Below are 55988 nucleotides of genomic sequence, written 5' to 3' on the forward strand. Positions count from 1 at the left end.
GCTTAGATCCTCGGCACAAGGCCGAGGATGACGCGGCGATGGATCGATGCCGTCGCTAACGCTTTGAGGATGCAAGCATTTCCTCCTCCGCGACGTCATCCTCGGGCTCGTCCCGAGGATCTAAGCACGCTGCCCGGAATGCAACGTCAATGGACCTTGCCGCCCACCGCCGCACGACAAAAAAGGCCGGCGCTTCCGCGCCGACCTCTTCGCAATCCTAGCACATACCCGCCCTTACGCCGCCGGGCGGATCAGGATGTGTTTCTTCTTGCCGAGCGACAGCTTGATCACGCCGTCGGCGGTCACTTCACCGCCGCCGATAAGCTTGCGCTCGTCGCTGACGGCCTGGTCGTTGATGCGGACGGCGCCGCCCTGGACGTGGCGGCGGGCTTCGCCGTTGGAGGTGGCAAGGCCGGCGCGGACGATGAGGGCCAGCAGGCCGATGCCGGCTTCGAGTTCGGCAGCGGGCACGTCGATCGAGGGGAGGTTGTCGGAAAGCGCGCCTTCCTCGAAGGTCTTGCGGGCGGTCTCGGCTGCCTGTTCGGCAGCAGTGCGGCCATGCAGGATCGTGGTGACCTCGGTCGCCAGGATCTTCTTGACCTCGTTGAGCTCAGAGCCGGCAAGCGCCGACAGGCGGGCGATCTCATCCATCGGCAGCGTGGTGAAGAGCTTCAGGAAGCGCGGCACGTCGGCGTCTTCGGTGTTGCGCCAGTATTGCCAGAAATCATAGACCGGCAGCAGGTCGGCGTTGAGCCATACCGCGCCCGAGGCGGACTTGCCCATCTTGGCGCCCGAGGACGTGGTCAAGAGCGGCGAGGTCAGCGCGTATAGCTGCTCGGTCCCCATGCGGTGACCGAGGTCGATGCCGTTGATGATGTTGCCCCACTGATCGGAGCCGCCCATCTGCAGCCGGCAATCGTAGCGCTTGGCGAGCTCGACGAAGTCGTAAGCCTGCAGGATCATGTAGTTGAATTCAAGGAAGGACAGCGAGTGCTCGCGGTCGAGGCGCGTCTTGACGCTGTCGAAGGAGAGCATGCGGTTGACCGAGAAATGGCGGCCGACATCGCGCAGGAATTCGAGGTAATTCAGCGAGCGCAGCCACTCGGCGTTGTTGATCATCAGCGCCGGATTGCCCGTCTTGTCGTAGTCGAGGTAGTTGGCAAAGCAGCTCTTGATCGAGGCGATGTTCTCCTCGATCGTATCGACCGTCATCAGCTTGCGGGCCTCATCCTTGAAGGAGGGGTCGCCGACCATGCCGGTGCCGCCGCCCATCAGCGAGATCGGACGGTGGCCCGTCTGCTGGAACCAGTGCAGCATCATGATCTGGGTGAGGTGGCCAACATGCAGGCTCGATGCGGTCGGGTCATAGCCGATATAGGCGGTCACGGTTTCCTTGGCGAGCAGGGCGTCGAGGCCGGATTCATCGGAGATCTGATGAATGAAGCCACGCTCTTTCAGCGTGCGGAGGAAATCGGATTTGAACTCGGTCATGACCTTTTGCTTTCGGATCAGGATTTTCGGATTGGCTATTGTTGAAGCAACGCGGCGCGTTTAGCACTGTTTTCTCGCACAGTCACCATTTGGTTGATTGGCTCGTTTATTTGTAGATTATCGAGGGACAATGGGGAAAATCCTGACAGCGATCGGCCTGATGAGCGGCACCTCGATGGACGGGATCGACGCGGCGCTGCTTAAGACCGACGGCGAAAACATCATCCGTCGCGGCCCGAGCCTCTACGTGCCCTATGACGACGATCTGCGCGGCCGCTGGAAGCAAGCGCTGCAGACGGCCAAGGCCGTGGTCGAGCGTGGCGATCGGCCGGGCGATCTTGCCGACGCCGAGCGGGTGCTGACGCTCTGCCATGCCGCCGTGGTCAAATCCTTCCTGGCGCGCCACAACCTCAAGCCTGAGGATATCGACCTCATCGGCTTTCACGGCCAGACCGTGCTGCATCGGCCGGATGCCGGCGTCACCGTGCAGATCGGCGACGGGCCGCTCTTGGCGTCCGAGACCGGCATCGACGCCGTATACGACATGCGGGCCAACGACATGGTGCATGGCGGGCAGGGCGCGCCGCTGATCCCTGTCTATCACGCGGCCCTTTCGGCCAACCTGCCGGATGGTTTCGCGGCGCCCGTTGTCTTCGTCAATATTGGCGGCATCTCGAACCTCACCTATGTCGGCGCCGACGGTGTGCTTTCGGCTTTCGACAGCGGGCCGGGGAACATGCTGATCGACCAGTGGGTCGAGGTGCATACCGGCCGGGCCTACGACCGCAATGGCGAGACGGCGAGCCGTGGGGCGGTGGTGCCCGATCTGGCGCGCCGCTATCTGGCGAGCCCGTTCTTCTCCGGCAATATCAGGCGCTCGCTCGATCGTGGCGATTTTCTGCCGCCCGAGAAAGGCGAGGTGTCGCTGGAGGATGGCGCAAGGACGCTGGCGCATGTCACCGCCGCCTCGATCGTCAAACTCGCCGATCACCTGCCGCAACCGCCCAAGACATACGTCGTCTGCGGAGGCGGGCGACTCAATCCTGTCATCATGGGCGAGTTCGCGGATCTCGCCGCGGCAAAGGGTGCCCGGGTCGTCTCGGCGGAGATGGCCGGTTTTGACGGCGGCGCCATGGAGGCGGAGGCCTGGGCTTACCTGGCGGTACGCTCCGTCAGCGGACTGCCGCTGACCTTTCCCGGCACGACAGGCGTTTCGGCGGCTGTGACCGGCGGTGTGATTGCGAGGAAGCCATGACTGATACTGTTATCCTGAAGACGCCACGACTCGCCTTGTCCATGTGGGGGCAATATGACGTCCATCTGCTGCAATTGCTGCATTCGACGATCGAGACGACCCGCTATCTCTCTGGCGGAGCGCCTTGGAGTTCAGCCAAGGCGCAGGAGCGCTTCATGAGCTTCTTTGCCGAGCAGGCACGCGATGGCGTGACCAAATACAAGGTCACCAGCCTCGACGACGGCTGCTTCATCGGCCGGGCGGGCTTTTCCCGCTATGGCGGAGATCGCGGCGAGTTCGAGCTCGGCTATTCGCTCCGCCACGAGGAGTGGGGCAAGGGTTACGCGACGGAACTGGGGAAGGGGCTGGCGGACTGGTTCTTCGACAAGAGATTCGCTGACCAGTTCATCGCATTCACGCATCCGGACAATCTGGCATCGCAGCGTGTTCTCACGAAAATCGGCATGCGGGGCCGCATGCCGCTGATCATCGACAACATGTCGTGCCCGACCTTCGAGCTGACCACCGAGATGCGCCAAGCCTAGCGGATCGTTATCTTAGGTCAGCCGTTGGCGTCGGGCTTGCGAAGCAGGTCCAGCGCCTTGTCGACTTCACCGCGTCCACGTTCCGACATCGTTTCGAATGTCTGGCGCGCCTCGAAGTCCCGCACCATCCGCGCAGTCATGTCGCTCAGCAGATCCTCGACGGTTCTGCCGCTTTCGGCCGCAATGTCCGCGACCTTCTTCTCGACGTCCTTGGAAACCTGAAAACTCAGCATCGTCATGAATTTCGCTCTTCGAGAACGACGCTGAGTCTATGGCCATTGCCGATACAAGCGCTGACAAGCACATTGGTATCGACAACGATCCGCATCGTCAGCGGATGCGCTTGGCGGCCGGTTCCGGAACCAGCTCGCCGTTGAGGCGGCGGTCGAGGTAGTCCTCGCATTCGCCCATCAGCGTTTCCACCTGGCCGTTGAAGAAGTGGTTGGCGCCCGGCACCGTGCGGTGGGTGATGAGGATGCCCTTCTGGGTCTTCAGCTTCTCGACCAGACCGTTGACGTCCTTCTCCGGTGCCACCTTGTCGGCGTCGCCGTTGATGATCAGGCCAGACGACGGGCAGGGGGCGAGGAAGGAGAAGTCGTAGGTGTTTGGCTGCGGCGCGATCGACATGAAACCTTCGATCTCCGGGCGACGCATGAGCAGCTGCATGCCGATCCACGAGCCGAAGGAATAACCGGCGACCCAACAGGTCTTCGAATCAGGATGCAGGCTCTGCACCCAGTCGAGTGCCGAGGCGGCATCCGAGAGTTCGCCGGCGCCATGGTCGAATTCGCCCTGGCTGCGGCCGATACCACGGAAGTTGAAGCGCAACGTCGTGAACCCGCGCTTCTGGAACATGTAGAAGAGCTGGTAGACGATCTGGTTGTTCATCGTGCCGCCGAACTGGGGGTGCGGGTGCAGGATGAGGGCAATCGGCGCGCTCTTTTCCTTGGAGGGCTGGTAGCGGCCTTCAAGGCGGCCTGCGGGGCCGTTGAAAATGACTTCGGGCATCGGTACTCCGGCTTTTATTTCTCGCGTTCGCCCTGCGCAGACTTGACGGACGTTGTCAGCTTTTCTAAAACGCAGTTTAGAACAATTCGAAACTTGCATGGCAATCCACGCAGTGTTGGATGTGTCATAAGGCAAGCCCGGCTGACTTTTCAAGGAAAATGCACCGGCTTGCCACGCAAGAACCAAGCGCAGGACGAAAAGATCATGGCGCCGGCCCGGCTCTATCTGGATTGGAACGCGACGGCACCGCTGCATCCCGCAGCGCGCGACGCGGTTCTGCGGGCGCTGGATATGTTCGGCAATCCGAGTTCGGTCCATGGCGAGGGACGCGCGGTGCGCGCCGCGATCGAAGGCGCCCGCCGTCAGGTGGCGGCCCTCGTCGGCGCCGATCCCGCCCATGTTGTCTTCACCAGCGGCGCCACCGAGGCCGCCAACATGGTGCTGACGCCGGATTTCCGGATGGGCCGCACGCCGATGGCGATCGGCCATCTCTATCACTCGGCGATCGAGCATCCGGCGATCCGCGAAGGCGGACGCTTCGGGAAGGATCGCACGAGCGAGATCGCGGTGACGGCCGATGGCGTCGTCGATCTCGATCAGCTGCAGAGCCTTCTGGCCGGTCACGACAAATCGACCGGCCTGCCGATGGTCGCGGTCATGCTCGTCAATAACGAGACGGGCGTGGTGCAGCCGGTGGCCGAGGTCGCCAAGATCGTGCAGGCGCATGGTGGTCTGCTTGTGGTCGATGCCGTGCAGGCGGCGGGCCGAATCGCGCTTGATATCAATGCGCTCGGCGCTGATTTCATCATCGTTTCCTCGCACAAGATCGGTGGCCCTAAGGGCGCCGGCGCGCTTGTGTCGCGCGGCGAAGTGCTGATGCCGAGGGCGCTGATCCATGGCGGCGGGCAGGAGAAGGGTCACCGCTCGGGGACCGAGAATTCGCTTGCCGTGATCGGCTTTGGCGCGGCTGCCGAGGTGGCTGTGCGGGAGTTTGGCGAGCGCAATGCCCGCATCTCCGCTTTGCGGCAGCAGCTGGAAGACGGAATGCGCAACGCCGCACCCGACGTCGTCATTTACGGCGCGGATCAACAGCGTGTCTCCAACACCACCTTCTTCACCCTGCCGGGGCTGAAGGCCGAGACCGGGCAGATCGCCTTCGATCTCGAAGGCGTGGCGCTGTCTGCGGGGGCTGCCTGCTCGTCCGGCAAGGTCGGCGAGAGCCACGTTCTGGTGGCGATGGGGCGTGATCCCAAGCTCGGCGCGCTCAGGATGTCGCTCGGTTTTTCGACGACGGACGAGGATATCGCCAGGGCCGTCGCGACATTCACGAAGATAGCCGCGCGGCGCAAGCCGGCGGGAGAGGCGGCGTGATTGCCTGACAAAGCGTCACGACCGCCTGATAAATTTGCGAAAACGCAAATTTCCACTTGCCATTCGGGCTGAAAAGTCCCCTTTGGCCACTTACATAAGGGGCAACAAAAATTGCCCGAACGACAAGCTGCCGGACCTTTTCTCCGGCGAGATTGGAGAACGATATGCCCGCCGTCCAGGAAACGGTCGATCGCGTCCGCGAGATTGACGTCGATCAGTACAAATACGGTTTCGAGACGATCATCGAGATGGACAAGGCACCCAAGGGCCTGTCCGAGGATATCATCCGTTTCATCTCCGCCAAGAAGCAGGAGCCGGAGTGGATGCTCGAATGGCGCATGGACGCCTACAAGCGTTGGCTGACGCTGGAAGAGCCGACCTGGGCTCGCGTCGATTATCCGAAGATCGATTTCAACGACATCTATTACTACGCCGCGCCGAAGTCGACGCCAGGCCCGAAGTCACTGGACGAAGTCGATCCGGAGATTCTCAAGGTCTATGAGAAGCTCGGCATTCCGCTGAAGGAACAGGAAATTCTGGCCGGTGTCGAACGGCCGAAGATTGCCGTCGATGCGGTTTTCGACAGCGTTTCCGTCGTCACCACCTTCAAGGAAGAGCTGAAGAAGGCCGGCGTGATCTTCATGTCGATCTCGGAAGCCATTCGCGAGCACCCGGAATTAGTGAAGAAGTATCTCGGCTCGGTCGTTCCGACCTCCGACAACTACTATGCGACGCTGAATTCGGCTGTCTTCACCGACGGTTCCTTCGTGTTCATTCCGAAGGGCGTTCGCTGCCCGATGGAACTGTCCACCTACTTCCGCATCAACGAGAAGAACACCGGCCAGTTCGAGCGCACGCTGATCATCGCCGAAGAGGGTGCCTACGTGTCCTATCTCGAAGGCTGCACCGCGCCGCAGCGCGATGAAAACCAGCTGCATGCGGCCGTGGTCGAACTCGTCGCTCTCGACGACGCCGAGATCAAGTATTCGACGGTCCAGAACTGGTATCCCGGCGATGCGCAGGGCAAGGGCGGCATCTACAACTTCGTGACCAAGCGCGGCGATTGCCGCGGCGCGCGTTCGAAGATCTCGTGGACGCAGGTCGAAACCGGCTCGGCGATCACCTGGAAGTATCCGTCGTGCATTCTGCGCGGCGATGATTCCAGGGGCGAGTTCTACTCGATCGCCGTGTCGAACGGCCACCAGCAGATCGATTCGGGCACCAAGATGATCCATCTCGGCAAGAACACGTCGAGCCGCATCGTCTCCAAGGGCATTGCCGCCGGCGTGTCGCAGAACACCTATCGCGGCCAGGTCTCGGCCCACCGCAAGGCATCGAACGCCCGCAATTTCACGCAGTGCGATTCGCTTCTGATCGGCGACAAGTGCGGCGCCCACACGGTGCCCTACATCGAGGCAAAGAACTCGACCGCGCAGTTCGAACACGAGGCCACCACCTCGAAGATCTCCGAGGACCAGAAGTTCTACTGCCTGCAGCGCGGCATTCCCGAGGAAGAGGCGATTGCGTTGATCGTCAACGGCTTCGTCAAGGAAGTCCTGCAGGAACTGCCGATGGAGTTCGCCGTCGAAGCGCAGAAGCTGATCAGCATCTCGCTTGAGGGCTCTGTGGGGTGATGTGGCTGCCGGCGCAGCGTGACGGCGGGCACGCCTCGCGCTCGGCGTCGTCCTCGGGCTTGTCCCTAGGATCTGCTGCGGCCGGCCAGGAATTCGACGGTGGCGGACTTGTCCATGACCGTTGCGGCAAGTGGAGACGTGCTTAGATCCTCGGGACAAGCCCGAGGATGACGGTGGTGAAGGTTGGTGACGGGTGACGATGGTTGGCGGTGGCGGATGTAGCCTTGCTGTAATGTCGTCTCCAGTGTGACGGCCAGGTCGCCTCACACTCGGCGTCATCCTCGGGCTTGTCCCGAGGATCTGCTGCCGCCAACCGGGAATTCGACGGGAGTGGATTTGTCCATGACCGTAGCGGAAAGTGGAGACGTGCTTAGATCCTCGGGACAAGCCCGAGGATGACGGTGTTGAAGGTTGGTGACGGGTGACGACGGTTGGCGATGGCGGATGTGGCCTTGCTGCGATGTCGTTACCGGTGTGATGGCGAGGTCGCCTCACACTCGGCGTCATCCTCGGGCTTGTCCCGATGATCTGCTGCCGCCAACCGGAAATTCGACGGTAGTGGATTTGTCCACGACCGTTGCGGAAAATGGAGACGTGCTTAAATCCCCGGGACAAGCCCTGGGATGACGACGAAAAGGAACGCGATCGACCGTAAGGGGCGTAAGGATGAGTGGCTTTGTCTACATGATGTCCGACAAGCCGCGCGGGGTGATCTACACAGGTGTCACCAGTGATCTGCATGATCGCAGCTGGGAGCACCGCAACGAAGTGCATGAAGGGTTTACGCGGAAGTATCGAGCAAGGAACCTCGTCTGGTTTGAGCGCCATCCAAACATCGTGTTGGCGATACAGCGGGAGAAGTCCTTGAAACGCTACATGCGTGAATGGAAAGTCAAGCTGGTAGAGAGCTTGAACCCGACCTGGGCCGACCTCTACGAGCGGATCGATGACATCGAGAATGCCTATCGGCCTCATCCGCAAACGGAACAGTGGTCGGATTACAATTGAGTGCCCGGCGGTCCTTGAAACCGCTGCATGAACAGGAAGAACACAATGCTTGAAATCAAGAACCTGCACGCCCGTATCGCCGAAGACGGCACCGAGATCATCAAGGGGCTGAACCTCACCGTGAGGGCCGGAGAAGTGGCTGCGATCATGGGGCCGAACGGCTCCGGCAAGTCGACGCTGTCCTATATCCTGTCCGGTCGCGACGATTACGAAGTCACCGAGGGCGAGATTCTCTACAACGGCGAGAGCATTCTCGAACTCGATCCGGCAGAGCGCGCCTCCAAGGGCATCTTCCTGGCGTTCCAGTATCCGGTCGAAATCCCCGGCGTCGCCACCATGCAGTTCCTGAAGGTCGCGATGAACGAGCAGCGCAAGGCGCGCGGCGAGGAAGAGCTGAAGACGCCCGATTTCATGCGCCTCGTGAAGGATGCGGCCGCCAAGCTGCAGATCAACACCGACATGCTGAAGCGTCCGCTGAACGTCGGCTTTTCCGGCGGCGAGAAGAAGCGCGCCGAGATCCTGCAGATGGCGCTGCTCGAGCCGCAGCTTTGCATCCTCGACGAAACCGACAGCGGCCTCGACATCGACGCGCTGAAGATCGTGGCCGATGGCGTCAACGCGCTGCGCTCGCCCGATCGCGCCACCATCGTCATCACCCACTACCAGCGCCTGCTCGACTACATCGTGCCGGACACCGTTCACGTTCTCTACAAGGGCCAGATCATCAAGAGCGGCGACAAGACGCTGGCGCACGATCTGGAAGCCAACGGTTATGCCGACATCATCGGAGCGGCGGCCTGATCTAGGCGGAAAGGAACTGGTCGCATGAACATGCAGACGACGACCCGCCTGACCGCCGCGGAAGCGGCGCTGATCGAGGCGTTCAACAACCAGATCGGCGAACTGCCGGGCGACGGCGCCGTGATCGCCATTCGCGACCGGCTGCTCGACGACCTGAAGACATCGGGCCTGCCGACGCGCCGCGTCGAAGCCTGGCACTACACGGACCTGAAGACGCTGCTGCGCGCCGTGCCGGCTCAGGCAGGCGACGCCGGCTCCGACGCCCGCGATCCGCTGGTCGAGGGTTCGGCCGTGCTCTCGGTGATCCAGGGACGTCCCGATCACAAGGCGCGCGCCGGCGATCTCGTGCTTTCGAGCTATGCCGAGCAACTGTCGAACGGTTCGGCCGCCAATGGCCTTGGCGCGCTCGACAAGGACGACGCGGTCGGCCGGATCAACGGCAGCTTCGTGCGCGACGGCTACGTGATCGACGTGCCGGCTGAAACCGTGCTTGAAGAGCCGCTGGAAATCCAGTTCGTGCATGCCGGCGGCCAGACGCATACGCGCCTTCCCGTCAGCATCGGCTCGGCCGTCAAGGGGACCGTGATCGAACGTCACCTGTCGGTGGCATCGGATGCGGCGCTGGTCTCGCACGTCAGCGACGTCACGGTCGGCGAAGGCAGCGAGGTGACCTGGATCATCGTGCAGCAGCAGGGCGCCGACGACACGCATCTCGGCCAGATCCGCATCGATCTCGGCGCAAACGCCAAGCTGAAGCTGTTCGTCATCAATGCCGGCGGGCAGCTGGTGCGCCAGGAGCTGCACATCAAGGTGACGGGCGAGGGTGCCGATCTGACGCTGCGCGGGATCAACCTGCTCGGCGCCGAGACGCATACCGACGTGACCATGGTGCTCGGCCACAACGTGCCGCATACCGGCTCGACCGAGATCATCCGCAACGTCGTTTTCGACCGCGCCAAGGGCGTGTTCCAGGGCATGATCCGGGTGGCACCCGACGCGCAGAAGACCGACGCGAAGATGGCGTGCAACACGCTGCTGATGTCCGACGACGCCGAGTTCTCGGTGAAGCCGGAGCTCGAGATCTTCGCCGACGACGTGCAGTGCGGCCATGGCGCCACGGTTGCCGATATCGACCACAATCATCTCTATTATCTGATGGCCCGTGGTATCCCGGAGAACAAGGCCCGCGCCATGCTGGTCAACGCCTTCGTTGCCGAGATCGTCGAGGAACTGGAAGACGAAGCCCTGGTCGAGGCGCTGGAAGGCGTAATCTCGGCCTGGCTCGAAAAGCACGCGTAACGGCAATTTTCGCCGTGACCTTCGGGTTTGTGCCGGGGATGACGGCGGTGAGGGTTGGTGACGGGAGACGATGGTTGGCGATGGTGAATGTGGCCTTGCGTCTTCAGTCTGACGGTTTGTGTGACGGCGGGTTCGCCCCACGCGCGACGTCATCCTCGGGCTAGACCCGAGGATCTGCTGCTGCCAGCCGGGATTTCGACGGTGGTGGATTTGTCCACAACCGTTGCGACGAGTGGAGACGTGCTTAGATCCTCGGGACAAGTCCGAGGATGACGGCCGTAAGAGTTCGTGCAGGGAGACGATGGTTGGCGATGGCGCATATGGCCTCGCTGTAATGTCGTCGCCGACGTGGCGGTTTGTGTGACGGCGGGTTCGCCCCACACGCGACGTCATCCTCGGGCTTGACCCGAGGATCTGCTGCTGCCAGCTGGGATTTCGACGGTAGTGGACTTGTCCACAACCGTTGCGACGAGTGGAGACGTGCTTAGATCCTCGGGACATGCCCGAGGATGACGACCGTAAGAGTTCGTGCAGGGAGACGATGGTTGGCGATGGCGCATGTGGCCTCGCTGTAATGTCGTCGCCGACGTGGCGGTTGGTGTGGCGGCGGGTTCGCCTCGCGCTCGGCGTCATCCTCGGGCTTGTCCCGAGGATCTGCTGCCGCCAGCCGGGAATTTGACGGTAGTGGATTTGTCCACAACCGTTGCGACGAGTGGAAACGTGATTGGATCCTCGGGACAAGCGCGAGGATGACGGCGCGGAAGCGCGATATGAAAGGGCCTGACATGGATCAGACTGCACCGGCCGCCTATGACGTCGAAGCCATTCGCAAGGATTTTCCGATCCTTGCGAAGGAAGTGTACGGCAAGCCGCTGGTCTATCTCGACAACGGCGCCTCGGCCCAGAAGCCGCAGGTGGTGATCGACGCGATCAGCCATGCCTATTCCAACGAATACGCCAATGTGCATCGCGGCCTGCACTTCCTGTCCAACGCCGCCACCGAAGCCTATGAAGCCGCGCGCGAAAAGGTGCGACGCTTCCTGAACGCGCCTTCGGTTGATGATATCGTCTTCACCAAGTCCTCGACCGAGGCGATCAACACGGTCGCCTATGGCTGGGGCATGCCGAATATCGGCGAGGGCGACGAGATCGTCATCTCGATCATGGAGCACCACTCCAACATCGTGCCCTGGCACTTCATCCGCGAGCGGCAGGGCGCCAAGCTGGTCTGGGTTCCGGTCGACGACGAGGGTGCCTTCCATATCGAGGATTTCGAAAAGAGCCTCACGGAGCGCACCAAGCTCGTCGCCATCACCCATATGTCGAATGCGCTGGGCACAGTGGTACCGGTCAAGGAGATCTGCCGGATCGCGCATGAGCGCGGCATTCCCGTGCTCGTCGACGGCTCGCAGGGCGCTGTCCACATGCCCGTCGATGTGCAGGATATCGATTGCGACTGGTACGTGATGACCGGCCACAAGCTCTACGGTCCCTCGGGGATCGGCGTGCTTTACGGCAAGAAGGATCGATTGAAGGCGATGCGGCCGTTCCAGGGCGGCGGCGAGATGATCTTCGAGGTCACCGAGGATGCCGTTACCTACAACGACCCGCCGCACCGCTTCGAGGCCGGCACGCCGCCGATCGTACAGGCGATCGGGCTTGGTTATGCGCTCGACTACATGGACAAGATCGGCCGCGAGGCGATCGCAAGACATGAGGCGGATCTGGCGGCCTACGCTACCGAGCGGCTTCGCGACATCAATTCGCTGCGCGTCATCGGCAATGCGCCGGGCAAGGGCGGAATCTTCTCCTTCGAGATCGAGGGGCTGCACGCCCATGACGTCTCGACCGTGATCGACCGGCGCGGCGTTGCTGTTCGGGCCGGCACGCATTGCGCCATGCCGCTCTTGAAACGCTTCGGCGTCACCTCCACATGCCGTGCATCCTTCGGCATGTACAATACCCGCGCCGAGGTGGATGCCCTGGCCGATGCGCTGGAATATGCGCGCAAGTTCTTTGGCTAGAGCTGTTCCATCTTTCTTCGGATGGAAGAACAGCTCTGCTTTGTTTTGTATACGCAATTCCGAACGGAAAACCGCTTCGCACTTTTCCTGGAATTGCTTTAAGGAGTGGGCCACATGAGCCTCGACGACAGCGAACAGAAGATCGACGTGCGCGAAGGCATCGTGCATTCCAGCATTCCCGCAGATGAACTGGCGCGCCTCAGCGACGACGTCATCATGGCGCTGAAGACGGTCTACGACCCGGAAATTCCCGCCGACATCTTCGAACTCGGGCTGATCTACAAGATCGACATCGAGGACGACCGCATGGTCAAGATCATGATGACGCTGACAGCCCCCGGCTGCCCCGTCGCCGGCGAGATGCCCGGCTGGGTCGAAAACGCTGTCGGTTCCGTCGAGGGCGTCTCGGGCGTCGAGGTTGCGATGACCTTCGACCCGCCGTGGACGCCGGACCGGATGTCGGAAGAGGCGCAGGTGGCGGTCGGCTGGTATTGATCGGCCGTTTCGACTAGCATGATGCTTTCTGGCAATGAGGTGCACACAATGGGTCGCCTTGAGACAATCAGCATTGAGTTGACGCCGGAGATGGCGGATGCCGTTGATGCGGCTGTGCGCTCCGGGCGGTTCGGTTCGACAGCTGATGTCGTGTTGACTGCGCTCGATCACTGGCACTCCGACCGGCTGGTTCATGGTTACACGCCCGAGGAACTCGAGCGGCTGATCGAAGAGGGCGAAGCCAGCGGCGAGCCGATCGATGGGCCCGAGGCGATGCGTGAGATACGCGCGAAATTCGAGCGAGAATTCGGACTCAAGGATTGATGGCCTATCGCCTTCAGCCCAAAGCGAGAGCCGACATTCGCGGGATCATCTCCTTTATCGGACAACACAATCCTCACGCCGCGCTGGCGTGGCAGGACAGCATGACGGAACTGTTCGAACTGCTGGCAACTCATCCGCATTCGGGTGCTCCATATGCGACGGACAAGTATAGCGTCCGCATTGGTGCCCCGGGGAAATTACGTGGTGGTCTATAGAGTGCGGGATAGCGGTGTGGTGATACTTCGCGTCATCCATGCCGCCCGCGACTGGCCGAAGCAGATGCGGTGAAGTCGGCCTGTTGATCGATCGCGTGCGAGCGACTACATATTTGTAATGGAAGCACCGGACCTTGACCCCGGTTGTGGAAGGAGAATGGGCCTATGGGCTTTGCAGTCATGAGCATGACCGACACCGCCGCGGCGCGGGTGAAGGCGATCGTTGAGAATTCGGGACCGGAGGCGAGGGGGATTCGCGTCGGGATCAAGAAGGGCGGTTGCGCGGGGATGGAATACACCATCGACCTCGTCACCGAACCCAACGCCAAGGACGATCTGATCGAGCGCGATGGTGCGAGTGTGTGGATCGAGCCTTCTGCGGTTCTCTATCTGCTCGGCACCGAGATGGGCTTCGAGCAGACGACGCTGCGCTCCGGCTTCACCTTCACCAATCCGAACCAGACGTCGGCTTGCGGATGCGGCGAATCGGTCGAGCTGAAGCCTGCCGATCTGGCTGCCTTGGCCGCGCGCGGCGATGCCGTGGTGCCGGCGCGGTAAACAGAGCGGCGGCGGTCGCTCATTGCCGCCATTCAATCTCTGCCGGTATTTTATATCGGCTTTGGCTCACGGGCATCTTGTCTTGAGCATTTCGTCACAGGCCGCCGGTTTCGGCGGCTTTTTTCGTTGCGGTGCGCGCCAGAGCGTTTAAGACCGCATCTCATGCTTCTGCTGTTTCTCAAGGGCGCCGTGCTGGGTGTCATCATCACCGCGCCGCTTGGACCTATCGGCATGCTGTGCATCAACCGCACGCTGGAGCGCGGCTTCCTGGCCGGCTTTTCCTGTGGCTTCGGAACTGCGATCGGGGACGCCAGCTATGCGCTAGTAGCGGTGACAGGCATTGCCGTCTTTGCCGAGACCATGTCGATGGCGACCTTGCCGCTGGCGATCGGCGGCGGATTGCTGTTGCTGTTTCTCGGCTGGCGCGGGTTGACGCATGATCCGGTCGAGGCGGCCGAGATCAGGGCAGGCGGGCTCTTCGCCACCACGGTCGCGACCTTTCTGCTCACTATTTCCAATCCGGCGACGATCCTTTCCTTCGGAACGCTGTTTGCCGGATTCGGCCTACTCGACGAAACGAGGCGCTTCAGCTCGGTTGCGATCGTCGGTGGCGTGTTTGCGGGCTCGCTCGGCTGGTGGTTTTGCTTGAGCGGTGCCGTCAACCTGGCGCGCGATCGGTTGTCCGAGGATTTCACAACGACGGTGATGCGGGCGACGAGCTGGCTTTTGATCGTCTTTGGTGTCGTGGCGCTTGGCTCGGCGGCATATACGTTGCTTGGCTGAGGTTGCAAGCGTCAGTCGCGCTTGATGCTCATCAGCATGTCCCACATGTCGGCGCCGGTCTCGAAGACCACGGCGCTTGCCTTGTAGCTCTGCTCGGCCTGAATGAGATCGGTCATCTGGCCTGTGATGTCGACCTCGCCGGATTGGCCAGCAGGCGCGATCATGACCCCAACGCCGCCGCCGGCGGTCGATTGAAGATTGGCGCTTAGCGCCGCATAGCCCGGTGTGCTGCTGTTGGCGATGTTGCCGGCGACGACGCCGACTTTGGTTGTCTGTGCCCGCATGCCCGATGATACGATGTTCAACACGCCAGATATGCTCACTGCACTCGTCTCCATGATGCGGTCCGGACTTTTTAGCGCCGGGATGTTATCGAAGCCTGAAAAGCCTTGCTTACAGGTTTGGTGCGCGAACAATTCAAATTGAGAGGATGTATCGAAATGGGACGATACTCGCGTTTTCCCGCCACCGGCCGAGCATGACTTTTCTCCGGCAGGTTTCACCCCCGGTTGATACGGCACTGGTACGGACGGGGCGCCAGAAGCTGCCTCGTAAATAGTTTAGTTTTATTGACACCTTCCGGCGCCCCGTTCGGCGGTCTGCTATCGTGTCCTGGTTCCTTTACCGGGTGATCGGCATCTTTTCAGAGATATGCTCGCGGGGTTGTTCTTGTTCTTCAGGCTTTCGCTCCCCGGGCATCCCGAAGGGCCGTCTTGATCGACGCCGGGAGGGCCTCCGCGGACCTGTCGCCCGCAGCACCCCGGCGCCGTTCCGCAAAACCCTTTCGGGCTCAACGGTCGGCCAGTCGCCGTCCCTTATGTGCATAGGCGCGTGGTATCGGCGAACCGACCTTCACCCCCGCACACCAACTCTTCGCTGGCGGGACCATTCCGCGACGCCCCTCGTTTCACCCTGCGTCAGGGGCTTCCCGAAAGCGCCGGTCCCGCCTCGCCGGTAACGCAACCGGTGTATCCGAAGACGGGACGGGGTGAGTGTGACGCAGGCGGTGAGCGCGGGGATGAAAAAACGATTAGGACGCTGATTTCATTGCGGCGATGCGGATTTTCATCATCGTGCCGCCGATCTCAGGCAGGCCTTATCGCCGACTTCTCGATCCATAGAGCCGATGCACGCCATGCGAGAGGTCTTGTCGCTACTCTCGATAGTATTGAAACGTATTATCATACTAATTACGCCAAAATACAGCTCAAGATGGGTGGCGTTGCTTGTTGTTCGCTCTGTTCAACTTCGCGCCAAACACATTTCCTGTGGTTTCTTGCAGGTAAATCCGGTCATTAGAAATTAGTTTAATGTTAACTGCGCAAACCGGATACCGGTGATCGATACTTCGTTCATTGGAGGCCGAATTGTTTTCGATCCGTAATGTTTTGATTGCCGTCGTTCTTGTGATTTCAGCCGGACTGACTGTCCTGGTGACCAGCAAGCTTCTGACCTCGCACGCCACATATGCCAATAATGGCCAGGTGGCCGCCAATGCGCAGCTCGACAAGGCGCTGTTCCAGGCGCTTCTGGCCTTCCGCAGCGAACGTGGCGACAGCGCGACCGCGCTGACACTTTCCACGGCTGATGCTGCCGGGAGCATGGAGAGCGTGCGCAAGCAGCGCGCCATCGTCGATGCGGCGCTGAACGAGGTCAAGGACATCTCTTCCGGCCTCAGCACAGACACGTTGAAGACAGTGCTCTCCGATCTCGATGCCGGTTATGCATCGCTGGTGTCGCTACGCTCGTCGATCGACGCCGAACTGGCGGAGCCGGTCGACCAGCGCGACGCGGCACTTGCGCCACGCGTGCTTTCGTTCGGTAGCGAATTCCTTGCCAAGCTCGAGACGACGTCGGCTGCCACGGAGGCCGAAATCCGCACGCTCGACAATTCGCTGATGGATCTGGTGCAACTGCGCTACTTCGCGTGGTCGGCGCGCGCCGCCGGCGGTTCGGCGACGGTCGCCATCAATGGCGCAATCTCTGGCAACCGGGCGCTGACGCCCAAGGAAGCCTCCGAGCTCGTCGCCGGAGACGTGCGCATCGCTTTCGCCTGGGCATCCACCAAGATCCTGGCCGATCACCCCTCCGTTCCCGAGGCGATCAAGAGCGCCGTCACGACCGCTGACTCCAGCTATTTCTCCGGCTCGTTTTCTGAAAAGCGCGCCGGCATCGTCGCCGACCTGACCAACGGCCGTCCGTCGACGATGGGCATCGACCAGTGGCGCACGGAAGCGACGACGGCACTCGGCACGATCGGCAATGTCGCTTCGCTGGCGATGGATGCGCTTGCCGCCAAGGCGGAAACGACGCGTCAGGCAGCGCTTGCGACCCTCATCTTCTACAGCCTGATGCTGGTTGCCACGGTTGCCGTGACGGTTGCCGCCTTCGTGATCGTCGTCTTCCGCGTCGTTCGTCCGATCGGACGCCTGACAACGGCGATGAGCGTTCTCTCCGATGGTCACACCAACATTCTGGTGCCCTACGCCGAGCGCGGCGACGAGATCGGCAACATGGCCCGCTCGGTCGAAGTGTTCCGTCTGGCCGCCATCCGCAACAAGGAGCTGGAAGCCGAGGCCGAGGTCAACCGCCAGCAGTCGGAGCGCGAGCGCATCGAAGTGCAGCGTCGCGCCGAGGAAGAGGCCGAAATCCGCCTCAACCAGGCAACCGGCGCGCTTGCTTCCGGCCTCAAGCTGCTGGCCGCTGGTGACATGACCTGCGAGCTCAACACGGCGTTCGCGCCGCAGTTCGAAGCGCTCCGCCACGACTTCAACACCTCGGTCATCCAGCTTCGCCAGGCGCTTGTCGGCGTCGGAAGCGCGGTCGACATGGTTCGCAACGGCAGCAGCGAAATCTCCGGCGCCTCCGACGATCTCGCCAAGCGCACCGAACAGCAGGCGGCCTCGCTGGAGGAAACAGCGGCCGCGCTCGAAGAGATCACCTCGAACGTCGTCGCCACCTCCAAGCGGACCGGCGAAGCGCGCGACGCGGTGCGCGAGACCCGCAGCCGCGCCGAGCACTCCGGCTCGGTCGTGCGCAACGCCGTCGAAGCCATGCGCCGGATCGAGGATTCCTCGCAGCAGATCAGCAAGATCATCGGCGTGATCGACGAGATCGCCTTCCAGACCAACCTTCTGGCGCTGAATGCCGGCGTCGAGGCGGCACGCGCTGGTGAAGCCGGCAAGGGCTTTGCCGTGGTTGCCCAGGAAGTGCGCGAACTGGCGCAGCGTTCGGCAAACGCGGCCAAGGAGATCAAGGGCCTGATCGGCAACTCCGCCATCGCCGTCTCCGAGGGCGTGCGGCTGGTCAACGAAACAGGCGAGGGCTTAACGGCGATCGAGCAGCTGGTGCAGCACGTCAACGCGCATATGGATGCGATCGCGACGGCCGCACAGGAGCAGTCCGTCGGTCTCGGCGAGGTCAACACCGCCGTCAACCACATGGACCAGGCAACGCAGAAGAACGCCGCGATGGTCGAGGAGATGAATGCGGCGGGCGCTGGCCTGGCGCAGGAGAGCACCAACCTCAGCACGCTGATCGGCGCCTTCCAGCTTGGTGGCCGCACCGCGCAGCTGCGCGACGTCGCCCGCCGCATGCAGGAACCGGCCGCCCCGGCACGCGCAGCTTCGCCAGCAGCTGCACCGACGCGGGCGCCGCGCGCGGCTGCACCTGTCTACGCCAGCCACGGCAACGCGGCTGTTGCCAACAAGGATTGGGAAGAGTTCTGAGGACGGCTTCGCAGGCTGAATGAGCGGGCGCCCGGACCTCTGGTTCGGGCGTTTTGCGTTTTGTGCTGGGGCGGGACGGGCGCCGTATCGGGAATACGGTGAGGTCAGAATTCTGTAACGTTTTGTTTTCGCGGTGTAATCCCCATTCGCGACGTCATCCTCGGGCTCGTCCCGAGGATCTGCCGAGGGTTGGTCTGGACTGTACGTGCATGGATTTTGGCTCCTGTGGATGATCCATGACCGTTGCATTCCGCGCCGCGTGCTTAGATCCTCGGCACAAAGGCCGAGGATGACGCCGAGCAAGAGGTAAGCTCAGCTACGTCAATAGGTTACGAGCGCCGTTCCCGCTCTCGACGTCTTCCTCGGACTTGTCCCGAGGATCTGGTCTGGGCTCTACGTGCATGGATTTTGGCTCGTGCGGATGATCCATGACCGTTGCATTCCGGGCCACGTGCTTAGATCCTCGGCACAAAGGCCGAGGATGACGCCGAGCAAGCGGAAAGCTTGGCCACTTCAATAGGTTACGAGCGCCGTTCCCGCTCTCGGCGTCATCCTTCGGCTCGTTCCTTGATCCCACTCAATGAAGAGATCGCCCATTTCGACCATAGTGCGCCGTCGCATCCCGGCAGGGCGACGGGTGGAGGTTGCCGGTTGGAACAATGCCGTGGCGCTGAAGACGATCTCATCCATCTTCGACGATCTCGATCCCGGCGACGCGCTTGCCGAAGTGCTCTTCGGGCTGATCATGGCGCTGACCTGGACGGTCGGGTCGCGCCTGGTGATGCAGGAGGAGGGGCTGGATGTTCGGGGGCTGATCATCTCCACACTCGGATGCAATGTCGCATGGGGCATTATCGACGCGGTCTTGCGCATTCTGGGGACGACGTTTTTCAGGAACAGGCGGTTGCACCTGTTCCGGCAGGTCAGGGCGGCGCGGGACGAGGCCACGGCGCTTGCCGTGATCCGCAACGAGTTTCCGACGGAGGGGACGGCGCTTGTGGTCGATAGCGCCGATGCGGAGGCGCTCTATCGGTCACTGCTGGCGCTTGCTGTCCGGTCCGAACCATCGAGGGTTTCGTTGACGGGAAGCGATCTGCGTGCGGCGGTGGCGGTGTTCTTTCTGGTCGCGGCCACGGCTGTTCCCGCGGTCATCCCTTTCTTTCTGATCGACAGTGCCGAGCGCGCGTTGCGGGTGAGCAATCTGTTGCTGATCGGGCTTCTGTTTTTCACCGGCTATGCCTGGGCGCGCTTTTCCGGCGGACGGCCGCTTTATGCGGGGGTGACCATGACGTGCCTTGGCTTGATCATGGTTGGTATTGCCGTGGCGCTGGGTGGCTGACAGTAGGAGAAAGTGCCGTGGCTTCGGACATCGAGATAGGCGAGCTTTTCGGGCTTGAGGAGGTCGTGGCGATCTATCCCTTGTTTCGGCAGGTCAACACTCTCGACGAGGCGTCGTTTCGCGCTCGGCTTTCGGCCATGTGCGCGCAGGGCAATTATCGCTGCATCGCCGCCTATATGGATGGCCGGATGGTTGGTGCGGCCGGCTTCTGGATTGGCACGCAGCTCTGGTGCGGCAAATATGTCGAGGCCGACAATGTCGTGGTCGATGTGGCTGCTCGCGGCATGGGGATTGGCGCGGGGCTGATGGCGTGGATCGAGGCGGAGGGCGAGCGTGAGGCGTGCGCGCTGCTTCGGATCGCGGCGGTTCTTTCCAATGTGGATGCAAGACGTTTTTATGCGCGCAACGGTTTCTTCGACGACGGTATCCTGATGGCGAAGGCGTTGAGCCGAGGTGCTGCCGCCTTTCCTGAGTACGTCGCCCGGCGCGACAGCGATTGATGTTTGCTGCGTGAGCGGGAGAGCGATCTAGCCGATCTCCTCGGGGATGAAGCCGCCGGTCTGGCGTTTCCAGAGGCGCGCGAAGAGGCCGTCCCCATCGGCCAGTTCCGCCGGGCTGCCTTGTTCGACGATGCGGCCCTGATCGAGCACGACGATACGGTCCATCATGGCGATGGTGGAGAGGCGGTGGGCGATGGCAATGACGGTCTTGCCGCGCATGACGAGATCGAGCTTTTCCTGGATGGCGGCTTCAGATTCGCTGTCGAGCGCAGAGGTCGCTTCGTCGAGAACGAGGATCGGTGCGTCCTTCAACAGCACGCGGGCGATCGCCACGCGCTGGCGCTGGCCGCCGGAGAGCTTGATGCCGCGGTCGCCGACATAGGCGTCGTAGCCCTTGCGGCCGTCCGCGTCGCGCAGTTCGGCGATGAAGGCGTCGGCGCTCGCCGTTTCCGCCGCCTCCTCGATCTCGGCGCGCGCGGCTTCCGGCCGACCGTAGCGGATGTTGTCGCCGACCGAGCGGTGCAACATCGCCACGTCTTGCGCGATGACGCCGATATTGCGGCGCAGGCTTGCCTGGGTGATGTCGCGGATGTCCTGGCCGTCGATGCGGATGGCGCCCGAGCCGATGTCGTAGAAGCGCAGAAGGAGGCTGACCAGCGTCGTCTTGCCGGCGCCGGAGAGGCCGACCAGGCCGATTTTTTCGCCGGGGCGAACTGATAGCTGGAGGTTTTCGATGACGGGCTTGCCGGTCTTGTAGGCGAAACTCACGTCGTCGAAGCGGATTTCGCCTCTGGTGACGGAGAGATCGACGGCATCGGGTCGGTCGGTGGTGGTGGGTGGCGTCGTCATGACGGGCATGGCGTCCTTGATCGTGCCGATCGCCTGGAAGATCTGCTGGCCCATCTGCAGGAAAGTGAAGGTGTGGCCGGAGAGGCGGTGGAGCACATAGATGGCGCCGACGAACTCGCCGATCGTCAGGAACTGATGCACGAGACCAGTGAAGCCGATCGAGACCATCGCCAGCCAGAGCAACATGTTGAGCGCGACGACGATGAGCTCGGAGGTGCGGTAGATCCGCTGCTCGCTGTGCTGGGTGCTGACCGACTTGCCGATGACACGGCGGATGGCGCCGGCCTCGCTGTCTTCGGCGGCGAACTGCTTGATCATATGCATGTTGGTGTAGAGATCGGTGATGGCCCCGGCGACCAGGCTGCGCTGCTTGGCGGTGCTGCGCGAGCGCTCGGTGAAGACGGGCGCCATCTTGACCGCGAGCGCGACGTTGAGCGCCATCCAGATGGCGGCGGGCAGAGCGAGCTGCCAGGAGAGCGCGCTGAGCAACACCACCGAGCCGACCATCTGAAGCAGGAAACGCGGGATCGACTGGAAGGCGGCGATGATCTGCTGCTGCACGGCCGACGACACCTGCTGCAGCCGCGAGGCGACCTGGCCGGCATAGAGATCGTGGAAGAAAGCGAGGTCCTGGCGCTCCACCGCCTTGTGCCCCTGCCACTGGATGGCGGCGGGCATGCCGACGCCAAGCGTGTGCGAGGTCAGCGTGTTGACCAGAAAGGAGGCGATCGGCATGGCCGGGAAGATCAGCAGGCCGAGGAACGTCAGGAACGGCCATTCGTCGCGGAGGAAGGGCGCCGCGCCCTTTTGCGTGACGCCGTCGACGATGACGGAGAGGCCCCAGACCATGGTGAGGTTCATCGCCTCGATGGCCATGGATGATAGCGCCAGCGCGATCAGCACACCCCGGAACATGGCGATGAAGTGCAGGAGAACGGCGACCGGTCCCTTCGACGGCAGCGGCCGGTAGGGGATGTCGAGCGGCCGGATCAGGCGCTCGAAGGGGCGGTAGATCGCATCTGAAATCGACATCGGCTCTCGGGTCTGTTGGGGGATGACGGGCGCATGCAGACAGTCCCGGCGGGCATCATATCGTCAGCTGGTGACTAGCGGCGACGCACGAGGAGTTCATAGGCGGCGAAGGCGAGCGACATCAGCGCGAAGACGCCGATTGCCAGCGGGTAATTGACCGGTGCGGCGGGGTTGAAGAGCTTCGGCACGCCGATGACGGCAACGGCGGATATCAGGGCGGAAAGCGCTGTTTCCCGGGCGATCATTCTGATGACAGGCGACATGCAGTGCTCCCTCGGCTGTATGAAAAGCGGCGTGAACATGCGGACTAGGGAAGATTAGAGCAATCTCAGAGGGTATCAAGCGTTTGCGGCGCCATCCTTGGCGCGCGGTGCGTGCATGTTTTTGCTGTGGAGGCTGGCGGCGCGGGCGGCGGCTTGATAGGGCTTTTGCCTGCAATCTGTTGCGCCGCATGTCTCAATTCGCCCGAGGACAATCTGCCATGGCCATCCAGACGTCTCATTCCAAATCGACCGAAGAGGTCATCAAGATACCGGCGATCGGGCTGGAGCTCGGCGTTCGGGTCGATCCGTCGACGACCGACGGGGCGTTCTGCTTCATCGACACGGTCAATGCGCCCGGCTTCGGCCCGCCGCGCCATCGGCACAAGGAGACTGAGGTCTTCCGGGTGATGGAGGGGCGGTATCTGTTCGAAGTGGATGGCGTGCAGTTCTACGCCGAGGAGGGCGATGTCGTGACCGTGCCTGGTGGAGCGGCGCATGCCTTCGTCAATGTCACCGATCGGCCGGCGCGGCAGTATATCCTGATCGCGCCCGGGCTCGATGCGCGAGCCTTCTTCCTCGGGCTTGCCGATGTCATGCGCGACGGGCGGCCGGATACGGCAGCGCTCAATCTATTCGCCGGAAAGTGGGACGTGGAATTTCTGGGGCCGCCGCTATCCGTGCCGGCTGAGTAAAGCCACCAGGCTCAGTCCTTCTTGATATCGATACCGGCCTCGATGGCGGCGGCGATGAAGGCCTTGCGGGCGTCGTCGTTGCTGCGCTTGCCCTTGATGACGTCGGCGCAGACGAGAAGCGCCTTGTCGAGCGCGGGTCCGTCTTCCGTTGGCCAGTCCTCGATCATCGCCCAGGAGGCGGCCTGGGTCGTGTCGATCGTCACATACTGGCCGGGTTCCTCGAGCGCCAGCATGACGGGCTTCGGCCAGGGCTGCTGGGTGAGATCGCCGTCGGATTTTGCCATGAGACCGGTCGCCTGTTGTCTGTTGTCGCGTGGCGGCCTGCTTAAAGCGGCGGGCGGGCGTGGGCAAGCGGAAAGACGCGGGATGCCAGCCATTGGCGGATGATGGCGGGTTCGTCGGGGTGGAGATGGTGATCGGTCGGAGACGAATGGCTGGTGACGTCGGCGCCGGCCGTCTGGAACTGTCGGGTGACTGTTACGGCGTCCTCGGGGGAACGGCGGTCGTCGCGGTCGCCGGAGAGGATGAGGACGGGCTTGGCGGGCATGGTCGGTATGATCGCGTCGGGGGCGGGCGAGAGCGGGCGGATGAGGATGGCGCCGGCTGCGATGTCGGGATCGCGGATCGTCAGGGAGGCGGCGATGATGGCGCCGTTCGAGAAACCCAAAAGGATGGGTGGGTGGGTGAACAGGCCGGTCTCGATTGCTGCCTGGATGAAGGTGCGCAGACGTTCGGTCTGAAGCGCGAGGTCGTTTTGGTCGAGCGTGCGGTCGGGGTTGCGGCGGAAGAAGGCGTAGCCGCTCTCCCAGGGGATCGGGCCGCGCAGCGACAGGTATGGCCAGCCGGGGGCGGCGGTTTCCGCCAGCGGCGGGAGTTCGGTCTCGTCGCGGCTGCTGCCGTGCAGGAGGAGGAGCGGTGGGCGAGTGTCGGTGGTTGATGTCGCGCGGTAGTGGAAGCCTTTGAGGTCGGGCATTGGGCTGTTGGCTTCCTGTTGGTTGTCGGGTGTTGGTCAATGACCGTTGCGGGTGTGGTTGGCCCTTTGTCCGGCGTTTTCTCGGCGTTCCCATCCCCACGGCGTCATCCTCGGCCTCGTGCCGAGGATCTAAGCACGTTGCTCGGAATGCAAGGGGGCGGATAAATTGGCGTGGGTGCCAGCGGTGGTTTTGTCCATGACCGTAACGGTTTTGATGGGCGTTGGCAGATCCTCGGGACAAGCCCGAGGATGACGGTCGAGAGAGGATTGTGATTCTCGATCAATGGGTTGGCGGTGGTATGGTTTTTGTTTTGCTTGCCGTGCTGCCTAGTCAATCTTCCGGCCGTTGGTCCCATGTTTTCCCGGTCGTTAGCATCCCCACGGCGTCATCCTCGGCCTCGTGCCGAGGATCTAAGCACGTCGCTCGGAATTCAAGGGGGCGGATAAATTGGCGTGGGTGCCGGCGGATGGTTTTGTCCACTGCCGTAACGGTTTTGGTGGGCGTCGGCAGATCCTCGGGACAAGCCCGAGGATGACGGTCGAGAGAGGATTGTGATTCTCGATTAATGGGTTGGCGGTGGTATGTTTTTTGTTTTGCTTGCCGTGCTGCCTAGTCAATCTTCCGGCCCTTTGTCCGGCGTTTTCTCGGACGTTAGGATCCCCACGGCGTCATCCTCGGCCTCGTGCCGAGGATCTAAGCACGTCGCCCGGAATGCAACAGTGCGGATGAATTGACGTGGGTGCCAGCGGTGGTTTTGTCCATGACCGTAGCGGTTTTGGTGGGCGTCGGCAGATCCTCGGGACAAGCCCGAGGATGACGGTCGAGAGAGGATTGTGATTCTCGATCAATGGGTTGGCGGTGGTACGGTTTTTGTTTTGCTTGCCGTGCTGCCTAGTCAATCTTCCGGCCCTTTATCCGACGTTTCCCGGACGTTAGTATCCCCACGGCGTCATCCTCGGCCTCGTGCCGAGGATCTAAGCACGTTGCCCGGAATGCAACGGTGCGGATGAATTGGCGTGGGTGCCAGCGGTGGTTTTGTCCATGACCGTAACGATTTTGGCGGGCGTTGGCAGATCCTCGGGACAAGCCCGAGGATGACGGTCGAGAGAGGATTGTGGCGCTCGATCAATGGGTTGGCGATGATGGGTATCACGCTCCTCGTCCGTCAGTCCCCGACCAGATCAACCATCCCCCAAACACCAAAACGCCCGGACAAAGCCGGGCGTTTCGATCTCGTATCCTTATTCGGCCGCTTCGGCGTAGGCCTCCAGCGGCGGGCAGGTGCAGATCAGGTTGCGGTCGCCGAAGACGTTGTCGACGCGGTTGACCGGGGACCAGTATTTGTCCACGCGGAAGGCGCCGGGGGGGAAGCAGGCCTGTTCGCGCGAATAGGGGCGGTCCCATTCGCCGACGAGGTCTTCGACCGTGTGCGGGGCGTTCTTCAGCGGGTTGTTGGCCTTGTCGGAGCGGCCTTCCTCGATGTCGCGGGCTTCCTGGCGGATCGCCAGCATGGCCTCGCAGAAGCGGTCGAGTTCGGCCTTGGTTTCCGATTCCGTCGGCTCGATCATCAGCGTGCCGGCAACCGGCCAGCTCATGGTCGGGGCGTGGAAGCCGCAGTCTATCAGGCGCTTGGCGACGTCGTCGACGGTCACGCCTGCGCTGTCGACCAGCGGGCGCGTGTCGATGATGCACTCATGCGCCACGCGGCCGGCCTCGGACTTGTAGAGCACGTCATAGGCGCCCTTCAGCCGGGCGGCGATGTAGTTGGCGTTGAGGATCGCCACCTTGGTCGCCTGCGTCAGGCCTTCGCCGCCCATCATCAGGCAGTAGCTCCAGGAGATCGGCAGGATGGATGCCGAGCCGAAGGCTGCAGCCGACACCGCACCCGAACGGCCGTCGGTCTCAGGATGGCCGGGCAGATGCGGCGCGAGGTGCGACTTGACGCCGATCGGGCCCATGCCGGGACCGCCGCCGCCGTGCGGGATGCAGAAGGTCTTGTGCAGGTTGAGGTGGGAGACGTCGGAGCCGATGTCGCCAGGGCGGGACAGGCCGACCATGGCGTTCATGTTGGCGCCGTCGAGATAGACCTGGCCACCATGCTTGTGCACGAGATCGCAGATCTCCTTCACCGTTTCCTCGAACACGCCATGGGTCGAGGGGTAGGTGATCATGCAGCAGGAGAGGTTGTCGGCATACTGCTCGGCCTTGGCGCGGAAGTCGTCGAGGTCGATGTCGCCGTTTTCGCGAACCTTGACGACAACGACCTTCATGCCGACCATCTGGGCGGATGCCGGGTTGGTGCCGTGCGCCGACGTCGGGATCAGGCAGACGTCGCGGTGACCGTTGCCGTTGGCGATGTGGTAGTTGCGGATCGTCAAGAGGCCCGCATATTCGCCCTGCGCGCCGGAGTTCGGCTGCATGGAGAAGGCGTCGTAGCCGGTGACGGCGCAGAGCTTTTCGGTCAGGTCGTCGATCATCTCGCGATAACCGAGCGCCTGGTCAGCCGGCACGAAGGGATGGATATCCGAAAACTCCGGCCAGGTGATCGGCAGCATTTCCGCAGTGGCGTTGAGTTTCATCGTGCAGGAGCCGAGCGGGATCATCGAGCGGTCGAGCGCCAGGTCGCGGTCCGACAGACGACGGATGTAACGCGTCATCTCGCTTTCGGCGCGGTTCATGTGGAAGATCGGATGCGTCAGGTACTCGCTGGTACGCGCGAGGCCCTTGGGCAGGCGATAGCTGGGCTCGAAATCGGCGACGGCGAAGTTGCCGCCGAAGGCGCGCCAGACGGCTTCCAGCGTCGCCGGGCGGGTACGCTCGTCGAGGCTCATGCCGATCTTGGTGGCGCCGACCTTGCGCAGGTTGACACCTTCGGCGACCGCCGCGCGCAGGATGACGCCCTGCATGTGGCCGACATCGACGGTGATGGTGTCGAAGAAGGTTTCAGGCTCGATGGTGTAGCCGAGCTTCTCCAGGCCCTTGGCCATCAGCACGGCCTTCTGGTGGACCTGCTGGGCGATCGCCTTGATGCCCTTGGGGCCATGGAAGACGGCATACATCGAGGCCATGACGGCGAGCAGAACCTGCGCGGTGCAGATGTTCGACGTCGCCTTTTCGCGGCGGATGTGCTGTTCGCGGGTCTGCAGCGACAGGCGATAGGCGCGGTTGCCGCGGGCATCGACCGAAACGCCAACGAGGCGGCCGGGCATGGAGCGCTTGTGGGCGTCCTTGACCGACATGTAGGCCGCGTGCGGGCCGCCGTAGCCGACGGGAACGCCGAAGCGCTGCGACGAGCCGATGGCGATGTCCGCGCCCATTTCGCCAGGCGACTTCAGAAGCGTCAGCGCCAGGATGTCGGCGGCGACGATGGCGATGGCGCCGGTCTGGTGCAGGCGCGAGATCAGGCCGGTGAAATCATGCACATGGCCGTGCGTGCCCGGATACTGGAAGATGGCGCCGAAAACGTCGACCGGGTCGAGATCGGTAAAGGGGTTGCCGATGACGACGCTCCAGCCGAGCGGCTCGGCGCGGGTCTTGATCAGCTCGATCGTCTGCGGATGGCAGGCGGCGTCGACGAAGAAGGCCTTGGCCTTCGACTTGGAGACGCGCTCTGCCATCGCCATGCCTTCGGCGGCAGCGGTCGCTTCATCAAGCAGCGAGGCGTTGGCGACGTCGAGGCCGGTGAGGTCGCAGATCATCGTCTGATAGTTCAGGAGCGCCTCGAGGCGGCCCTGGGAAATTTCCGGCTGGTAGGGCGTATAGGCCGTGTACCAGGCCGGGTTTTCCAGGATGTTGCGCTGGATGACTGGCGGTGTGATCGTGCCGTAATAGCCCTGGCCGATCAGCGAGGTCAGGACCTTGTTCTTGTTGGCGGTTTCGCGCAGCTTGTCGAGCGCCTCGCGCTCCGTCATCGGCGCGCCCCAGAGGAGCGGCGCCTTCTGGCGGATGGAGGGCGGGACGGTCGCGTCGATCAGCCCGTCGAGGCTGTTATAGCCGATGACCTTGAGCATATCGGTCATTTCAGCCGGCGAGGGGCCGATGTGACGACGATTGGCGAAGTCGTAGGGCTGGTAGTCGGTAAACTGGAATTCCGTCGGCGTCGTCATTACGCGGTGAGCTCCTTGTAGGCCGCTTCGTCGAGCAGGCCGTCGGCATCGGCGGCATTGGCGAGCTTCAGCTTGAAGAACCAGCCGGCGCCCTGCGGGTCGGAATTGACCAGCGACGGATCGGCGACGATGGCGGGGTTCACTTCGGTGATCTCGCCAGCGAGCGGGCAGTAGACATCCGAGGCGGCCTTGACGGATTCGACGGTGGCCGCGTTGTCGTTCTTGCCGAAGGTGGCGCCGACTTCAGGCAGTTCCACGAACACCAGATCGCCGAGCTGCTCGACGGCGTAGGTGGTGATGCCGACGGTGGCGACACCGGCTTCGATCTGCAGCCATTCGTGTTCTTCGGTGAATTTCAGCATGGGATGATCCTCTCTGGGGAATGGGGTGTTTGGGTGGTGTAGGTACTGAAGGCTGTGCCTGGCGATACCCCCCTCTGTCCTGCCGGACATCTCCCCCACAAGGGGGGAGATCGGCGAGTGGCGAGGTCTACGCCAAACAATGAAGGTCGAGCGAGCGGGCGCGCCCAGCCAATCTCCCCACCTGTGGGGGAGATGCCCGGCAGGGCAGAGGGGGGTAATCCGCGCGCATCGCTAACGATAGCGGCCTGCGAACAGTGCGCCTGAACAGGCAGTGCAACGATATGGATCGCCGCCGCGCTCATGGTCTTATCGCTTGTAAGTCGGAGCGACGAAGGGCAGGGCCGCGACTGTCACCGGCAGGTACTTGCCGCGAACCTCGGCGTAGACGATCGTTCCGACTTCGGATGAGCCGACCGGCACGTAGCCCATGGCGACCGGGCCTTCGGCACTCGGGCCGAAGCCGCCCGACGTCACTTCGCCGATTTCGGTCTTGCCTTCCTGGTCGGCGTAGAGCTTGGCGTGGCCGCGCACCGGCGCCTTGCCGTCGGGTTTCAGACCGACGCGGCGGCGGGTGGCGCCGTTGTCGAGTTCGGAGAGGATGCGCTCAGCGCCGGGGAAGCCGCCGGCGCGGGCGCCGTCGGTCTTGCGAGCCTTCTGGATGGCCCAGACGAGGGCTGCCTCGACGGGGGTCGTGGTGGTGTCGATGTCGTTGCCGTAGAGGCAGAGGCCGGCTTCGAGGCGCAGGCTGTCGCGGGCGCCGAGGCCGATCGGCTCGACGTCGGGATGCTCGAGCAACCGCTTGGTGACGTCGACGGCCATGTCCGAGGGGATCGAAATCTCGTAGCCATCCTCGCCGCTGTAGCCGGAGCGCGAGACGAGACAGGAGACGTCGTGCAGGCGGCAGTGGCGCACGTCCATGAATTTCATGGCGGCGACGTCGGCCCAGAGTTCGGCCAGAGCCTCGACGGCGCGCGGGCCCTGCAGCGCGATCAGCGCGCGGTCGAGCACCGTGATGTCGCAGGTGTCGGAGAGGTGCTTCTGAAGATGCGCGACGTCGGCATCCTTGCAGGCGGCGTTGACGACGACGAAGAGGTGGTCGTCAAGATGGGTGATCATCAGGTCGTCGAGAATGCCACCGTTTTCATCGGTGAAGAAACCGTAGCGCTGGCGTCCCTCGGCAAGACCGAGGATGTCGACGGGAACGAGGCTTTCGAGCGCGAGTGCGACGTCCTCATACTTGCCCGATTTCGCCTTGATGACGACCTGGCCCATGTGGGACACATCGAAGAGACCGGCGGCTGCGCGGGTCTGCAGATGTTCCTTCATCACGCCGGCCGGATATTGCACCGGCATGTCATAGCCCGCAAACGGTACCATGCGGGCGCCGAGCGACAGATGCAGGTCATGCAGCGGGGTTTTCTTCAGGGCAGCAGTATCGTCCAAGGACGCCTCCGGTGTTTGCGCGTGGGTTCCATGCGCGGGCTCAAATATTCGGGCGCGGTTGCGCCTTGTTTCGAGCCCCCTCTGTCTGTTTGCCTGAGATTGTTATCCCTTCGGCGTGCGTTTCGAGAACGCATCTCTCCAGAGTTCCGTCTGCCCCTTGCTGGTCCTTTTGCCTGAGAGTTTCCGGGGCGGTTGCTCCTTCGGCACCGGCTGCGACGAGCCGGCTTCTCCCAACAAGGTTGAGCGCAATTATCTGGCGATGGCGGTGCTTGGCAAGGGGGAATGTCGCCGGCGAGCAATTTTTTGTCGCGGTCTTCTTGGTCGGTCGAATTTCGGATCGATCGGGACGGGTGGTCTCAGTCTTCTTCGTAAAGCTTGAGAGCCTGCTGCAGGGCGGCCTGCGGCTGGCGCTGGCCCATGGTCATCAGGTCGAGCGCGACTTCGGTGGAGTTGATGACGGCGGCCGATTCATCGGTATCCTGGCCGGCATCGGTCCGGCGCTTGATGTCGGCCACCTTGCGGGCATCCTTGGCGGCAGTGCTGGCCGACACGCGCGGGGGGATGCGCAGCGCTTCAAACGCCGCGGCCGCCGTACTTGCCGAAATGGAACCAACCAGAACTGTCATGTGACAGATTTAGGACAGCGGACCTTCCTGTCCCGCTAAGAATATCGCTAAAATATGATCGATCGTGATTGTTCTTGTGCTTAATTCCGGCTCTTAAGCTATAGTGCGAATGTATTGCGCCGCTATATCTGCCTCATTGCCGCGTTACTTCCCGCATTACTCGACAACAAAACAGTACCGGTCCTTCAGAGGAGACGTTCAGATGCGCCGTTTTCACTCTCTTGCCCTGGCGGGAGCGCTTGTCGTCACCGCCTTCATAGCCACGGCCTGCACCTCGACGGAGCAAAGCCGCGATGCCCGCATGCCGCTGAACTCGGCCTGCGCCTATGGCTTCAACAACGACCGGCCGTGCAGCTATTGAGGTGGAGCGGTGAACCGAATCTTTAGCCATCAATTGGCAAGGCATCCGGCCTGCGCTACACAAAGCCTATGATCCAGGCTCTTCTCGTCGCCGTCGGCGGCGCCATCGGTTCCGTGCTTCGCTACTACGTCGGCCAGTGGTCGTTGCGGCTGATGGGCCCGAACTTTCCGTGGGGGACGCTGGTCGTCAATGTTCTGGGATGTTTCGTGATCGGCGTCTTCGCGGAGCTGATCGCGCGGCGTTTCAATGCGTCGAACGAATTACGACTGCTGCTGATCACCGGCTTTCTCGGTGGCTTCACCACATTCTCCGCCTTTTCGCTGGATGCCATCTCGCTGATCGAGCGCGGGGCGATGGCGTCGGCGGCGGTCTATATGGTGGCGAGCGTGGGGCTGTCGATGGTGGCGGTTTTCGCCGGGCTTGCGATCATGCGGGCGTTGATCTGAGAGCGCACCTGAGATTCAGGTTTCCGTTTTTGCGTAAAATACTCTAAAGCCAGCGGCAAAGGCCGCGCCTGGTGCCGGCAACTCTTTCCGAAAGTACAGACATGGCTGGCATTGAACATATTACCGTCGAAGCCGACGAGGCGGGCATGCGCCTCGATCGTTGGTTCAAGATCCACTATCCCGGCCTCGGATTCGGTCCGCTGCAGAAGCTGATGCGTTCCGGCCAGGTGCGTGTCGATGGCGGTCGCGTGAAGACCGATGCGCGCGTGCAGCCGGGGCAGGTGGTGCGCGTGCCGCCGCTCGATGTCGACGCCAAGAAGGCCGGGCCGATCGCCAGCCACGATCTCAAGCACGGCGGCGACTACGAGCTGCTGCAACGCATGGTGCTGCATGAGGACGACAAGGTGATCGTGCTCAACAAGCCGGCCGGCCTTGCCGTGCAGGGCGGTTCCGGTGTGACCCGCAACATCGACAAGATGCTGGAGGCCTGGACGAGCCCGAAGGGCGAGAAGCCGCGCCTCGTGCACCGTCTCGACCGCGACACGTCAGGCGTGCTCGTCATCGCCCGTACGCGCGGTGCCGCGCAGAAGCTGACGGCGGCGTTTCGCGAGCGCGACACCAAGAAGACCTACTGGTCGCTGGTCAAGGGCGTGCCGCGCAAGCACGAGGACAAGATCTCGACCTGGCTGGTGAAGGAACAGACGCCGGATGGAGACCGTATGCGGGTCTGCAAGCATGGCGAGGAGGGCGCCGACCACGCGATCTCCTATTACAAGGTGCGCGAGACGGCGGCGCAGAACCTCGCCTGGCTGGAGATGGAACCCTATACCGGCCGCACGCACCAGCTGCGCGTCCACGCGCTGCATATCGGTCATCCGATTATCGGCGACCCCAAATATTTCGACGACGACCACAATTGGGATTTCCCCGGCGGCATCCAGAAGCGTTTGCATCTGCACGCCCGCAAGATCGATATTCCGCATCCGAATGGCGGGCGCCTGCGAGTGACCGCGCCGCTGCCGCCGCACATGGTCCAGACCTGGAACCTGCTCGGCCTCGATCTGGCTGAGGCTGACCGGGAAGATTTCGAATGAATTCCGGCATGAAACTGGCATTGTTCGATTGCGACGGCACGCTGGTCGATAGCGCCGCGCTGATCCATGAGGTGATGGCGCGGACCTTCGTGCATTTCGGTCATGACCGGCCCGAACTCTCGCAGACGAAGGCGATCATTGGCCTGACGCTCGATATCGCCATTGCGCGCATGCTGGGCAAGCCGCATGTGGACGACGAGGCGGTGGCGATGACGGCGCATTACAAGGCGATCTACGCCGATGTGCGCGCCGAAGCCGGTGTCGATGTGCCGCTGTTCGATGGCATCAGTGAGCTGATCCGCACGCTGGCGGAGAAGGACGAGGTGCTGATCGGCGCCGTGACCGGCAAGTCGCGTCGCGGGCTGGTGCATGTTCTGGAGACGCACGGATTTTCCCGCGATTTCATCGTGTCGCGCACCGCCGACGATTGCCCGTCGAAGCCGCATCCGGCCATGGTGACGGAATGCTGCAGCGAAACGGGGATGAATCCCGCCGATACCATTGTCATCGGCGACGCGATTTACGATATGCAGATGGCGAAGGCGGCGGGCGCCACGGCGATCGGTGTCAGTTGGGGCTATGCCAGCGTCGATGATCTGATTGCGGCCGGCGCCGATACCATCGCCTATCATCCGGCCGATATTCTGAAGCATTTTTCCTGAGGTGAGCCATGCGTGATCTGTTGAACGACCTGTCCGAGGGGCTGAGCCATCCCGATCCGATCCGCCGCGCGCAGATCCAGATGAAGAAGCCGCTCCCCAAGCGCTTCTACACGGACGTCTCGGTGAGCGAGGCCCAAGGCGCCGAAGCCGGCTTCGTCGTCGAACTCGACGGCAAGGCCGTGCGCACGCCGGCCCGCAATCTTCTGGCTGCGCCGACACGCAAGCTTGCCGAGCTGATGGCTGACGAGTGGAAGGCACAGGGCGACGAGATCGACCCTGCAGCCATGCCGTTGACCAAGCTGATCAACACGGCGATTGACGGCGTTTCGACCGACACGCAGGCCGTCTTCGAAGATATTCTGCGCTTTTCCGGTACCGATATGCTCTGCTACCGCGCCGAGGGGCCGGAAGAACTGGTAGCGCGGCAGACCAAGCTCTGGGATCCGGTGCTCGACTGGGCGTCGAACGCGCTCGGCGCGCGCTTCATCCTCGCCGAGGGCATCGTGCATCAGCAGCAGCCGCAGAGCGCGATTGCCGCGTTTTCGGCGGGGCTGCGCAAGCACGACAATGCGATCGCGCTCGCGGTGCTGCACACGATCACGACGCTGACGGGATCCGCACTTCTGGCGCTGGCTTTTGCCGAAGGCGAGCTCGATGAAACCGAGGTGTGGTCGCTGGCGCATCTCGAAGAGGACTGGACGATCGAGCACTGGGGCAGCGATGAAGAGGCGGAAGAGCGCCGCGCGCTGCGTTTCATCGATTTTCTGGCGGCCACGCGTGCTTTTTTGGCACTGAAGGGCTGAAATAGATTGCCATGACCGTCTTTATGACGAAGATCGCGACTCTTAATGGGGTGGACGCGGTTTTTCGTCATGAATATGTTTCAGTCGGTTATTTCAAAAATTTTACTGTCTTTTATCGCGCTCGTTTCGGGTTTGGCGCTGATTTCCTGCGGCTCGCTGATGCACAAGGAGCCGCCGGGACCAATTTACGACGTACGCAGCGCCGTGGTCGTTTCCGGCCCGAAAGTGCCGCCCGCGGTGCTCGCGGGCGTGGGTGATCGCGTCAACAAGGCGATCAATGCCACGGTTCGCACCGAGGTCTATCCGCGCGTCGTGCTCACCATCCGCGTCGTCTCCGTCACGACGGGGCAGGGCTATGACAAGAGCCAGAGCTCGGCGAAGATAACGGTTGACGCGGCTTCCGTCGAAGACGGCACCGTGATCGCCGTGTCGACGTTCGACGTGCTCAGCCGCTCGAACCTTTCCGATGCATCGGAAGAAATTCTTGCTGAAAACATCGCAGCGCGTATCCGGTCGATCTTCACGCTCAGCCCGGGCTCGGAATAAGCGCGCCGTAACCGGGAGGTCGCCTTGAAGGAAATTCTCGAAGAGCTCGAACGCCGCCGTGACATCGCCCGCAAGGGTGGCGGGGAGGCCAGGATCGAGGCGCAGCACAAGCGTGGCAAGCTGACCGCGCGCGAGCGCATCGATCTCATTCTCGACGAGGGGTCCTTCGAGGAGTTCGGCATGTTCGTCGAACACCGCTCCAACGATTTCGGCATGGAGAAGAGCCGGATCGCCGGCGATGGCGTGGTGACCGGCTGGGGCACGGTCAATGGCCGCACGGTCTTCGTCTTCGCCAAGGATTTCACGGTCTTCGGCGGGTCGCTGTCGGAAGCGCATGCCGAGAAGATCATCAAGGTCCAGGACATGGCGCTGAAGAACCGCGCGCCGATCATCGGGATCTACGACGCCGGCGGCGCGCGCATCCAGGAGGGTGTGGCAGCACTCGGCGGCTATGCCGAGGTGTTCCAGCGCAATGTGCTCGCCTCGGGCGTCATTCCGCAGATTTCCGTCATCATGGGGCCTTGCGCCGGCGGCGACGTCTATTCGCCCGCCATGACCGATTTCATCTTCATGGTGCGCGACACCTCCTACATGTTCGTGACCGGCCCTGACGTCGTCAAGACCGTGACCAACGAGACGGTGACGGCGGAAGAGCTCGGCGGCGCCTCGGTGCACACGACGAAATCCTCGATCGCCGACGGCGCCTATGACAACGATGTCGAGGCGCTGCTGCAGGTGAGGCGGCTGATCGATCTGCTGCCGCAGTCGAACACCTCTCCGGTGCCGGAGATCGAATGTTACCAGTCGGTGACGGAAGCCGATGCGTCGCTGGATACGCTGGTGCCCGCCAACGCCAACAAGCCTTACGACATCAAGGAACTGATCCTGAAGACGGCGGACGAGGGGGATTTCTTCGAGATCCAGGCGAGCTTCGCCAGGAATATCGTCTGCGGCTTCGGGCGGATCGAGGGTTCGACCGTCGGCTTCGTTGCCAACCAGCCGATGGTGCTGGCCGGCGTTCTCGACAGCGATGCCTCACGCAAGGCGGCGCGCTTCGTGCGCTTCTGCGATTGCTTCAACATCCCGATTGTCACCTTCGTGGATGTGCCGGGCTTCCTTCCGGGCACGGCGCAGGAATATGGCGGGTTGATCAAACACGGGGCGAAGCTGCTCTTTGCCTATGCCGAGGCGACCGTGCCGAAGCTGACCGTCATTACCCGCAAGGCGTTCGGTGGGGCTTACGATGTCATGGCGTCGAAGCATATGCGCGGGGATCTGAACTATGCCTGGCCGACGGCGCAAATCGCCGTCATGGGCGCCAAGGGCGCGGTCGAGATCATCTTCCGCAAGGATATCGCCGATCCCGAAAAGATCGCCGAACATACGAAGATGTACGAGGAGCGGTTCCTCTCTCCCTTCGTGGCGGCCGAGCGAGGCTATGTCGATGAGGTGATCATGCCGCACTCGACCCGCAGACGGTTGGCGCGCGGATTGAAGATGCTGCGTAACAAGGATCTTACCAATCCCTGGAAGAAACACGACAATATTCCCCTTTAAGGTGAAGAAGCCGTGGAAAATCAATGAAAATCAAGCGGATGTGATGGGAATGGCCGATATCGTGACTTCTCTGTTTTCAACCAGATCGCTAACGCTCCTCTGTCTTTTGACCTAAGGAGAGTTTTATGCCCCGTTTCGAACGCCTTAACGCGTACCAGCCGTACGCATTGGCCGCGCTCCGCATCATCACCGCTCTGCTCTTCATCGAGCACGGCACGATGAAGCTTTTCGCCTTCCCGATTCCCCAGGGTGAAGGCGGTCCGCTGCCGCCGCTGATCCTTTTCGCTGCTCTGCTTGAGACCATTGGCGGTCTGGCGATCCTCGTCGGTTTCTTCACCCGCCCGGTTGCCTTCATCCTGTCGGGCCAGATGGCGGTCGCCTACTTCATGGCGCACCAGCCGCGCGGCTTCTTCCCGGCCGAGAACGGCGGCGAAGCGGCAATCCTGTATTGCTTCGTCTTCCTGGCCCTGGTGTTCACCGGCGCCGGCGCTTTTGCGATCGACAAGAACAAGGCCTGATCTGACAGCCGCGGGCCTGTCCCGCGGCGCCGTCTGATCAAAGCAACATGAAGGATGCGCCGGGGACGAGCGCATCAACCGACCGGCCCCTTTCGGGGCCGATCGTGTTTTCAGCATTTATCAGCCGAGACGCTCGGCGTGCCACTTCAGGTGATCGTCCATGAAGGTCGAGATGAAGTAGTAAGAGTGGTCGTAGCGTTCGTGCATGCGCAGCGTCAGCTTTATGTCGGTGTCCTTGATCGCCTCTTCGAAGAGCCAGGGGCGCAGGCCGTTTTCCAGGAAGCCGTCGGCCTTGCCCTGGTCGATCAGGAATTCCGGGAAGCGTGCGCCATCCTTGACCAAGGCGCAGGCATCGTACTGACGCCATGCGGCGCGGTCTGAGCCGAGATATTTTTCGAAGGCGGGGGCGGACCAGTCGGCGGTCGAAGGCTCGACGATCGGCGCGAAGGCCGAGCAGCTCTTGAAGCGGCCGGGGTTCTTCAGTGCGATGGTCATGGCGCCATGGCCGCCCATGGAATGGCCGAAGATGCCCTGGCGATCCATATCCATGCGGAAGTGCGGGCGGATGAAGGCGGGCAGTTCCTCGGTGATGTAGGTGTACATCTGGTAGTTTTCGGCCCATTGCTCTTCGGTGGCGTTCAGATAGAAGCCGGCGCCCTTGCCCATCTGCCAGTTGGTCAGTTCATCCGGCACGTCGTTGCCGCGCGGGCTGGTATCGGGGCAGACGATGATCAGGCCGAGCTCGGCCGCCATGCGGCGATACTCGCCCTTTTCCATGACGTTGGCGTGGGTGCAGGTGAGGCCCGAGAGATACCACAAAACCGGGCAGGGCTTTTCGATCGCCTGCGGCGGCACGAAGACCGCGAAGGTCATGTCGCACTTCAGGGCCTCGGACGTATGCGTGAAAACGCCCTGCATGCCGCCGAAGGCGGTCGCCTGGGAAATGATGTTCATTCTATTCTCCTGGTGGTGGCGTGACGGCCTTGGCGCGGCGGCACAGCCGATCGAATGTTTCGAGAAAACGGGAGCGGTCCTTCGGACCGAAGGCGGCGTTGTAGCCCTTGCTTTCGCCGGTTTCGCGCAGATGCGCGCCGAGATCGCGCATGGCGGAGGCCATGCCGATATTGGTATCGTCGAAGACGCGGCCGGTGGGGCCGGTGACGAAGGCGCCCGTCGCAACGCAGCGCACGGCGAGCGGAACGTCGGCGGTGACGACGACGTCGCCCGGGCCGGCATGTTCGGCGATCCAGTTGTCGGCGGCGTCGAAGGCGTTGGAAACGATGACGTTGTGCACCATCGGGTCGCGCGAGGGGCGCAGGCCGGAGTTGGCGACGAAGGTCACTTCGATGCTCAGCCGCTCGGCGACCTTGAGGACCTCGGGCTTGACCGGGCAGGCGTCTGCGTCAACGTAGATATGGTGCATGAGTGTTTGTCGGTGTCCTGTCGATGCGCTCGTACGATGGCTCCCGATCCGCCGCGTCGTGGCGACGAGGGAGCGCGGGGCTTGGTACCAAATATTTCAACCATTTGCGAGGGGAACCAGCGACGTCATCGTCTGGTGACGCCGCTGGCTTCGTCAACGCTGAGCTCGATCCTCACGCCTCCTTCAGCGTGCCGGCTTTCTTCGCGGCGAAGGTCGCCAGTACATCCATGAGCGTCGGGTTCAGGCAGTCGTAGGGCGCAAGCCCGAGCTCGTTCAAGCGGCTACGAACGCCTGACATCGCCGAAGGTGGCGTACCGCTCTCGATGATCGAGGAGACGAAGGCGGCGAAGGTGGGTTCGGGCCAGCCTGCTTCCTGGAAGCGTTCGGGGTGGACGAAGGACAGGCCCTTGAAGGCGTGGTCGCGCTCGACAGGGCCGTACATGTGAACGCCGCATTCCTTGCAGGCGTGGCGCTGGATCAGCGCGTCCTTGTCGACGACGGCGAGCTTGTCGCCATTTTCGAGAACGGTGACGTTGTCTGTCGAGGCGACAGCGACCACCGAGAAGGCGGCACCTTTCGGCTTCCAGCACTTGGTGCAGCCGCAGGCATGGTTGTGGGCGACCGTGCCCTTGACCGAGACTTTTACCGGGCGGCTGGCGCAGGCGCAGACGAGCGTGCCGCCCCCGAAATTCGCCTGGCCCTTCTTGACCCCGCCATCGAGCGCGGGGTGGATCGATACCTGGTATGCCATGCTCAGCTTCTCCTCCTCAGCTGCCGGTGGCTCCCAAATCAGGACCGATTTGTGAAAAAGCCGCCAGCCATTTCAAAGTCGTGCCGCATTGCGTGGTGGGTCTGTCGTGGCGTGGAATGTCGAACGCAAATCTAACAAACCGGCTCTGTGAAAACCAGCGAATCCGCATGGCGGGATTTGTCGGTTTCCGCCGGCATGCACTGATCATATCGGCCCCTGTCGACCCTGACAGCCACGCGATTTTCAGGCCGCGCTACCTCTTTCGTTTCATATTGCCTAACGCTCCAAAGTGGAGCATGTTTCGCGCACTCAGCGAAACCTTGTGAATTTTCCTACAACTTATTGGAGGTAATTATGCTTGCCATCAACGACATTGCTCCCGATTTCGAAGCGCAGACGACCGAAGGCACGATCAATTTTCACGATTGGATCGGCAGCTCCTGGGCGGTCCTGTTTTCGCATCCCAAGGATTTCACGCCGGTCTGCACCACGGAACTCGGTTACATGGCGAAGATCAAGCCGGAGTTCGACAAGCGCGGCGTCAAGATCATCGGCCTCTCCGTCGATCCGCTGGATCGCCACGACGGCTGGATGAACGACATTGAGGAGACGCAAGGAACGCGCCCCAACTACCCGATGATCGCCGACGTCGATTTCAACGTCTCCAAGCTCTACCACATGCTGCCGGCAGCCGTGTCGGGTGATCCGACCGTCCGCACCGCGTCCGACAACCAGACGGTTCGCAACGTCTTCGTCATCGGCCCGGACAAGAAGATCAAGCTCATCCTCGTCTACCCGATGACGACGGGCCGCAACTTCGACGAAGTCATCCGCGTCATCGATTCTCTGCAGCTGACCGCCAAGCACAAGGTCGCGACGCCGGCCAACTGGCAGAATGGCGGCGACGTCATCATTGCCGGTTCGGTCTCCGACGAGGACGCCAAGAAGCAGTACCCTGACGGCTGGGTGTCGCCCAAGCCCTACATCCGCATCGTGCCGCAGCCGAAGGGCTAAGCCCGATCGCGGGACATCGATCTCGGACAGAACGCAGGAGGCGAAGATGATCTTCCGTCAGCTTTTCGATCCCGCATCCAGCACCTACTCCTACCTGATGGCAAGCAGGCGGGGCGGGGAGGCGCTGATCATCGATCCGGTCCTGGAGAAGGTCGATCGCTACCTGCAGCTCATCCACGAACTCGACCTGAAGCTGGTCAAGGCGGTGGACACGCATCTGCACGCCGATCACATCACCGGTCTTGGCGCCCTGCGCGACAAGACCCACTGCACGACCGTGATGGGGGAGCAGACCAAGGCCGATGTCGTCTCGATGCGCCTGTCGGACAATGACAGGTTGACCATCGAGGGGCTGTCGCTCGATGTCATCTATACGCCCGGCCACACCGACGATAGCTACAGCTTCGTCCTGCCCGACCGTGTCTTCACCGGCGACACGCTCTTGATCCGGGGCACCGGCCGTACCGACTTCCAGAACGGCGATCCGCGTGCCCAGTTCGAATCCATCTTCGGCCGCCTGCTGAAGCTGCCCGATACGACGCTCGTCTACCCCGCCCACGACTACAAGGGCGACACGGTCTCGACGATCGGCGAGGAGAAGGCCTTCAACCCGCGCCTGCAGGTGCGCTCGGCCGATGAATATGCCGACCTGATGAACAATCTGAAGCTCGCCAATCCGAAGATGATGGATGTGGCGGTGCCGGCCAACATGAAGATCGGCATGGATCATCACGACGTCGACAGCCACGGATGGTCATTGAGCGTCCGGCAGGTCTTCGATCTCATGGGCCGGCCCGATGTCGCGCTGATCGACCTGCGCGAGGATAGCGAACGCCAGCGCCACGGCGTCATTCCGTCATCGCTGCATTTTCCCTATCCGGCGCTCGCTGAAAGCATCAGCGCCGGCGGCGTTCTGCATGAACTGGGGGTCTCGACCACCAAGCGCCTGGTCTTCTACTGTGCCTTCGGCGAACGCTCCGCCATGGCTGTGCAGGCCGCGCACGACGCCGGCATCGCATCGGCATGCCACATCGAAGGCGGCATCGACGCCTGGAAGAAGGCCAATGGGCCGGTGACCCACTGACCTGTCTTGGCTTGTGAGCAAAGCGGCCTGATCAGGCCGTCTTCGCCACCGGCGTTGTATCGCCAAGCCACGTCGCGCAATCGGCGAGAGCCCGCTTGGCGATCAGCTGCCGCTTCATGATCGTCTTGTCCTTGCCGCGGAAACGCTTCACGCCCTCCGGCTTGACGATCGAGCCCGGCTCGAGTTCCGGGAATAGTCCGAAATTGATGTTCATCGGCTGGAAGGAGCGCTTGCCCGGTTCCTCGTCGTTGCTGATATGCCCGCCGGTGATATGTCCGAGCAGCGAACCGAGCGCCGTCGTTGCCGGCGGCAGCGAGACTGCTTCGCCCTTGCGCTCAGCAGCCGCGAACCGGCCGGCGAGCAGGCCGACGCTGGCGCTTTCGACATAGCCCTCGCAGCCGGTGATCTGGCCCGCGAAGCGCAGGCCCGGCCGCGACTTCAGCGTCAGCGAACCGTCGAGCAGCGTCGGCGAGTTGATATAGGTGTTGCGGTGCAGGCCGCCGAGACGGGCGAACTCGGCGTTCTGCAATCCCGGGATCATCTTGAGGATTTCGGTCTGCGCGCCGTATTTCAGCTTCGTCTGGAAGCCGACCATGTTGTAGAGCGTGCCGAGCGCATTGTCCTGGCGCAGCTGCACGACGGCATAGGCCTTCACCGTCGGATTATGCGCATTCGTCAGCCCCATCGGCTTCATCGGCCCGTGGCGCAGCGTCTCGCGGCCGCGCTCGGCCATGATCTCGATCGGCAGGCAGCCGTCGAAATAGGGCGTGCCTTCCCACTCCTTGAAACCAACGGTGTCGCCGGCGATCAGCGCATCGACGAAGGCGTTATACTGCGCTTCGTCCATCGGGCAGTTGATGTAGTCCTTGCCGGTGCCGCCGGGGCCGACCTTGTCGTAGCGCGACTGATACCAGCAGATATCCATGTCGATGCTCTCGCGGTAGACGATCGGGGCGATGGCATCGAAGAAGGCGAGGGCATCAGCACCCGTCTCGGCCTGGATGGCGCTCGCAAGCGACGGCGCCGTCAGCGGGCCGGTGGCGACGATCGCCAGGTCCCACTCCTTCGGCGGAAGACCGGTGATCTCTTCGCGCACGACTGATATGAGCGGATGATCATGCACCGCGCGCGTGACGGCTTCCGAGAACCCGTCGCGATCGACAGCCAGCGCGCCGCCGGCCGGCACCTGGTGCTTGTCGGCGCAGGCCATGATCAGCGATCCCGCCATGCGCATTTCCGCATGAATGACGCCGACGGCATTGGCGGTCGCATCGTCCGAGCGGAAGGAGTTGGAACAGACGAGTTCGGCCAGATGGTCCGTCTTGTGGGCATCGGTGCCGCGCACGCCGCGCATCTCGTGCAGGATGACGGGAACGCCGGCGTTTGCGATCTGCCACGCGGCTTCGGAGCCCGCGAGCCCGCCGCCGACGACGTGGATGGGAGAATGGGAAGAGGTCTGGGTCATGCGCGGCTGATTATCACGCCGCGCCATGACAGCAAACTGGATATTGGCAGGAAACTGGATATTTGAGCAACACCTGCCGCACCTCGGTCGCCCCGCCATTCTCTAGAGATCGAGCTCCAGCCGCGTCTCGCCCTTGGCGGGAACCGCGCAACAGATCAAAGCCTCGTCCTCGGCAACCTCGGCCGTCGGCTCTCTGGTATAGGCGACCGCGCCCGCCAGAACCTTGGTCCGGCAACTGCCGCAATTGCCGAGCCGGCAGCTGAACTCCGGCTGCAACCCGCGCGCCTCGGCAAGCTCCAGCAGCGTGCCGCCTTCAGGCTCCCATCGTGCCTCCTTGGCCGATTGCGTGAAATAGACAGGCATCGGCACATCCGCCGCCGACCTAGCCTTCACGGCGGAAGCCTCAGCCGACACGCCACCCGATCGCGCGACCGATGCCACGCCAAACGCCTCGGCATGGATTCTGCTATCCGCGACATTCAGCCCCCGCAGCCCGTCATAGACCGACTGCATGAAGCTCGGCGGGCCGCAGAGGTAGAAGTCGTAATCGTTGAACGGCAGCACGGCGCGCAACAGCGCCATGTCGATCCGCCCCTGCGCGTCATAGTCTCGCCCCTCGACCGCACCGGAGACATCACCAAGCAGCCGGACCAGCCTGACCGCCCCGCCGGAAGCCGCGACAAGCGCCCCGATCTCATCGTCAAACGCGCGCTCGCCCTTGCTGCGCGCGGAATAGAACAGCCACACCGGCCGCATCCCGCGCTTGCGGAACCCCTCGTAGACGACATGCCTGAGCATGGCGAGCAGCGGCGTGATGCCGATGCCAGCCGCCAGCATCACCGCCGGCCGCTGCTCCGCCGCATCGATGCCGAACACACCACCCGGCGCACGCGCCTCGATGATATCGCCGACACCGATGTGGTCGTGCAGATGGCGCGAGACGACGCCCTCCCGCTTCACGCTGATGCGATACTTGTTGTCGGACGGCGCGACCGACAGTGTATAGGTCCGGATCAGCGGCCGATCTTCGCCGGGGACAATCACGCGTATCGGTAGATATTGCCCGGCCGCATGCGCGATCAGTCCGCCGCCATCGACGGGCTCCAGGTGAAACGAGCGGATGTCGGCACTCTCATCCACGATCCGTGCCACCCTGAGCGGCCGCCAGCGGCTCGCCATTTCGGCGGCGCTGATGCGCCCGGCGGCGGCCTTCCAATCGCCCGTCATCAGCGCGTTCGGTGATTGCCCGTCGGCGCGCGAATTCCACCGAAGCGGCAGTGCATCCGCCCGGTAGACGACATGGCGCGGGCGGAAACGCCACAGGCGCTCCGCACCCTGGAAGGCGGCGATCTCGGGCGAATCCAGAACGACTTCGGCATCACCAGACAATTGCAGCAGGTCGCCGCTGTCGAAATCGACGAAGACAAGACCGGCGCGGCCATTGATGAGAATATTGCCGAGCGTATTGAAGAACAGATTGCCGGCGAAGTCGGGGATCGTCAGAACCCCATCCTCGCCGATCCGCACGAAGCCCGGCTTGCCGCCCCGGTGCGAAACATCCACCTGCCGCTCGCCATCGTCACGATCGGCATAGGACGCGACGAAGAACGTGTCCGATTTCGAGATCAGCGCCATCGCCCGCGCATCCAGTGCACCCGAAACGACGGCCGGCACGGCCGAGGAGATTTCAGGCTCGCGGCTGAAGCCGAAATCGCGCAGCTGGATATATTGCGGGCAGTTGCCATAGGACTGGCCGACCGTGACATCGAAGCGATCCGCCGTGCTGCGCGCGATCGTGCCGTTCAGCCGGTTGCGCCGGCGCGTCTGCAGCTCGATGCCGAGCATGCCGATCGCGTCGCCGTCTTCCATACCGCGATCGGCAGGATCGCCGGGCTCGCGCGCAAGCTTGACGCTCAGCGTGTGCACATCCGGACTGTCGAGGAACCCAGGATAGTTCGCCCGCAGCGTCGCCCAGGCGTCGCCATTGGTGTCCACCGTGCCGAGCACGATGAAGGGCAGCTGCGGGTAGAACTGGCGGTGCTGGTCGATCAGGTGGTCGCGCAGCACGCGCGCGCCCACATCCTTCATGCGCGCCGCGACGCCGGCCTTTTCCTGCAGGGCAATCTCCCCGTCATGCCACGGGGAAGGCTTTTCAGTCTGCTTCAATGCAAGCATGACATTCTCCTTCGTGGATTTTCAAAGACCGGCGGCGGCGCGTGGCCTGTCTCAGGCCGCGTCGGGAATGCCGATCGCTGTCTTCTGGAATGGGCGGAAGCCGGGCAGCGCCTCGGTACGCTTCAGCCAGGCGCTGACATTGCCGTAGCGGAAGCGATCGACATTCCCCTCCGGCGCGCGGGCGATGTAGCTGTAGAGCGCGACGTCGGCGATCGTCGGCCGATCCGCCGCGATCCATGCCTTGCCGGCCAGCTCCGCGTCGATCAGCGCCAGAATACGGTGGGCGCGTCCGATCACCTCTTCGGTGTCGAAGCTCGCGCCGAACACTGTCACCAGCCGCGCGGCGGCCGGGCCATAGGCGATTTCGCCGGCAGCCACCGAAAGCCAGCGCTGCACGGAAGCGGCGCCCACGGCATTCTCAGGCAGCCAATCCGGCGCATGCTTCTTGGCGAGGTAGACCAGGATCGCGTTCGAATCCGCAAGCACCAGCCCATTGTCATCGAGGACGGGAATCTGCCCGAACGGGTTGAGCGCCAGGAAGGCCGGCTTCTTGTGCTCGCCACCGGCGAGATCGATGTCGACAATCTCGGCGTCGATCCCGGCAAGCGAGATGAACAGGCAGGCGCGGTGCGCATGGCCGGAAAGCGGGTGCGAATAGAGCTTCATGGAACTGGTCTCCGTTGATGTTGCCTCGAAGCATAATTGTTCCTGATTTCGTATGGAATTTCGATTATGAGAAAGGGACTGTTTCTCTGTGCGGAATAAAAGGCGGCGATATGGATCGGCTTCAATGCATGAAAGTTCTGGTGCGGGTTTCCGAGACGGCAAGCTTCGCGGAAGCGGCGCGGCAGCTGCACATGAGCCCGCCCGCCGTCACCCGCGCGGTGGCCTTTCTCGAGGACGCCACCGGCGCGCGCCTCTTCGTGCGGTCGACACGATCGGTCAACCTGACCGAGGCCGGCCGGCGCTATGCCGATGACTGCAAACGCATTCTGGCCGAGATCGACGAGGCCGAGGCCTCCGCCGGCGGCTCGCACGCGACGCCATCAGGCATGCTGACGATCACCGCGCCGGTGCAGTTCGGGCAGTTGCATGTCATGCCTGTCATGACCGAGTTTCTCGATATCCATAAGGGCGTGACCGGCCGTGTTCTGCTCTTTGACAGGATCGTCAGCCTTGTGGAGGAGGGGATCGACGTTGCGATCCGCATCGGCCGCCTGCAGGATTCCGACCAGACGGCGATCAAGGTAGGCAGTGTCCGCCGCGTCGTCTGCGGCGCGCCCTCCTATTTCGAACGCCACGGCGAACCGAAGACACCCGCCGATCTCGCCAGCCACGCCACGATCGTCAACACCGGCTCGTCGGCACCCCTCGACTGGCACTTCGCCCCCGACGGCGCCGCCGCAACGCTCCATCCGCGCCTCTATTGCAACACGGTCGACGCCGCGATCGCCGCCTCGGTCACCGGCTGGGGACTATCCCGCCCGCTCTCCTATCAGGTCAGCCGGTACGTCGCCGCGGGCCAGCTGCGTCTGACGCTTCAGGATTACGAGGAACCGCCGCTGCCGATCCATGTGGTTCACGCCGAGGGCCGCCACGTGTCGGCCAAGACGCGGGCCTTCGTGGACTTCGCGGTGGCGAAGTTGCGGGCGTTGGAGATGTAGGTGGCGGCTTTGGCGCCCAACATCACGCGGAATAGAAAACGGTACCGCGGCGGATGGGTTTTAGGTGCCATAGGCTTGGTGCGTAGAGAGGTAAGACCAGCTTCACCAAATGGAAAAAGGAATAGCTGGCCGGGAAAGACTGATTGATTGGGATATGAGGCTAAATAAAAGTCGCAAACGGACCGTGCTGCACTGGAACTAAAACAAATACTAAGCTTATGTTGACATTAGAAGTTGTAATGACACTCGGAACACGGTCGATCCATTTTTCACGGTTTTGAAATGGTGCGGATTTCTAGACAGTTACAAATCCAAAGGTGCCCTCATTGCTCCGTTGCCACACCCATGATGTACAATGTCTGGGCGTCGGAAAACGCAAAAGGAACAGATAGAGCCGACGATCAGCCGCCGAAAGCATGGGCGCTATATTTGTGCGCAACATGCGGCGGAGGCGTTGTCGTCGAAGGCACCACCGCTTTTCACGACAGCCTAGTGGCAAATGTTTTTCCCGCCCCGCGTATAGCCCATGAAGACGTACCGTCTGTGGCCCGGACATTCCTACAGCAGGCGTTCGACGTGTTGCACGCGCCTGATGCAGCTGCGGTTATGGCAGGTAGTGCAGTCGATGCTATGTTGAAGGCAAAAGGGTACCACGAAGGTAGTCTTTATTCGCGCATTGATAAAGCTCGAGAGGATGGTCTGCTTACCCAAGGAATGGCCGAGTGGGCTCATTCCGTTAGACTGGGATCCAATAGACCGCGTCATGCGGATGTCGATCGTCCGCACGTCAATCCCGATGAGGCTAAGCAGTCGGTTGAATTTGCCGAGGCGCTAGGAAGCTTCTTATTCGTCCTTACGGCAAGAATTGAACGCGGGATAGCAGCGGCGGAAACCGCCGAAGCTGCGGCAACGACGTAGTCCATGATGCGTATCTGAACGCGCAGAATACGCCATTTGTATCGTCTAATCAGTATCCCAAACGCGAAAACGGCGCCTTGTGGGCGCCGTTTTGGGTACTTCAGGCGTTCCGCTATTAGCGGAAAGCGCGCGAAGCGATGTTGTGGATCTGGTAGCGGCTTACGCCGATGTCGGCGAGGGCCTGGTTGGAGAGGCTGCCGAGTTCACTCAGGGTACGGCGGTAGCTAATCCAGCTCTTTGCAATGCGGATCGGGTTCATGGGTAGTTCCTCAAGATCAGTTCAGTGAGCGGCGCGATTGCCGTCTCAGTGGTTGACGCTGATATAGGTGATCCCGGTCATATTGTGCAGTGCATTTATTAGGCTCCTGCCATGCAATTGTGCAGTACGATGCACAGATAAAGCGCAAGTGTCACTTTTTGAGCAGGCGGAATGCGGGGCTTTGGCGCAACCCAGGCGTTAATGAGGTGTTAAGATAAAAGAAAACGCCCGTTGCCTGGTGGCAGCGGGCGTCTTGGTGAGGCGATCGGCTTGGGAGGAAGCGAACCGCCCTGAGATCAGCGAAGATATTAGCGAACGGCGTCGCGAGCAACGCGCTGGATGTCGGCGCGGTCGATGCCGAGGTCGTGCAATTCGCGGTTGGTCATGCGGCCGAGTTCGGTAACCGTCTGACGATACTTGCGCCAGTTGTTGAAAGAGCGAGAAATGTTCATGTCGGTCCCCTTTCCGAGGGCTTGCGTCTGCCAGCTGCCGCCTATCGGCGCTGACCTCTATTTGATGGGTTGAATATATATTGCACTGCGAAGAGCTAACAGAGACAAGAATTCAACGCACATATGCAGCCGCTGCATTTCTCAAGCTGTAAATCGCACGATTTGGCCACCTTCTGGTCAATCAATAGGCAAAATGAGCAATCCAGCGGCGGCGGGGCGTGTGAGCTGCCCTGCGGAGGATAAAACGAAGACGCCCACCGGATGCGCAATCCGGCGGGCGTCCATACGTATGACCGGCAACGGGGAGGAGGATGTTGCAGGTAGATCGGGTTGTTTGGAAGGGAGGATAGATCCAAATCCCGATCATGTCGGCGGAAATCATATCCGAAGGCGTCCGGTAATCCGGTCCGGGTACATCCCGGCTGCGCGCATGCTCAATGGTTTTGAGTAAGAGTGCGATGCAGTATCTTGGCCGTCTCCATGCGCAATATGCATGGCATGACGTAGCGTAAGGGCAAAGTCTTGCCGGGCGATTAACGGTAGCTCCGAATGTCTGTGCCGAAAGGGTCTGTGAAGGAAATCGCAAGGAGCCGTTTCCTCAATCGCCAAACCGCGTCTATAAGGTTGAAAATGAGGCGCGCCGGAGGGCTGTTTGCGCGCGATTTGCGGGGTAGGGCATGTATCGCGGACGTCTGGAGAGGGATTTGTCGCAGTGGGTCGGCAAGGGGTTGCTCACCGAGCAAACCGCCGATGCGCTGCTCAAGGAATATGACGGGCGTCCGGCAAGCTTCAGTCTCGGCAATGTGCTGATGATCCTCGCCGCCATCCTGCTCGGCGCCGCCATTCTTCTGGTGGTCGCGTCCAACTGGGAGGCGATACCGCGTCTCGTCAGGATGTTCTTCATTCTTGCGCTGATCTGGTCCGTCCATCTCGGCGCCGGTGCTGCCCTTGTCCGCGGCCAGATCGCCGCCGCCAACGCGCTGCTCGTCATCGGCACGCTCACCTTCGGCGGCGCCATCTCGCTCGTCGGGCAGATGTATCATCTGTCGGGCGATGAGCAGACGGTCATGTATCTCTGGTTCGCCATGGCCGTGATTTCCGCCGTGCTGTTCCGCTCAGGCGTGGTGTCGGGCGTGGCGGGCTTCCTCGCCTGGGGCAGCTTCGGTCTCTATCTCAGCGGATCCGACATGCGCCTGATGACGCTCGATTCATGGGGGGCGCCCGTCATGGCGGCAATCGTCGTGGCCTTGGTGCGCTATACCGGCGCCGGCCGCGTGCGCCATCTGGCCTATCTGCTGCTGCTTGGCTGGCTCGCCTGGCTCTACACGCTGAATTCCGACCTGTGGCTGGCGCTGATCTATGTCATCGGCGGCATGGCGGTCTTCGTGCTGGTCAGCCTGCCGGTGGCGCGCCTGTCCTCGCTGATCAAGGGCGCCGGCGCAGCACCTGCCTTCTATTCCTTCCTGCTTGCCGTCACTGGCCTGTTCCTGCTGCATGTGGAGCTCGATGCCAGCAAATGGGTTCTCCCGCTCGGCATCGTCACGCTCGCCGCCTCCGTGCTGGCGATCGCGTTGCAGGGTCGCGACAACGGCGCCGTCCGCTATCTGGCCTACACGGTCTTCGCCGTCGAGATCCTCTATCTCGGCTCGGTGACCGTTGGTTCCATCCTCGGCACCTCGGGGCTCTTCCTGTGCTCCGGCCTGTTCGTCGCCGCCGTCGCATGGATCGTCATCCGTCTCGAACGACGATTTGCCGGCAAGGCCAGGGAGGCGGTCCAATGAGCATATTCTCCTTCAAGGGCTATTCGAAGCGCCGCTGCGTCACCGCCGCCGTCACCGTGGCGCTGCTGCAGACGGCGGTGCTCGGCTATATCGTCCAGAGCCGCGCATCCGTCCTGCGCAACGGAACGCAGGTTCTGTTGAAGACGGCGCCCGTCGATCCGCGCGACTTCCTGCGCGGCGATTACGTGGTGCTGAACTACGACATCTCCTCCGTGCCGGTCTCCTCGATATCAGGCGCCATGCCGAAGGAATCCGCCGAGCGCAGCCTCTGGGTGCGCATCAAGCCGGGCGAGGGCGGTTTCTGGCAGATCGCCGAATCATCCTTCGACAAGCTCCCGCCAGCCGACGGTACGGCCGTGCTCCACACCCAGCCCTTCTATAGTTACGGTTTGACGTCGCAGGCCGAAACCATCCGCGTCGAATACGGAATCGAGCGCTATTATGTTCCTGAGGGTGCCGGACATGCGCTGGAAGAGGCGCGCCGTGATGGGCAGGTGTCGATTGCTGCAAGCGTTGGCGCCAATGGCATGGCGCAGATCAAAAGCCTGCTGGTGGACGGCAAGCCGGCCTATGAGGAGCCGCTTTACTGAGTTTGACCGCTTGCGGGCGCAAGTCCGCGCGGTGGCGGGAAAAATCGCTGTCATTTGACCTTCATTTTTCCTTTGCCTCCTCCAAATCGGGTGATATAGAGACGCCGCGCTCCGGAAGGCCTCATGTGCAGGCATATGCATGCGGTTTTTGAGAACGCGGGTATGGTGAAATTGGTAGACACGCCAGATTTAGGTTCTGGTGCCGCAAGGCGTGGGAGTTCAAGTCTCTCTACCCGCACCAAAGCTGGCTTGCAGGCGAGGGACCGAAAACGGTGCCCCTCGATTGCCCGGAGCCAAGCGCCGTTCCGCTCACGCAGAACGAAGAAGAATTGAGAACAAGCCACGCCCGGCACTTTCCGGCGTCGTGCTCATCGAAACGAACGGCGTCTGGGCACGGCCGCCACGAATTGAAGGTAGGAAGACATGCAGGTTATCGAAACGCTCGCTGAAGGGCTGAAGCGCGAAATCAAGGTCGTAATCCCGGCCAAGGACATGGAAACCAGGATGAACGAGCGTCTTGCCGACGTGAAGGACAAGGTCCGGATCAACGGCTTCCGTCCGGGCAAGGTTCCGGCCGCTCACCTCAAGAAGGTTTACGGCAAGTCCATCATGGCCGACCTCGTCAACGAGATCGTCCGCGAACAGCCGACCTCCATTCTCGCCGAGCGCGGCGAAAAGTCCGCCACGCAGCCTGAAATCGCGATGACGGAAGACAAGGACGAAGCAGAACTGATCCTGTCGGCTCAGAAGGATTTCGAGTTCACGCTCTCCTACGAAGTTCTGCCCCCGATCGAACTGAAGTCCGTCAAGGGCGTCAAGATCACCCGCGAAGTCGTTGATATCTCCGACGAGGAAGTCAACGAGCAGGTTCTCAAGGTCGCTGAAAGCGCCCGTTCCTACGAGACCAAGAAGGGCAAGGCCGCAGACGGCGACCGCATCACCATGGACTACGTCGGCAAGGTCGACGGCGTTGCCTTCGAAGGCGGCACCGACCAGGGCGCCGAACTCGTTCTCGGCTCGGGCCGTTTCATCCCCGGCTTCGAAGAACAGCTCGTCGGCACCAAGGCTGGCGACGAAAAGACCATCAACGTCACGTTCCCGGCTGACTACCCGGCCAAGAACCTCGCTGGCGCTGAAGCCACCTTCGACGTTACCGTCAAGGACGTTGCTGCTCCTGCCGACGTCGAAATCAACGACGAACTGGCTCAGAAGCTCGGCCTGGAATCGGCTGACCGTCTGAAGGAAATCGTTCGCGGCCAGATCGAATCGCAGTACGGCTCGATGACCCGCCAGAAGGTAAAGCGTCAGATCCTCGACCAGCTCGACGAGATGTACAAGTTCGAGACCCCGGCTTCGCTCGTCGACGCCGAGTACAACGGCATCTGGAACCAGGTTGCCAACGACCTCGCACAGTCCGGCAAAACCTTCGAAGACGAAGACACGACGGAAGAGCAGGCTCGCGAAGAGTACAAGAAGCTCGCTGAGCGCCGCGTCCGCCTCGGCCTCGTTCTCTCCGAAATCGGCGAAAAGGCCGGCGTCGAAGTGAGCGAAGACGAAATGCAGCGCGCCATCTATGAGCAGCTGCGTCAGTATCCGGGCCAGGAAAAGCAGATCCTCGAATTCTTCCGCAGCCAGCCGGGTGCAGCCGCTTCGATCCGCGCGCCGATCTTCGAAGAGAAGGTCATCGACCATCTGCTGACCGAACTCGACGTCACCGACAAGAAGGTCACCAAGGAAGAGCTTCTCGCCGACGAAGAAGGCGAAGGCTCCGAGAAGGAAGCCAAGAAGGCCGCTCCGAAGAAGAAGGCTGCTGCCAAGGCTGAAGCTGCCGAAGGCGAAGAAGCTGCTCCGAAGAAGAAGGCCGCTCCGAAGAAGAAGGCTTCCGAGGAAGGCGCCGAGTAATCTCCGGCCAATCGATCCAACGAAAAACCCCGCTTCAAGCGGGGTTTTTTGTGCTCAAAATTTGCGGTCGGGCAACGCCGGCTCAGCCCGCCCGATGCGCGTGCGTTAGCTCATTGACCTTCTTGATATGCGAGACCGCCGCCTGTCCGCCCGCCGTCTTGGTGAAGAGCTCCAGCGTCTCGTCCTCATGGTCACCAACAGGTGTCAACGCCTGGTCCATATAGGTCTTGGCATTCTTGTCGCGTGAAATCATGAAGGCGGTGACCGCCAGCCGCGCGATCGTGCCGCCGAGCTTCAGATGCTTGGCGATCGTCTCGCCGACGAAGCGCGGCCAGAAGACCAGGGCGCTCTCGCGTGGGAAATCCGGCCGGCGCTCCGAGGGATGCTTCAACCGCAGGAGCCCGCTTTGCAATGGATGCACATTTTCGAGCGGCACGGTGGTCGCGAACGACACCAACACCTTGACCAGCCGCGCCAACGGCACGCCCGTCGCCACCGCCCGGCGCAGCAGCGTCTTCATATGCTCGGGCGAATAGTAGAGCGACCATGCTTCCTGATAGATGCTCTCCCACTCCTCTCTGCTCATCTTCGGATGGTCGGTGCAGACATGCTCGACGTCATAGATGTTGAGATCCGGATCCATCGCCACCCCCTTGCGGAACAACGTCTGGTGATCTTCCGAACCGGGCAGTGGGGTCAGCACGAAGAACTCGATCACATCGAGCGGCAACTCGTGCTGGATGATCGCGATATCGCGGCGGATCGATTCCGGCGTATCGGCCGGGAAGCCAAGAATGTAGCCGGCCAGCGTCATGATGCCCTGCGCCTTCCAGGAGAGCAGCATCTTGCGGTATTCGGTGATCTTGTTCTGGTTCTTCTTCGCCGCCGTGAGATTGTCGGGGTTGACGTTCTCCAGCCCGATGAACACGCGGGTGACGCCGGCGCGCTTCGATTTCTCGATGAAGTTGGGGATCTTGTGGCACAGCGTATCGACCTGGATCATCAGGCCGAGCGGAATGCCATCCTTTTCACGCAACTCAATCAACCGATCGAAGATCGCTTCCCAGTCCTTGTTGCGGGCGAAGTTGTCGTCGGTGATGAAGAACTTGTGGATGCCCTGCGCCCAGTTCATCCGCACCAGCTTCTCGACATCATCGGCTGTGCGGAAGCGCGACTTTCGGCCCTGCACGTTGATGATGGTGCAGAAGGAACACTGATAGGGACAGCCGCGCCCGGCATCGAAGCTGGTGCTCAATCCAAGCGTCTGCGCGACATTGACCTTCGGCAGGAACGGAACCGCGGCCCCTTCGATGCTCGGCAGGTCGTTCATGAAATTGTAGAGCGGCGCCAGCGTACCCGATGCCGCGTCCTGCAGCACCTTGTCCAGCCGCCCCTCGACTTCGCCCGCGAACATCGAGATGCCCATCTCGCGGCATTCGTCGAGCCCCACGGCATGGCCGTCGAGCATCGACAGACACCCGGAGACATGAAAGCCGCCCATCGCAACAGGGATGCCGGCATCGCGGAAGGGTCGGGCGATGTCGAGCGCGCGCGGATACTGGTTCGATTGCACGCCGACCAGCGCCACCATGCCGAAATTGCCGTTGGCCTTCAGCTGCCGCAGCAATGCTGAGGTGTTCACCCGCGTATTGGTCTCGTCGATAACGGTGATGTCGATGCCGACACCGGGTCCGAGAACTCGCCGCTCGGCGCAATCGGCGGCAATTCCATAGAGCGCCGCCAGCGAATTGGACGGGATCATCGCCCGCCACCAGCGGATGACGTAGCCGTCGTCGTCATAGTGCGACGGCTTGATGAGGATGAGCTGGAAATTCCGGTCAGTTGTCTCGGATTGTTCGCGCACGGTCACTCGCTGATTAGAGAGTCCCCCAGTGACATGAACGCTATCAGACGCAGCCGATTATACAAGCTGCGCCTATTACGAGGTTGTCAGGCGTCGAAACGCCCTCGTGGAGCCCGTGAACAAATGGGCTGATGTGCTTGATTGTGCTTACGGCCACGGCGGATGCGCGTGAAGCGAAGAGCTCAAAGCTCCGACTTGATATCGCCCATCCGGTTCCAGGCATCGAGGCCGGCGATCTTGTAGGCTTCGGCGAGAGTCGGGTAGTTGAACGTGTTCTCGACGAAATACTCGACCGTTCCCTTGAGGTTCAATACGGCCTGGCCGATATGCACCAGCTCGGTTGCGCCTTCGCCTACGATATGGACGCCGAGCAGGCGGCGCGTCTTGAGCGAGAAGATCAGCTTCAGAAGACCGGTATCAAGGCCCATGATATGGCCGCGCGAAGTCTCGCGGAAACGGGCGATACCGCATTCATAGGGAATGCCGCGTTCCTTCATCTCTTCTTCCGTCAGGCCGCAGGTCGAAATCTCCGGCACGGCATAGATCCCGTAGGGGAAGTATTTCGGCGGCTCCTTGGCAACGGCACCGACGGCGACGCGCGCCGCGATGCGGCCCTGTTCCATTGACGTGGAAGCCAGGCTCGGGAAGCCGACGACATCGCCCGCCGCGTAGATGCCGGGCACCGATGTCTCGAACGTCTCGGGATTGACCTTGAGGCGACCACGGCTGTCGGCCTCGAGGCCCGCCGCCTTCAGGTTCAGCGCATCGGTGGCGCCCATGCGGCCGGCCGCGAACAGAACCATGTCTGTCACCAACCGGCGACCATTGTCGAGGATGAGCTCGACCTTGCCGTCATCGAGCTTGGTGACCTTCTCCGCCTTGGTGCCGAGCATGATCTTCATGTTGCGGTCGCGCAGCTGGTAGGTGAAATCCTCGACGATTTCCTTGTCGATGAAATCGAGCATGGTCGACTTCGGATCGATCAGCGTGACGGCGGTGTCGAGTGCGCTGAAGATGGTGGCATATTCGATGCCGATGACGCCGGCGCCGATGACGACCATGGAGCGCGGCAGTTCCTCGATATCGAGCAGTTCGTCGCTGTCGAGCACCGTCTTGTTGTCGAAGGGGATATAATCCGGGCGGAACGGCTTGGTGCCGACGGCAAGCAGGATGCTGGCCGCCGAGACACGCATGACCTCGCCGTCGTCCTTGACGATCTCGAGCGTCGAGGCATCAACGAAGCTCGCCTTGCCGCGCAGGTGCTGCACGCGGTTACGGGCGAATTGGTGCTCGAGCACTTCGACTTCATGGTCCAGCGTGATCAGCAGGCGGCGGCGCAGGTCTTCGGCGCTGATCTCCTGCTTGACCCGGTAGGCCTTGCCGTAGAAGCCGCGCTCGCGCCAGCCGGAGAGATTGAGCGCCGTCTCGCGCAAGGTCTTCGAGGGGATGGTGCCGGTATGGACCGAGACGCCGCCGACGCGCTTGCCCTGCTCGATGACGAGCACCTTCTTGCCGAGCTTGGCGGCCTGGATAGCACCACGGCGACCGGCCGGGCCGCTCCCCACAACAACGAGATCGTATTGAAACATGGAAGCGGGCCCCGGTTGAAAAGCTGGAATCATATTGCGACGCAAAATGGCGCGTTCACAGGTATCCGGTCAATGTTGCAGATTGATTTACGCCCGAATATTAGGAATGAGCGAGACGAAATAAGGGCGGCGGTGTTGGTGCTGCAGGATAACTTGCCATAGAGGCGGTCACCGATCGTCAGAAGGAACGGGTCGCTCCAGAATAGCTGATCCGACTTGTGCGGGGAAAATCCCGGCGGCGATTTCAGATCAGCCGCAACCCCTTCAGGCTGGCATGGCCATCCTTGCCGATGATGATGTGGTCGTGCACGGTGATCCCGAGCGGCTTGGCGGTATCGATGATCATCTTGGTCATGTCGATATCGG

54 protein-coding genes, 1 tRNA gene, 1 pseudogene and 2 riboswitches (1 of these 58 running past the window's edge) are annotated in these 55988 nt (G+C 62.2%); of the genes and pseudogenes, 33 read left to right on the plus strand and 23 right to left on the minus strand.

What is annotated here, in order from left to right; all coding sequences use genetic code 11:
* Positions 1 to 234: 234 nt before the first annotated feature.
* A complete protein-coding gene (gene tyrS, locus ACCD05_RS25435) occupies positions 235 to 1491 on the minus strand; it encodes a tyrosine--tRNA ligase (protein WP_413396198.1) in 1257 nt (418 codons plus the stop codon).
* Between the two features lie 130 nt (positions 1492 to 1621).
* Between tyrS and ACCD05_RS25440 the strand changes: the two genes are divergently transcribed.
* Both ACCD05_RS25440 and ACCD05_RS25445 read left to right on the plus strand, forming a co-directional pair.
* Positions 1622 to 2746, plus strand: a complete 1125-nt coding sequence (locus ACCD05_RS25440; protein WP_413396200.1) for an anhydro-N-acetylmuramic acid kinase — start codon at positions 1622 to 1624, stop codon at positions 2744 to 2746.
* The gene (locus tag ACCD05_RS25445) at positions 2743 to 3270 is read left to right on the plus strand and encodes a GNAT family N-acetyltransferase (protein ID WP_413396202.1); all 528 of its coding nucleotides are present in this window, start codon (positions 2743 to 2745) and stop codon (positions 3268 to 3270) included. Before ACCD05_RS25440 ends, ACCD05_RS25445 begins: the two co-directional genes overlap by 4 nt.
* 17 nt (positions 3271 to 3287) lie before the next feature.
* Here the strand turns inward: ACCD05_RS25445 and ACCD05_RS25450 are convergent, their stop codons facing one another.
* Both ACCD05_RS25450 and ACCD05_RS25455 read right to left on the minus strand, forming a co-directional pair.
* Complete coding sequence (locus ACCD05_RS25450; protein ID WP_289726497.1) at positions 3288 to 3509, minus strand: hypothetical protein; 222 nt, start codon at positions 3507 to 3509, stop codon at positions 3288 to 3290.
* Positions 3510 to 3600: 91 nt separating this feature from the next.
* Positions 3601 to 4278, minus strand: a complete 678-nt coding sequence (locus ACCD05_RS25455) for an alpha/beta hydrolase (protein WP_018902229.1) — start codon at positions 4276 to 4278, stop codon at positions 3601 to 3603.
* A gap of 204 nt (positions 4279 to 4482) precedes the next feature.
* Here ACCD05_RS25455 and ACCD05_RS25460 point away from each other — a divergent pair, with 204 nt between their 5' ends.
* From ACCD05_RS25460 to ACCD05_RS25510, 11 genes and pseudogenes are all read left to right on the plus strand, one after another.
* Positions 4483 to 5649 carry a cysteine desulfurase family protein gene (locus ACCD05_RS25460; RefSeq protein WP_413396272.1) on the plus strand — a complete coding sequence of 389 codons (1167 nt, stop codon included), beginning with the start codon at positions 4483 to 4485 and terminating at the stop codon, positions 5647 to 5649.
* Between the two features lie 164 nt (positions 5650 to 5813).
* Positions 5814 to 7283 (plus strand): Fe-S cluster assembly protein SufB, encoded by a 1470-nt coding sequence (gene sufB, locus ACCD05_RS25465; protein WP_413396204.1) that lies wholly within the window; start codon positions 5814 to 5816, stop codon positions 7281 to 7283.
* Between the two features lie 666 nt (positions 7284 to 7949).
* Positions 7950 to 8291, plus strand: coding sequence for a GIY-YIG nuclease family protein (locus ACCD05_RS25470; RefSeq protein WP_111563571.1), 342 nt, complete (start codon positions 7950 to 7952; stop codon positions 8289 to 8291).
* Positions 8292 to 8336: 45 nt separating this feature from the next.
* The gene (sufC, locus tag ACCD05_RS25475; RefSeq protein WP_413396207.1) at positions 8337 to 9092 is read left to right on the plus strand and encodes a Fe-S cluster assembly ATPase SufC; all 756 of its coding nucleotides are present in this window, start codon (positions 8337 to 8339) and stop codon (positions 9090 to 9092) included.
* Positions 9093 to 9116: 24 nt separating this feature from the next.
* Positions 9117 to 10391 carry a Fe-S cluster assembly protein SufD gene (gene sufD, locus ACCD05_RS25480; RefSeq protein WP_413396208.1) on the plus strand — a complete coding sequence of 425 codons (1275 nt, stop codon included), beginning with the start codon at positions 9117 to 9119 and terminating at the stop codon, positions 10389 to 10391.
* Positions 10392 to 11176: 785 nt separating this feature from the next.
* Complete coding sequence (locus ACCD05_RS25485) at positions 11177 to 12415, plus strand: cysteine desulfurase (protein ID WP_413396210.1); 1239 nt, start codon at positions 11177 to 11179, stop codon at positions 12413 to 12415.
* A gap of 114 nt (positions 12416 to 12529) precedes the next feature.
* Positions 12530 to 12910, plus strand: a complete 381-nt coding sequence (locus tag ACCD05_RS25490; protein ID WP_047512131.1) for an SUF system Fe-S cluster assembly protein — start codon at positions 12530 to 12532, stop codon at positions 12908 to 12910.
* A gap of 48 nt (positions 12911 to 12958) precedes the next feature.
* Entirely contained in the window at positions 12959 to 13234 is a 276-nt protein-coding gene (locus ACCD05_RS25495) for a type II toxin-antitoxin system ParD family antitoxin (RefSeq protein WP_413396212.1), read from the plus strand.
* Positions 13234 to 13522, plus strand: a pseudogene (locus ACCD05_RS25500) (type II toxin-antitoxin system RelE/ParE family toxin). The gene ACCD05_RS25495 and the pseudogene ACCD05_RS25500 overlap by 1 nt, the downstream one beginning before the upstream one ends.
* A 92-nt stretch (positions 13523 to 13614) precedes the next feature.
* A complete protein-coding gene (gene sufA, locus ACCD05_RS25505) occupies positions 13615 to 14007 on the plus strand; it encodes a Fe-S cluster assembly scaffold SufA (protein ID WP_413396214.1) in 393 nt (130 codons plus the stop codon).
* A 162-nt stretch (positions 14008 to 14169) separates the two neighbouring features.
* Positions 14170 to 14790: a LysE family translocator gene (locus ACCD05_RS25510; protein ID WP_413396216.1), complete on the plus strand. Its 621-nt coding sequence runs from the start codon at positions 14170 to 14172 to the stop codon at positions 14788 to 14790.
* Positions 14791 to 14801: 11 nt separating this feature from the next.
* Here ACCD05_RS25510 and ACCD05_RS25515 read toward each other — a convergent pair whose 3' ends face one another.
* Positions 14802 to 15113, minus strand: coding sequence for a flagellar basal body protein (locus ACCD05_RS25515; protein ID WP_413396218.1), 312 nt, complete (start codon positions 15111 to 15113; stop codon positions 14802 to 14804).
* Positions 15114 to 16157: 1044 nt separating this feature from the next.
* On the opposite strand from ACCD05_RS25515, the gene ACCD05_RS25520 reads away from it, so the two are divergent.
* The 3 genes from ACCD05_RS25520 (at position 16158) to ACCD05_RS25530 (ending at position 20357) form a co-directional block, all read left to right on the plus strand.
* The gene (locus ACCD05_RS25520; RefSeq protein WP_413396220.1) at positions 16158 to 18518 is read left to right on the plus strand and encodes a methyl-accepting chemotaxis protein; all 2361 of its coding nucleotides are present in this window, start codon (positions 16158 to 16160) and stop codon (positions 18516 to 18518) included.
* A 580-nt stretch (positions 18519 to 19098) separates the two neighbouring features.
* Positions 19099 to 19857 (plus strand): VIT1/CCC1 transporter family protein, encoded by a 759-nt coding sequence (locus tag ACCD05_RS25525; protein ID WP_413396222.1) that lies wholly within the window; start codon positions 19099 to 19101, stop codon positions 19855 to 19857.
* Positions 19858 to 19874: 17 nt separating this feature from the next.
* Positions 19875 to 20357, plus strand: coding sequence for a GNAT family N-acetyltransferase (locus ACCD05_RS25530; protein ID WP_413396224.1), 483 nt, complete (start codon positions 19875 to 19877; stop codon positions 20355 to 20357).
* Between the two features lie 27 nt (positions 20358 to 20384).
* Here the strand turns inward: ACCD05_RS25530 and ACCD05_RS25535 are convergent, their stop codons facing one another.
* Positions 20385 to 22238 carry an ABC transporter ATP-binding protein gene (locus tag ACCD05_RS25535; RefSeq protein ID WP_413396225.1) on the minus strand — a complete coding sequence of 618 codons (1854 nt, stop codon included), beginning with the start codon at positions 22236 to 22238 and terminating at the stop codon, positions 20385 to 20387.
* Between the two features lie 74 nt (positions 22239 to 22312).
* Positions 22313 to 22501, minus strand: a complete 189-nt coding sequence (locus ACCD05_RS25540; RefSeq protein ID WP_413396227.1) for a hypothetical protein — start codon at positions 22499 to 22501, stop codon at positions 22313 to 22315.
* A gap of 218 nt (positions 22502 to 22719) precedes the next feature.
* On the opposite strand from ACCD05_RS25540, the gene ACCD05_RS25545 reads away from it, so the two are divergent.
* A complete protein-coding gene (locus ACCD05_RS25545; RefSeq protein ID WP_413396229.1) occupies positions 22720 to 23193 on the plus strand; it encodes a cupin domain-containing protein in 474 nt (157 codons plus the stop codon).
* Between the two features lie 11 nt (positions 23194 to 23204).
* On the opposite strand, the gene ACCD05_RS25550 is transcribed toward ACCD05_RS25545, so the two are convergent.
* The 6 genes from ACCD05_RS25550 to ACCD05_RS25575 all read right to left on the minus strand — a co-directional run bounded on the left by ACCD05_RS25550 (position 23205) and on the right by ACCD05_RS25575 (position 30704).
* Positions 23205 to 23477, minus strand: a complete 273-nt coding sequence (locus tag ACCD05_RS25550; protein ID WP_413396230.1) for a DUF982 domain-containing protein — start codon at positions 23475 to 23477, stop codon at positions 23205 to 23207.
* Positions 23478 to 23518: 41 nt separating this feature from the next.
* A complete protein-coding gene (locus tag ACCD05_RS25555; RefSeq protein WP_413396232.1) occupies positions 23519 to 24166 on the minus strand; it encodes an alpha/beta hydrolase in 648 nt (215 codons plus the stop codon).
* 1242 nt (positions 24167 to 25408) lie between these two features.
* Complete coding sequence (gcvP, locus tag ACCD05_RS25560; RefSeq protein WP_413396234.1) at positions 25409 to 28273, minus strand: aminomethyl-transferring glycine dehydrogenase; 2865 nt, start codon at positions 28271 to 28273, stop codon at positions 25409 to 25411.
* Entirely contained in the window at positions 28273 to 28635 is a 363-nt protein-coding gene (gene gcvH / locus ACCD05_RS25565; protein ID WP_056814156.1) for a glycine cleavage system protein GcvH, read from the minus strand. The genes gcvP and gcvH overlap by 1 nt, the downstream gene beginning before the upstream one ends.
* Before the next feature lie 306 nt (positions 28636 to 28941).
* The gene (gene gcvT / locus ACCD05_RS25570) at positions 28942 to 30078 is read right to left on the minus strand and encodes a glycine cleavage system aminomethyltransferase GcvT (RefSeq protein WP_413396236.1); all 1137 of its coding nucleotides are present in this window, start codon (positions 30076 to 30078) and stop codon (positions 28942 to 28944) included.
* Between the two features lie 71 nt (positions 30079 to 30149).
* Positions 30150 to 30230, minus strand: a riboswitch (glycine riboswitch).
* A gap of 3 nt (positions 30231 to 30233) precedes the next feature.
* Positions 30234 to 30321, minus strand: a riboswitch (glycine riboswitch).
* A gap of 113 nt (positions 30322 to 30434) precedes the next feature.
* A complete protein-coding gene (locus ACCD05_RS25575; RefSeq protein ID WP_018902329.1) occupies positions 30435 to 30704 on the minus strand; it encodes a hypothetical protein in 270 nt (89 codons plus the stop codon).
* A 202-nt stretch (positions 30705 to 30906) separates the two neighbouring features.
* Between ACCD05_RS25575 and ACCD05_RS25580 the strand changes: the two genes are divergently transcribed.
* The 8 genes from ACCD05_RS25580 to ACCD05_RS25615 all read left to right on the plus strand — a co-directional run bounded on the left by ACCD05_RS25580 (position 30907) and on the right by ACCD05_RS25615 (position 36691).
* Positions 30907 to 31065: a hypothetical protein gene (locus tag ACCD05_RS25580; protein WP_289726479.1), complete on the plus strand. Its 159-nt coding sequence runs from the start codon at positions 30907 to 30909 to the stop codon at positions 31063 to 31065.
* 68 nt (positions 31066 to 31133) lie between these two features.
* Positions 31134 to 31511 (plus strand): fluoride efflux transporter CrcB, encoded by a 378-nt coding sequence (gene crcB, locus ACCD05_RS25585; protein WP_413396239.1) that lies wholly within the window; start codon positions 31134 to 31136, stop codon positions 31509 to 31511.
* A gap of 101 nt (positions 31512 to 31612) precedes the next feature.
* Positions 31613 to 32605 (plus strand): RluA family pseudouridine synthase, encoded by a 993-nt coding sequence (locus ACCD05_RS25590; RefSeq protein ID WP_018902332.1) that lies wholly within the window; start codon positions 31613 to 31615, stop codon positions 32603 to 32605.
* A gap of 8 nt (positions 32606 to 32613) precedes the next feature.
* Positions 32614 to 33267 carry an HAD-IA family hydrolase gene (locus tag ACCD05_RS25595; protein WP_413396241.1) on the plus strand — a complete coding sequence of 218 codons (654 nt, stop codon included), beginning with the start codon at positions 32614 to 32616 and terminating at the stop codon, positions 33265 to 33267.
* An 8-nt stretch (positions 33268 to 33275) separates the two neighbouring features.
* Positions 33276 to 34070, plus strand: a complete 795-nt coding sequence (locus tag ACCD05_RS25600) for an ATP12 family chaperone protein (RefSeq protein WP_413396243.1) — start codon at positions 33276 to 33278, stop codon at positions 34068 to 34070.
* A 69-nt stretch (positions 34071 to 34139) separates the two neighbouring features.
* Positions 34140 to 34616, plus strand: a complete 477-nt coding sequence (locus tag ACCD05_RS25605; protein WP_047512403.1) for a hypothetical protein — start codon at positions 34140 to 34142, stop codon at positions 34614 to 34616.
* A 24-nt stretch (positions 34617 to 34640) separates the two neighbouring features.
* On the plus strand, positions 34641 to 36173 hold the full coding sequence (locus tag ACCD05_RS25610) for an acyl-CoA carboxylase subunit beta (RefSeq protein WP_413396245.1): 1533 nt from the start codon (positions 34641 to 34643) through the stop codon (positions 36171 to 36173).
* Positions 36174 to 36298: 125 nt separating this feature from the next.
* Positions 36299 to 36691, plus strand: a complete 393-nt coding sequence (locus tag ACCD05_RS25615; protein WP_111563593.1) for a DoxX family protein — start codon at positions 36299 to 36301, stop codon at positions 36689 to 36691.
* A gap of 120 nt (positions 36692 to 36811) precedes the next feature.
* On the opposite strand, the gene fghA is transcribed toward ACCD05_RS25615, so the two are convergent.
* From fghA to gfa, 3 genes are all read right to left on the minus strand, one after another.
* Positions 36812 to 37645 carry an S-formylglutathione hydrolase gene (fghA, locus tag ACCD05_RS25620; RefSeq protein ID WP_413396247.1) on the minus strand — a complete coding sequence of 278 codons (834 nt, stop codon included), beginning with the start codon at positions 37643 to 37645 and terminating at the stop codon, positions 36812 to 36814.
* 1 nt (position 37646) lies between these two features.
* On the minus strand, positions 37647 to 38114 hold the full coding sequence (locus ACCD05_RS25625) for a YaiI/YqxD family protein (protein WP_047512089.1): 468 nt from the start codon (positions 38112 to 38114) through the stop codon (positions 37647 to 37649).
* 172 nt (positions 38115 to 38286) lie between these two features.
* Positions 38287 to 38865 carry an S-(hydroxymethyl)glutathione synthase gene (gene gfa / locus ACCD05_RS25630; protein WP_413396250.1) on the minus strand — a complete coding sequence of 193 codons (579 nt, stop codon included), beginning with the start codon at positions 38863 to 38865 and terminating at the stop codon, positions 38287 to 38289.
* 354 nt (positions 38866 to 39219) lie between these two features.
* Between gfa and ACCD05_RS25635 the strand changes: the two genes are divergently transcribed.
* Both ACCD05_RS25635 and ACCD05_RS25640 read left to right on the plus strand, forming a co-directional pair.
* A complete protein-coding gene (locus ACCD05_RS25635; protein WP_413396252.1) occupies positions 39220 to 39879 on the plus strand; it encodes a peroxiredoxin in 660 nt (219 codons plus the stop codon).
* A gap of 46 nt (positions 39880 to 39925) precedes the next feature.
* Positions 39926 to 40963, plus strand: coding sequence for an MBL fold metallo-hydrolase (locus ACCD05_RS25640; protein ID WP_018900069.1), 1038 nt, complete (start codon positions 39926 to 39928; stop codon positions 40961 to 40963).
* Positions 40964 to 40994: 31 nt separating this feature from the next.
* On the opposite strand, the gene trmFO is transcribed toward ACCD05_RS25640, so the two are convergent.
* From trmFO to ACCD05_RS25655, 3 genes are all read right to left on the minus strand, one after another.
* Positions 40995 to 42428: a methylenetetrahydrofolate--tRNA-(uracil(54)-C(5))-methyltransferase (FADH(2)-oxidizing) TrmFO gene (gene trmFO, locus ACCD05_RS25645; RefSeq protein WP_413396254.1), complete on the minus strand. Its 1434-nt coding sequence runs from the start codon at positions 42426 to 42428 to the stop codon at positions 40995 to 40997.
* A 102-nt stretch (positions 42429 to 42530) separates the two neighbouring features.
* Positions 42531 to 44603 (minus strand): pyridoxamine 5'-phosphate oxidase family protein, encoded by a 2073-nt coding sequence (locus ACCD05_RS25650; RefSeq protein ID WP_413396256.1) that lies wholly within the window; start codon positions 44601 to 44603, stop codon positions 42531 to 42533.
* Between the two features lie 51 nt (positions 44604 to 44654).
* Positions 44655 to 45269: a glutathione S-transferase family protein gene (locus ACCD05_RS25655; protein WP_413396258.1), complete on the minus strand. Its 615-nt coding sequence runs from the start codon at positions 45267 to 45269 to the stop codon at positions 44655 to 44657.
* Between the two features lie 110 nt (positions 45270 to 45379).
* On the opposite strand from ACCD05_RS25655, the gene ACCD05_RS25660 reads away from it, so the two are divergent.
* Together ACCD05_RS25660 and ACCD05_RS25665 are read left to right on the plus strand one after the other, a co-directional pair.
* A complete protein-coding gene (locus ACCD05_RS25660) occupies positions 45380 to 46267 on the plus strand; it encodes a LysR family transcriptional regulator (RefSeq protein ID WP_413396260.1) in 888 nt (295 codons plus the stop codon).
* 345 nt (positions 46268 to 46612) lie between these two features.
* Positions 46613 to 47185 carry a DUF4145 domain-containing protein gene (locus ACCD05_RS25665; RefSeq protein WP_181459285.1) on the plus strand — a complete coding sequence of 191 codons (573 nt, stop codon included), beginning with the start codon at positions 46613 to 46615 and terminating at the stop codon, positions 47183 to 47185.
* 115 nt (positions 47186 to 47300) lie between these two features.
* Here the strand turns inward: ACCD05_RS25665 and ACCD05_RS25670 are convergent, their stop codons facing one another.
* Positions 47301 to 47444 carry a DUF1127 domain-containing protein gene (locus tag ACCD05_RS25670; RefSeq protein WP_018900063.1) on the minus strand — a complete coding sequence of 48 codons (144 nt, stop codon included), beginning with the start codon at positions 47442 to 47444 and terminating at the stop codon, positions 47301 to 47303.
* A 308-nt stretch (positions 47445 to 47752) separates the two neighbouring features.
* Positions 47753 to 47896, minus strand: coding sequence for a DUF1127 domain-containing protein (locus ACCD05_RS25675; RefSeq protein WP_018900062.1), 144 nt, complete (start codon positions 47894 to 47896; stop codon positions 47753 to 47755).
* A 677-nt stretch (positions 47897 to 48573) separates the two neighbouring features.
* Between ACCD05_RS25675 and ACCD05_RS25680 the strand changes: the two genes are divergently transcribed.
* From ACCD05_RS25680 to tig, 4 genes are all read left to right on the plus strand, one after another.
* A complete protein-coding gene (locus ACCD05_RS25680) occupies positions 48574 to 49677 on the plus strand; it encodes a DUF2157 domain-containing protein (protein WP_413396263.1) in 1104 nt (367 codons plus the stop codon).
* Complete coding sequence (locus ACCD05_RS25685; protein WP_413396265.1) at positions 49674 to 50267, plus strand: GDYXXLXY domain-containing protein; 594 nt, start codon at positions 49674 to 49676, stop codon at positions 50265 to 50267. The genes ACCD05_RS25680 and ACCD05_RS25685 overlap by 4 nt, the downstream gene beginning before the upstream one ends.
* Positions 50268 to 50423: 156 nt before the next feature.
* Positions 50424 to 50508, plus strand: a tRNA-Leu gene (locus tag ACCD05_RS25690).
* A 182-nt stretch (positions 50509 to 50690) separates the two neighbouring features.
* Complete coding sequence (tig, locus tag ACCD05_RS25695) at positions 50691 to 52169, plus strand: trigger factor (RefSeq protein ID WP_047512069.1); 1479 nt, start codon at positions 50691 to 50693, stop codon at positions 52167 to 52169.
* Positions 52170 to 52251: 82 nt separating this feature from the next.
* Here tig and ACCD05_RS25700 read toward each other — a convergent pair whose 3' ends face one another.
* The 3 genes from ACCD05_RS25700 to radC all read right to left on the minus strand — a co-directional run.
* A complete protein-coding gene (locus ACCD05_RS25700) occupies positions 52252 to 54033 on the minus strand; it encodes a B12-binding domain-containing radical SAM protein (protein ID WP_413396268.1) in 1782 nt (593 codons plus the stop codon).
* A 182-nt stretch (positions 54034 to 54215) separates the two neighbouring features.
* On the minus strand, positions 54216 to 55622 hold the full coding sequence (sthA, locus tag ACCD05_RS25705; RefSeq protein ID WP_047512065.1) for a Si-specific NAD(P)(+) transhydrogenase: 1407 nt from the start codon (positions 55620 to 55622) through the stop codon (positions 54216 to 54218).
* A gap of 244 nt (positions 55623 to 55866) precedes the next feature.
* Positions 55867 to 55988 carry the final stretch of a RadC family protein gene (radC, locus tag ACCD05_RS25710; protein WP_112983095.1) on the minus strand. 688 nt of this gene lie beyond the right edge of the window, so only the last 122 of its 810 coding nucleotides appear in the window; its start codon lies off the right edge, out of view; it ends in the stop codon at positions 55867 to 55869.

Origin of the sequence: Rhizobium sp. Rhizsp42, from assembly GCF_047304155.1 — a bacterium.
Taxonomy (GTDB): domain Bacteria; phylum Pseudomonadota; class Alphaproteobacteria; order Rhizobiales; family Rhizobiaceae; genus Rhizobium.

Excerpts from the sequence above, each read along its gene's own strand:
- tig (WP_047512069.1), top strand. The coding sequence starts at position 50,691 with ATGCAGGTTATCGAAACGCTCGCTGAAGGGCTGAAGCGCGAAATCAAG.
- ACCD05_RS25535 (WP_413396225.1), bottom strand. The coding sequence starts at position 22,238 with ATGTCGATTTCAGATGCGATCTACCGCCCCTTCGAGCGCCTGATCCGG.
- ACCD05_RS25490 (WP_047512131.1), top strand. The coding sequence starts at position 12,530 with ATGAGCCTCGACGACAGCGAACAGAAGATCGACGTGCGCGAAGGCATC.
- ACCD05_RS25625 (WP_047512089.1), bottom strand. The coding sequence starts at position 38,114 with ATGCACCATATCTACGTTGACGCAGACGCCTGCCCGGTCAAGCCCGAG.
- ACCD05_RS25525 (WP_413396222.1), top strand. The coding sequence starts at position 19,099 with ATGAAGAGATCGCCCATTTCGACCATAGTGCGCCGTCGCATCCCGGCA.
- ACCD05_RS25635 (WP_413396252.1), top strand. The coding sequence starts at position 39,220 with ATGCTTGCCATCAACGACATTGCTCCCGATTTCGAAGCGCAGACGACC.
- sthA (WP_047512065.1), bottom strand. The coding sequence starts at position 55,622 with ATGTTTCAATACGATCTCGTTGTTGTGGGGAGCGGCCCGGCCGGTCGC.
- ACCD05_RS25660 (WP_413396260.1), top strand. The coding sequence starts at position 45,380 with ATGGATCGGCTTCAATGCATGAAAGTTCTGGTGCGGGTTTCCGAGACG.
- ACCD05_RS25655 (WP_413396258.1), bottom strand. The coding sequence starts at position 45,269 with ATGAAGCTCTATTCGCACCCGCTTTCCGGCCATGCGCACCGCGCCTGC.
- ACCD05_RS25575 (WP_018902329.1), bottom strand. The coding sequence starts at position 30,704 with ATGACAGTTCTGGTTGGTTCCATTTCGGCAAGTACGGCGGCCGCGGCG.
- ACCD05_RS25680 (WP_413396263.1), top strand. The coding sequence starts at position 48,574 with ATGTATCGCGGACGTCTGGAGAGGGATTTGTCGCAGTGGGTCGGCAAG.
- ACCD05_RS25675 (WP_018900062.1), bottom strand. The coding sequence starts at position 47,896 with ATGAACATTTCTCGCTCTTTCAACAACTGGCGCAAGTATCGTCAGACG.
- ACCD05_RS25460 (WP_413396272.1), top strand. The coding sequence starts at position 4,483 with ATGGCGCCGGCCCGGCTCTATCTGGATTGGAACGCGACGGCACCGCTG.
- ACCD05_RS25545 (WP_413396229.1), top strand. The coding sequence starts at position 22,720 with ATGGCCATCCAGACGTCTCATTCCAAATCGACCGAAGAGGTCATCAAG.
- crcB (WP_413396239.1), top strand. The coding sequence starts at position 31,134 with ATGATCCAGGCTCTTCTCGTCGCCGTCGGCGGCGCCATCGGTTCCGTG.
- ACCD05_RS25650 (WP_413396256.1), bottom strand. The coding sequence starts at position 44,603 with ATGCTTGCATTGAAGCAGACTGAAAAGCCTTCCCCGTGGCATGACGGG.
- tyrS (WP_413396198.1), bottom strand. The coding sequence starts at position 1,491 with ATGACCGAGTTCAAATCCGATTTCCTCCGCACGCTGAAAGAGCGTGGC.
- ACCD05_RS25605 (WP_047512403.1), top strand. The coding sequence starts at position 34,140 with ATGAATATGTTTCAGTCGGTTATTTCAAAAATTTTACTGTCTTTTATC.
- ACCD05_RS25685 (WP_413396265.1), top strand. The coding sequence starts at position 49,674 with ATGAGCATATTCTCCTTCAAGGGCTATTCGAAGCGCCGCTGCGTCACC.
- ACCD05_RS25670 (WP_018900063.1), bottom strand. The coding sequence starts at position 47,444 with ATGAACCCGATCCGCATTGCAAAGAGCTGGATTAGCTACCGCCGTACC.
- ACCD05_RS25555 (WP_413396232.1), bottom strand. The coding sequence starts at position 24,166 with ATGCCCGACCTCAAAGGCTTCCACTACCGCGCGACATCAACCACCGAC.
- ACCD05_RS25485 (WP_413396210.1), top strand. The coding sequence starts at position 11,177 with ATGGATCAGACTGCACCGGCCGCCTATGACGTCGAAGCCATTCGCAAG.
- sufB (WP_413396204.1), top strand. The coding sequence starts at position 5,814 with ATGCCCGCCGTCCAGGAAACGGTCGATCGCGTCCGCGAGATTGACGTC.
- ACCD05_RS25455 (WP_018902229.1), bottom strand. The coding sequence starts at position 4,278 with ATGCCCGAAGTCATTTTCAACGGCCCCGCAGGCCGCCTTGAAGGCCGC.
- sufD (WP_413396208.1), top strand. The coding sequence starts at position 9,117 with ATGAACATGCAGACGACGACCCGCCTGACCGCCGCGGAAGCGGCGCTG.
- ACCD05_RS25665 (WP_181459285.1), top strand. The coding sequence starts at position 46,613 with ATGATGTACAATGTCTGGGCGTCGGAAAACGCAAAAGGAACAGATAGA.
- ACCD05_RS25450 (WP_289726497.1), bottom strand. The coding sequence starts at position 3,509 with ATGACGATGCTGAGTTTTCAGGTTTCCAAGGACGTCGAGAAGAAGGTC.
- sufC (WP_413396207.1), top strand. The coding sequence starts at position 8,337 with ATGCTTGAAATCAAGAACCTGCACGCCCGTATCGCCGAAGACGGCACC.
- ACCD05_RS25615 (WP_111563593.1), top strand. The coding sequence starts at position 36,299 with ATGCCCCGTTTCGAACGCCTTAACGCGTACCAGCCGTACGCATTGGCC.
- fghA (WP_413396247.1), bottom strand. The coding sequence starts at position 37,645 with ATGAACATCATTTCCCAGGCGACCGCCTTCGGCGGCATGCAGGGCGTT.
- ACCD05_RS25600 (WP_413396243.1), top strand. The coding sequence starts at position 33,276 with ATGCGTGATCTGTTGAACGACCTGTCCGAGGGGCTGAGCCATCCCGAT.
- ACCD05_RS25470 (WP_111563571.1), top strand. The coding sequence starts at position 7,950 with ATGAGTGGCTTTGTCTACATGATGTCCGACAAGCCGCGCGGGGTGATC.
- ACCD05_RS25510 (WP_413396216.1), top strand. The coding sequence starts at position 14,170 with ATGCTTCTGCTGTTTCTCAAGGGCGCCGTGCTGGGTGTCATCATCACC.
- ACCD05_RS25590 (WP_018902332.1), top strand. The coding sequence starts at position 31,613 with ATGGCTGGCATTGAACATATTACCGTCGAAGCCGACGAGGCGGGCATG.
- ACCD05_RS25580 (WP_289726479.1), top strand. The coding sequence starts at position 30,907 with ATGCGCCGTTTTCACTCTCTTGCCCTGGCGGGAGCGCTTGTCGTCACC.
- ACCD05_RS25440 (WP_413396200.1), top strand. The coding sequence starts at position 1,622 with ATGGGGAAAATCCTGACAGCGATCGGCCTGATGAGCGGCACCTCGATG.
- ACCD05_RS25540 (WP_413396227.1), bottom strand. The coding sequence starts at position 22,501 with ATGTCGCCTGTCATCAGAATGATCGCCCGGGAAACAGCGCTTTCCGCC.
- gcvP (WP_413396234.1), bottom strand. The coding sequence starts at position 28,273 with ATGACGACGCCGACGGAATTCCAGTTTACCGACTACCAGCCCTACGAC.
- ACCD05_RS25445 (WP_413396202.1), top strand. The coding sequence starts at position 2,743 with ATGACTGATACTGTTATCCTGAAGACGCCACGACTCGCCTTGTCCATG.
- ACCD05_RS25595 (WP_413396241.1), top strand. The coding sequence starts at position 32,614 with ATGAAACTGGCATTGTTCGATTGCGACGGCACGCTGGTCGATAGCGCC.
- sufA (WP_413396214.1), top strand. The coding sequence starts at position 13,615 with ATGGGCTTTGCAGTCATGAGCATGACCGACACCGCCGCGGCGCGGGTG.
- ACCD05_RS25550 (WP_413396230.1), bottom strand. The coding sequence starts at position 23,477 with ATGGCAAAATCCGACGGCGATCTCACCCAGCAGCCCTGGCCGAAGCCC.
- gfa (WP_413396250.1), bottom strand. The coding sequence starts at position 38,865 with ATGGCATACCAGGTATCGATCCACCCCGCGCTCGATGGCGGGGTCAAG.
- ACCD05_RS25495 (WP_413396212.1), top strand. The coding sequence starts at position 12,959 with ATGGGTCGCCTTGAGACAATCAGCATTGAGTTGACGCCGGAGATGGCG.
- trmFO (WP_413396254.1), bottom strand. The coding sequence starts at position 42,428 with ATGACCCAGACCTCTTCCCATTCTCCCATCCACGTCGTCGGCGGCGGG.
- ACCD05_RS25640 (WP_018900069.1), top strand. The coding sequence starts at position 39,926 with ATGATCTTCCGTCAGCTTTTCGATCCCGCATCCAGCACCTACTCCTAC.
- gcvH (WP_056814156.1), bottom strand. The coding sequence starts at position 28,635 with ATGCTGAAATTCACCGAAGAACACGAATGGCTGCAGATCGAAGCCGGT.